This is a genomic window from Alteromonas sp. 38, from assembly GCF_902506055.1.
GTDB lineage: Bacteria > Pseudomonadota > Gammaproteobacteria > Enterobacterales > Alteromonadaceae > Alteromonas > Alteromonas lipotrueae.
The window spans coordinates 2,998,365-3,056,035 of sequence record NZ_LR733300.1 but is presented as its reverse complement, the minus strand read 5'-3'; the positions used below and the strand labels follow the sequence as shown (position 1 = coordinate 3,056,035).

The following is a 57,671-nucleotide window of genomic DNA, read 5'->3' as shown; positions in this document are numbered from 1 at the left end:
GCAACCACTTTACGATTTTTGCCCTCTTGCTCGGCGGCAACAGCCATCCCGAGCGCAGCACTAATTGAAGTCGAAGAGTGACCCACCGCAAAAGTGTCGTAGTCGCTTTCAGGAGGCCAAGGGAAGGGATGTAACCCGTCTTTTTGTCGAATAGTCGACATTTGAGTGGCTCGGCCAGTCAGAATTTTATGGGGGTAGGCCTGATGGCCCACGTCCCAGATTAATCTGTCTACAGGGGTATTATAAATATAATGCAAAGCAACGGTAAGCTCTACCGTGCCTAAGCCCGATGCAAAGTGCCCACTGGTTTGGCTTACACTATTTAGTAAATATTCTCGTAATTCATCTGACAACTCACGCAATTTATCTTGCGGTAACTGTCTTAACTTATCCGGCGTTTGCGCAATAGCAAGCGTGGGGTAATGTTGGAGGTCTAAACTCATTATTTATTATCTTTTTCAACATGGTTGCAGAACTAATGGTCTCGTTTTACCAATAGTTCGCTAAACGCAATTAAACTGTCTGTATTGTAGGGTAAACGAGCCAAGGCTTGAAGGGCATTCTGATGCAGCTTATCAAGTTCTCGTTTTGCGCCTTCGATGCCAAGCTTGGCAGGAAAGGTATTTTTACCCAAAGCAATGTCAGAGCCTGCTGGCTTTCCTAATTGCTCACTATTACCTTCTACGTCCAGAATGTCATCTTGGACTTGAAATGCAAGGCCAATATCGTCAGCGTAGGCTAATAAGTCTGCTTTACTGCCACTATCAAGGTCTTGAGAAACAATAGATACCATTTCAATACATGCACGAAGTAGCGCGCCGGTTTTCAAATTGTGTAGACGCTTGAGCTGCTCAAGGCTTATTTCTTCGCCCGTGCTGGCTAAATCGATAGCTTGCCCGCCACACATGCCGCGATAGCCTGCGGCGCGCGCTAATACAGAAAGTAACTCGCCACGTTTATTGGTTGCGAATTCACTCAGCGGCGCGTCTGCCAATGTACTAAAAGCGAGGGCTTGCAAAGCATCACCGGCTAATATTGCGGTGGCTTCATCGAATGCAATATGACAAGTTGGTTGGCCGCGACGCAGATCGTCGTCGTCCATGGCTGGCAAGTCATCGTGTACAAGCGAGTAAGCATGCACACACTCAATTGCCATACTGATAGCCATTTGATCGCCTTTAGGCACATCCAGGGTGTTGCCGATAACTTGAACCAGTAAAGGTCGCATGCGTTTACCGCCCACCAACAACGCATGACGCATTGCTTCTTTAAGCCGCGGTGCGTCGTCGGGAAGGTCATCAATAAGCGTATTTAACGACGTATCGGTCTGCTGCTTAACTTGCTGATGCAATGCAGTGAAATTCATATTGTACCTGTTTGTTGCGACACGAGGCTTAAGGTTGCTCGTCTTCAGGAAGAGGGTGTAATGCGCTTTCACCTTGCTCATTAAGCAAAATTTTAACTTTTTGTTCTGCTTGCTCTAACGATTTCTGGCCTTCGCGAGAAAGGGCAATGCCTCGCTCGAATTTTTCAAGTGCAACGTTTAATGGCAACTCACCGTTTTCCATCTCATTGACTATGGCATCTAATTCGGTAAGGGTTTCCTCAAACGAGGGAGAATCTGTCTTTTTCGTCACAATAGCACTCAATTTTAGGCGTTTCTTGGGATTACGCGCACATTAACTGAGGGTAGCCAATGGGTCAAATGGTTTGTCAACATATGCCCTATTGCTACTATCTATGATAAAGCATTGTGACCTAGGCGCTGCCATCAAAACTGCTGCTTAAAGTTCGACTAACGTCATTATGTCTACAATAATTAAGGCAATTTGCGATAATCTTGTTATAGAAATTCTATACAATGCCGATAGAATACGAGTAATAGTTATGCAGCGTCTGCAAAAAATGAGGAAGAGTGAGTGGATTTAGCAACCGTCATAGGTATGTTGGGCGCCATCGGCTTTGTAGTAATGGCCATGGTTATGGGTGGCAGTATTGCCATGTTCATCAACGTACCGTCTATCTTGATCGTATTTGGTGGCACCCTTTTCGTTATTTTATCCCAATACACTTTAGGGCAGTTCTTTGGTGCAGGTAAAATTGCAGGCAAAGCATTCATGTTCAAAATTGATACGCCTGAAGATCTTATCGAAAAAATTGTTGAGATGGCAGATGCAGCGCGTAAAGGCGGTTTCCTTGCATTGGAAGAAGCTGAAATAGAAAACCCGTTTATGCAAAAAGGCGTAGACATGCTGGTTGATGGTCACGACATAGAAGTGGTCAGAGAAACCTTAGCGAAAGATATCTCTATGACCACCGAGCGACACGAGTTTGGTGCCACCATATTTAAAGGCATGGGTGATATCGCACCAGCGATGGGAATGATTGGAACTCTGATTGGCCTGGTGGCCATGCTTTCTAACATGGATGATCCTAAATCGATTGGGCCGGCGATGGCGGTAGCACTATTAACCACCTTGTATGGTGCATTTCTTGCCAACATTATTTGCCTACCCATGGCGGTAAAGCTCGGTAACCGCGCACAAGAAGAAAAGCTTAACCAAATGCTAGTGCTCGATGGCATTGTCGGGATTGCCGATGGGCAAAACCCGCGTGTAATTGAAGGTATACTGAAAAACTATTTGGCGGCAAGTAAACGCGGTACGGGCGCTGAGGATGAATAATGGCTGAAGAAGAGTGCCCAAAATGTCCTCCCGAGGGGCTTCCTGCATGGATGGGGACCTTCGCGGATCTTATGTCGCTATTGATGTGCTTCTTTGTGCTCTTACTTTCGTTTTCAGAAATGGATGTACTGAAGTTTAAGCAAATCGCGGGCTCTATGAAGTTTGCCTTCGGTGTACAAAACAAAATTGAAGTTAAGGACATTCCTAAAGGCACCAGTGTTATTGCTATGGAGTTTAGGCCTGGTCGTCCAGATCCGTCGCCCATCGACACTATTCAGCAACAAACAATTGAAATGACCCAGCAGATGCTGGAGTTTCAAGCGGGTGATGAAGACTCATCAGGCGGTAGGCAGAAGCAACGGGGTGAGCAACGCGGGGGGCAGTCACAGCAAACGGCCACTGATCAGTCGTCCTCGGAGTCGCAAAGTTCAGATCAAACTCAAACTGCTGAGTTAATGAAAAAAGTGGCGCAGCAGCTACAAAAGCAAATTCTCGATGGCGCAGTAGAGTTAGAGTCTTTGGGTCAGCAGCTGACTATTCGCATTAGAGAGAACGGTTCGTTTTCTGCAGGTTCTGCATTTTTACAACCTCAATTCCAGCCTATCTTACGCAAAATTGGGGTGTTGTTAGCAGATGTTCCAGGGGAAATAGAAATCTCAGGGCACAGTGACGGACAACACATTGCTAATGAACTCTATCGTTCTAATTGGGATTTATCGTCTCAGCGTGCCGTAGCCGTAGCCGAGGCCATGCGAACAGCGCCGGGGTTCGATGAAAGCAGAATGTCTGTAGTCGGCAAGGCTGATACCGACCCCATGGTGGAAGAGGCGACAACGCCTGCCGATAGAGCAAGAAACAGACGGGTAGAGATTAATATTAATCAAGGTAAACCCATGACCTCCCAACCTATATCCGTGGTTGATGAATAGGTTACTAAACCGAACACAAAATCAAAAAGGGCGAATCAGATGATTCGCCCTTTTGGTTTGAAGTTGTCTTTCGTATGCAACTAGCGTTGCAATGCCTCCCTGTGATGCGGCTTAGATATTACCAATTGCACAGTGCTAATGGTTCTTTCTAAAAAACCGCCTTCACAGTATTTTAAATAGTAAATCCACATTCGCATGAAACGTTCATCGTAACCGTCGTTTAGTAACGCTTCTTTGGCGCTAATAAAGGCCTCGTACCAATGATTTAGGGTTTGGGCGTAATCTAACCCGATATCATGCAGATCTCTAATCATCATGTCGCTATAGCGCTTTAAATGAGAGTTTAATTGATATTGCGAGGGTAAGAATCCACCGGGGAATATGTATTTTTGAATGAAGTCCACACTATTGGCGTAACTCTCGTAACGTCTATCGTCAATAGTAATGGATTGAAGCAACATCAGCCCATCGTCTTTCAATAACGATGAACACTTTTCAAAAAAGTTACCTAAGTAATCTTTCCCAACGGCTTCAATCATTTCTATTGAAACCAGCTTGTCGTATTTACCTTCTAATAGGCGATAGTCTTTTTTCAGCAAGGTGACTTTGTCAGATACCAGTTCGCGGTCAATCCATTGCTCTGCCCACGCATATTGCTCTTCAGAGATAGTTGTGGTGGTCACGTTACAACCATAATGCTTGGCAGCATATACCGCCAAACCGCCCCAGCCAGTGCCAATTTCTAAAAGGTGGTCACTTTGGGTTAACTGAAGCTTGTCACAAATTGTTTTAAGTTTGTGATTTTGCGCCTCTTCTAAACTGGCATTCACATCAGGATAAATCGCCGATGAATACATCATCGTATTATCTAAAAAGCGAGTATAGAGTTTATTACCTAAATCGTAATGGGCTTCAATATTTTTCTTGGCTTGGTCTTGTGTATTGCGGCGGGCAAAGTGCTGAATTTTTAAAATAGGCATGGAAATCCATTTGAACTTGTTTTCCCATGCGTCAAGGGTAGATAAATTGCGCGCAAATATTTGCACCACTGCCGTCACATTATCGCTTTCCCACAGACCATCCATGTAGGCTTCACCTGCACCTACACTGCCGCCCAATAATAATTGGCGATACGCTTTCACGTCTTTGAAATTAATCGTAGCGTGCAAATCGTCATTGGGGTTACCCAGTGAAGAGATCGTGCTGCCATTTTCCATAATGGTAAGTGAACCATGTGGAAGTTTCTCTAAACACTTTAAAAATGCGCGCCTACATACCTTGTCTAAAAGAGACGCTTCTGACGGGGTACTAAATACAGATTCACCGGAAGACATGTTGTTATTATTCCTGACTTTTCTTAGGGTGGTTATAAAGTGGTGTACGCTTTATAAGTAACTTTAACGCCTGCCAATATATGCCAATTATTGTTCTAATGGTCATACTAGGTATACGTTTCATAACCCGACTTAGATTCGCATTATCTAATGAAAGCCGTGTTAAATTAATTCCAGCATTGAACTCTTTTTCGCCTCGAACACAGTCCATCGTTAATGATAGGCGTTGGCTAGGTTGCGTTATTCGCCATTTGTAAGTCATGTCCATGGGATTAAACGGTGATACATGAAATGCTTTTGGTGTGTCTGCTTGCACGGCTAAATCGACCAGATAATAATGCCGCTCATTCCAAGGGGTATTGCTGACTTCTGCTAATACATGGGTAAAGGCATTGTCTTTACCCTTTAAATAATAAAAATTAACAGGGCTGAAATACATTCCCCACATTCGAAGTTGCCCAAGCATGTACACATCGCCGCTTAAGGTATCCTCACTTAAACTGTTCATTTTTTCTAGTACGCTTTGGTCTAATGGCCTGTTGCTATCACCTAAATAGTCTTCTCGTTTAAAGCGTACCCTTGCTTTAGAATTAACAGAGAAGTGTTTCAAGGCTGCTGGCAATGCATCGACTTCACTTAACTTTATCCAGAACAAATAAATATGATAGTCGAACTTATGTTGGGTAGGTGAAAAGCGCTCGTGATACACCTTTCCTTCATAAATAGCGCTATCCATCATAGGTGAGCTCCAAATCGCTCACATACATCTAATGCGCTATGCACACCATCTTCATGAAAACCGTTATACCAGTAGGCGCCACAAAAATGCAGATTATCCACACCACATATCTGGCTTCGGCGCTGTTGTGCATTCACCATAACGTCACTAAATTGAGGATGCGAATATTGGTAACTACCCAATACCGCGCTTGTATCAATTTTATCCGTGTTATTAAGGGTGACGCAGTAGGTATTAGCTGCGTCTAATCGCTGAAGAATATTCATATCGTAAGTCACCGAAGCCGGTCTTTCTTCCTCGCCAGCATCGTCTTTTAAGCGGTAATTCCAACTTGCCCATGCAAGCTTTCGCTTAGGAAGTTGGTTTGTATCTTTGTGCATAACGACGTCATTTTCAGCGAAGCGAATAGCGCCCAACACCGCTTGCTGAACTTCGCTGGGAGTATCTAGCATGGCTAGTGCTTGGTCGCTATGACAGGCGAAAATAACGTCATCGAATAAAGCTTGAGTGCCAGATGTGTCAGTTACCTGCCACTTTTGGCCTACTTTTTTCACATTAGTAACGCCACATGATAGCTTTATCTTGTCTTTAAAACTGGCAGTTAACGGGGGAATATAAGTGCTAGAGCCACCTTTAATGGTATACCACTGTGGCCTGTCAGTTATATTCAATAAACCGTGGTTGTTAAAAAACTGGAGAAAGAAAGTCAGTGGGAACTGCCTAGTTTGGGCAAGACTTGCAGACCAAATAGCGGCGCACATGGGCAAGATATAATAGCGCGCAAAGTCATCGCTTAATTTTAGCTCGTTAATGACATCTTGAAGCGTCATAGAAGAAGTGTCTCGCTTCTCGGCGACAAAGGCTTTGCAGGCTTTATTAAATTTCAGAATGTCACGCACAATACGCCAGAACCTTGGGCGTAGTATATTCCGACGCTGTGCAAATAGGCTGTTTATCGTATTGCCATTGTACTCGATGTTAGCTTTCTCACTGGTAACAGAAAAGCTCATCTCGGTAGGCTGGTATGCGACATCAAGCTGCTTCATCAGCTTTATAAATCTAGGGTAGGTCCAATCATTAAATACAATGAAACCGGTATCGATATTTCGTTCAATACCCTCATCGTTGATTTTTTTCGTGGCGGTGTGCCCGCCAATGTAATCATTGGACTCATAAACAGTGATATTAGCTGTTTTATTTAACAAATACCCACACGTCAGGCCTGAAATGCCGGTCCCAATAATCGCTACATTTTTTGTCATTGTTATTGTGCTCTACTGCTTCTCTCGCATCGATAGCGATAATTTCTTTTGTAATCCAACCGGTAAGATATGCATAAATCGAAGTATAAAGCCAAATATGCGAGGGAAGAAAACGGTTTGCTTACCCGTCTCAACACCTTTAAGCATAGAAACCGCCGCTTCATTTGCCGTAATTTTCATTGGCATATCAAAGTCATTTTTGTCAGTAAGGGGTGTTTCAACAAACCCTGGTGATACCGCTTGAACATTTATACCGCGGTCGTGTAAGTCAACCTCTAAGCTTTTTGTAAAATAGTGAAGAGCTGCTTTACTTGCCCCGTATGCCTGAGAACGGGTAAAGGGAAGTAGGCGGGCCATACTATCTACGATGACTAGCTTATTCCCTTTCTTTAATGAAGGAATGAGCGCCTCTACACAGTGAACTACGCCAAAAAAGTTCGGTTCGAAAACCCGCCTAAACATATCCGACTCGAATTCATCAATATCTACATATTCACAGGTGCCTGCATTTAAAATAGCAATGTCGCACTTTACGTTGTGCAGCGCTTGTTTAGCCTCTTTTAGAGAAGTTACATCAAATTGAAGCGGCTTAATGTTTGGCTTCGACGCCAGTTCATCTAACACTTCTTGATTTCTACCACATGCAATAACCTGATAGCCTTTTTCTGCCGCATGAAGTGCTAATGCTTTGCCAATTCCTGAGGTGGCGCCTGTAATGAGTAATGTCTTCACTTCGCTAACCTCTTTTTAATTTTCTTCACAAAGAAGCCTAACAGAGGAATGTGTTCATATACCATTTCGCCTAAATCGTAGTAATCTTTGTGATAGACAATCTTGTCATCCTTTACCGTCAACTGGGTATTCCCGTCTACGACAATTAACTTGTCGCTTTGCTTAAGTTTGAGGTTCATTGTCCAGTTAACGATATGGGTGATGCTGTTGCTATTCACTGGCGCTATCATTGATATGTCAAACTGACAGCGTTCGGCTTGCCCAAGTAAATTTGCAAAATACTTTTGTACGCTATTAAGGCCATGGTGGGTAGTGATAGGGTCAACAAATGCCACGTTGGAAGCATAAATATCTGCTAAGTCATCTAGGGTGATTTGGCATATATCGGCGTACATCGTTGAGAATCTATCTAATACAGTCATCACTTCTTCACTTTGTTAATTTGCTTGGATAAACATAAAACGGCCATGTAACGTGTTGTTACTATTGCTAATACTGCGTGGGAGCTTGTTTGCAAATACTATACACGCTATTTTGATTATCGTTCTACTATTCGAAGCGTAACCGGGTTGGTTAATGTTTTCTTAATATATTCATTCTACAAATAATGTAGCGCGTCGGATCATTACCTTTAGACTAAAGTGTGAAATTTTTTCCCTAGCGATCCAATTTGTTCACAGTGGCGTAATTGCTTATGACCAAAAGAGTTAAGAGTTTATGAGTAAGACACCCATTCCACTATTTCCGTTATCTGCCCATTTGCTTCCAGAGGGACGTATGGCGTTACGCATTTTCGAGCCAAGGTACACGCGCATGGTTAAGCAGGCATGTGCTGAAAATAAAGGGTTTGTGATGTGTATGCTAAACGCATCTGGTGATAAATCCCGTAATGAACATATTTATCCGATTGGTACCTACGCCAAGGTTGTCGACTTCGATTTGCTCGATGACGGCTTGCTTGGCATAAAGGTTGCTGGATTAGAGTTAGTTGAGGTAACTGATGTAGCAGTTGAATCAGATGGGTTACGTACAGGTCATTGTCATTCTGTATCGCCTTGGAACTGCGAAATATCACCTCAGCAATTAGCGCCTATAAATGAGCGTTTGAAAGAAATTTTTGCGAAGTATACGGAGATAGCATCACTTTATGAGGAAACCCGGTTTGACGACCCTATGTGGGTGTTAAGACGGTGGCTTGAATTGCTACCTGTTGATGGTGGACAAAAGCAGCAATTTCTTAGACAGGGTGGTGGCAAGAACTTACTTAACTATCTGTGTGCATTAATTCGATAAACCGAATTAATAGATAAAGTGTTAAATTCCATTAAACAATTGTAATGTGGAATTGGCGATTTTTTCGAACTTCTTTCATCGTTTGTTTGTAAAATATATTAATCGAATCGGATAAACGGACGAAACCTTATGTTAGTTGGAATTCCTTTAGAACAAAGTAAGAGTACGATTAAACCGAAAGAATGCGCGGTTGAGATGTCAGATTACCTAGTTGAAGTTGCCCAAAAGCGTTGTAAAAAATCTTTTGCGCGAGTTTTTAATTACTTTGCTCCAAGACTTCGTTCATACGCTTTAAAGCAGATGGGTAACGAAGCCCTTGCCATGGAACTAGTACAAGACACTATGTCGAATGTGTGGCAAAAAGCGCATTTATTTAACGCAGAGAAAGGTTCGCCATCTACCTGGATTTTCACCATTGCTCGAAATATTCGTTTTGATATGCTGCGTAAGCTTCAAAACCGAAAAGAAGATGTATGCTCTGATGATCTTTGGCCAGTATTGTGTGAACAAACTGCCGACCTAAACGAAGCACCTCTTGACGAACAAGTAACGTTAGAACAAATCGGTTATTTGTTTGAATCGCTTCCGGTTAAACAAAAGGCAGTTATTGAAGCTATTTACATTGATGGTAAATCTCAGCAAGAAGTCGCCGATGAATTAGATATCCCACTGGGTACTGTTAAGTCAAGAACTCGCTTAGCACTTCAAAGATTAAAAGGTATGTTGCAAAGTAATGATTAGGTTCCACCCGAGTGCTCAACAACTTGTTTCATTCGTTGACGGAAATTTATCGCCGGCGGTGTCGCTGATGGTCTCTGCACATTGTGATATGTGCAGCACGTGTCAGCGATTTGTGGAACAAGAAACCGAGCGCCTAGCTGGTTCGTTACTGCAAGATAATGGTTTTAAGCAAGTTGACCTTAAAGCCGATTACAGCGCAATGATTGCGCAAATTACTCAAGCGCCGTCTTCTGTTGAAGCTGATACCGGCTTGAATCAGAAAGAAATCTCCCGAAAGCCAAGCAGTAAGACAGAAGTCAGTAAGGCTGCTATCCATTCTATTGAGCTTGATGGCAGGAACTTTGTCCTCCCACGAACACTTCAGCGGTATATAGAGAAGACAGGGGGCTGGTCTAGTTTAGTAGGGAAGTTATGGCAGGCACCTGTGGATTTAGGTAGCCAAGGAGTAGCCAATTTCATATATATGGCTAAAGGTGGTAGTGTGCCCGAACATACTCACCGAGGCACTGAATACACTTTGGTGATAAACGGTGAATTCAGTGATGGGATTAACAACTACGATTCTGGCGATTTTATTTTCATGGATGGCCAAAATACGCATACCCCGCGTTCTGATAATGCCCAAGGTTGCTTAGTATTTACTATTGTTGACCAGCCCTTACATTTTACGTCTGGTATAGCGCGCCTTCTCAATCCATTTAGTCATCTTTTCTTTCGCTAGCCTTCGTAATAGTATTTTTGTAAATTTTCTCAGTTAAAGTTAAAAAGCAGATTCAAAAAAAAGCGCAGTTTGTTTTAAACTGCGCTTTTTATTACTGCTATTAGAATGATTAACTAATAAAGTCACTTTCAGGGAAGTTCAACTTCAATGTCTTCATGGCATTACCACGCAAATCATCTAATCCTAATTGCTCGTAACTAGATACCATAATTTCAAGCGCTTGCTGAATTTGTGTACTTTCAGGGAAGTGCTCGATAACATATCTGCCACGGTTAGCTGCTGCAACATAAGCGTGTCTGCGCATGTAGAAGCGGGCAATAGCAATTTCGTATCGTGCAAGCCTGTCTTTAATATGAAGCATGCGCTTGCGTGCGTCTGCAGCATATTTGCTGTCAGGGTATTGCTGCATTAAGCGTCTGAAATCTTCAAAAGCCTGACGAGATTTCGAAGGATCTCGGTCAGTCCTATCAATGTTCATTAAATCTTGAAACAGGTTACTGTCAGACTCCATGTTGGTAAGGCCACGCATATAGTAGGCATAATCAACATCTGAGTGGTTTGGATTAAGACGAATAAACCTATCGATAGTGGCTAACGTCTCATCACTCTTACCTGATTTGTAGTAACTATAGATAAGGTCTAATTGCACTTGGTGCGAAAGCGGGCCAAATGGGTAACGAGAGTCTAATGCGCCTAATGTCTGGGCCGCAGCACTGAAGTTACCCACTTCCATGCTTTCTTTGGCTCTGTTATATAGCTGTTGCGCACCCATATTAGCCATAACGGCTTTTTCTTCTTCGTCGGAGGAGCTACTACAGCCTGCGACAGATACCATTGCACCTAATAACACAGGTGCCAGTAATCGAATTGATTTCATAATAGTTCTTTTTTCCTGCTAAACAGTATTGATTACTTCGCTGTCTAAGCTCATGTTCTCGTATTCTAACGTACTCGCGATGATAAAAACCATACAAATTCGCAAACAACGCAGTGTACCGATTGAAAGCTTGTTATAATACCCTTTTTACACTTAATAATCGGTGTTATGACAGAGTCGGACAACACATTACAATTAGAAGCAACCACAGGGGCTGAGCACTTTGGTCTTCGGTTAGATCAGGTTTTAGCTGATTTGTTCCCTGAATATTCACGTTCTAAGCTAAAAACTTGGATCCAAGGCGGAAATGTGTCCGTTGATGGACAGGTTATCACAGTACCACGCCATAAAATGCAAATGGATGAGGTGGTGACTGTTAGCGCTGAAATAGAAGTGCAGGTCACTAGCCAAGCGCAAGATATTGCATTGGATATTGTTTATGAAGATGAACATATTTTAGTCATTAACAAACCTGCTGACTTAGTGGTTCATCCTGGTGCGGGCAATCCAAGTGGCACTGTGCTTAACGCATTGCTTAATCATGTTCCTGACATCGATAAAGTGCCTCGTGCCGGTATAGTGCATCGTTTAGATAAAGACACAACAGGCCTGATGGTAGTAGCGAAAACCTTACCAGCACAAACCCACCTGGTAGATCAGCTGCAAACACGAGTGATGAGCCGAGAGTATGAAGCCGTTGCGATGGGCACTATGGTAGCTGGTGGTGTGGTGGATGCGCCTATTGGGCGCCATGCAACTAAGCGTACACACATGGCCGTGCGTGAAAATGGTAAACCTGCAGTAACTCACTTTCGTGTTATCGAGAAGTTTCGTGCTTATACGCATTTGCGCTTAAAGCTGGAAACAGGCAGAACCCACCAAATTCGTGTGCATATGGCCCACATTAAGCATCCGTTACTAGGCGATCCTACCTACAGTGGTAGACCACGCTTACCGAAAGGTGCATCTGATGATTTTGTTAACACGTTACGGGGTTTCCAGCGTCAGGCTTTACACGCAGCTCAGCTTTCTTTGTATCATCCAGAATCGGAAGAGTGGATGACATGGCAAGCGCCACTGCCAAAAGATATGCAAGATTTATTGGCTGCAGTACGCTTAGACTCTAAAGAAAACCCTGAGGATATGATTTAATCAGTGCAACTGGTTTGTCTGACCCAATAAAATGGCTGCAGAGCGACGGAGCTCAACATGATAACACCTCAATGGCATAGCCCTGAAAATGTGGTTGCTTACACTACCACGCGTGATGGCAGTGGCTGTGACCATGATGGCGAAGGTGCCAGTCGTGGGGAGTTTGCCCAATGTAATGTCGGAGACCACGTGGGTGATGACAAGGAAGCCGTGGCATTAAATCGCGCTGGTTTACCCTATGCCAATGCTATTACGTGGTTAAATCAAGTTCACGGCAATCATGTTGTTACGTTGCCTTCTTCCGAGACAGAAGGCGATGCAGCTTTTACCACAAGTAGTACGCATTTTTGTGCAGTAATGACGGCTGACTGCGTACCTATTCTTATCTGTGACATTACAGGTAAAGAAGTGGCTGCCGTGCATGCTGGATGGAAAGGGCTTGAGTCTGCAATTATTGGCCGCACAGTGAGCCATTTTTCGCGCCAAGCTTCAGATTTAATGGCTTGGATTGGGCCAGCCATTTGTCAGCAGTGTTATGAAGTAGATGCTGCGTTAGCACAACGCTTCGCGGATTACCCATCAGCAATATGCCAAGGTGATATACCCACTAAGTTTCAATTGGATTTACCCGCCATTGCTGCCCAGCAGCTAGCATCGCTAAATGTTGGTACCGTCATCAATAGTCAGCTATGTACCTATTGCAATGAAAAACAGTTTTATTCCCACCGCAGAGCAACGCATCAAGGCAAGCTAGCTACTGGCCGAATGGTAAGTGTAATAGGTTTGCGCTAAATCAAAGGTTTACGAAACTTTAAACGTTTCTCTTGAATCTCATTCAATAAGATCCCATAACTAATGCATAAGGTATTTTGACATTATTAGGGTTTAGCCATGCGATTAGACAGATTCACCAATAAGTTCCAACTTGCCATTTCGGATGCTCAATCTTTAGCGCTTGGGCGCGACCATCAATACATTGAACCTGTACATTTAATGACGGCTTTGCTGAACCAGCAAGGCGGCTCGGTACGCCCCGTACTCGACCAAGCAAATGTAAATGTGAATGCACTGCGCTCGGCATTGAGTGAAGCGGTTGACCGTATCGCTAGCGTTGATGGCATTGGCGGTGATGTACAGCTAAGTAAACAAAGTGGCATTCTGCTTAACATGTGCGACAAAATAGCTCAGCAGCGTAAAGATGAGTACATTACCTCTGAAATTTTCGTGCTGGCAGCCTTTCAAGATAACGGTCGATTAGGCGAAATTTTAAAGCAGCTTAACATTACTAAAGATAACGTAGAAAACGCTATCGACTCTATGCGAGGCGGGCAAACTGTAAATGATCCGAATGCCGAAGACGTGCGCCAAGCGCTGGAGAAATTTACTACAGATTTAACCGAGCGCGCAGAACAAGGGAAGCTCGACCCTGTTATTGGTCGCGATGATGAAATTCGTCGTGCAGTGCAGGTTTTGCAACGCAGAACAAAGAACAACCCAGTTCTTATTGGCGAGCCTGGTGTGGGCAAAACCGCGATTGTTGAGGGGTTAGCGCAGCGCATTATTAATGGTGAAGTACCAGAAGGGCTTAAGAATAAGCGGGTGCTTTCGCTTGATATGGGCGCATTGGTGGCGGGCGCAAAATATCGCGGAGAATTCGAAGAGCGCCTTAAAGCCGTGCTTAACGAATTAGCTAAAGAAGAAGGTCGGGTTATTTTATTCGTTGACGAACTACACACCATGGTAGGCGCAGGTAAAGGCGATGGCGCTATGGACGCGGGTAACATGTTAAAACCAGCGTTAGCTCGCGGTGAATTGCACTGTGTGGGCGCAACTACCCTTGATGAGTATCGCCAATATATCGAAAAAGACGCCGCTCTTGAACGCCGATTCCAGAAAGTGTTGGTAGATGAACCCAGCGTAGAAGACACCATCGCTATTTTGAGGGGGTTGAAAGAACGGTATGAACTTCACCATTCAGTGGATATTACCGATCCAGCTATCGTAGCGGCGGCCAGCTTGTCTCATCGCTATATTAGCGACAGACAACTCCCCGATAAAGCTATTGATTTGATTGATGAAGCAGCATCGAGTATTCGTATTCAAATAGATTCAAAACCTGAAGATATGGACAGATTAGAGCGCCGTATTATTCAACTGAAACTGGAAGAGCAGGCACTTGCCAAGGAAACGGATGATGCCAGTCACAAACGTTTAGAAATGATTGAGCTTGAACGTGAGCAAGCTGAAACTAAATACAATGACTTTGAAAAAGTATGGCTTGATGAAAAAGAAGCCATGCAAGGTACGCAAACCATTAAGTCATCGCTAGAGCAAGCTAAACTCGATTTAGAGATTGCGCGCAGGGCATCAGATTTAAATCGTATGTCTGAGCTTCAGTACGGCAGAATTCCCGAGTTAGAAGCAAAACTTGAGCGGGCATCTGAAAATGAAACCCGAGAAACTAAGTTGGTGAAAAACAAAGTCACCGATGTTGAAATTGCCGATGTATTGTCACGTTGGACAGGTATACCTGTTGCTAAAATGCTAGAAGGCGAGCGTGACAAACTACTTAAAATGGAAGATGTACTACACAAACGTGTTGTGGGGCAGGGGGAAGCGGTTGAGGCAGTATCTAACGCAATCAGACGTTCTCGAGCTGGCCTTGCGGATCCTAACCGTCCTATTGGCTCCTTCCTGTTTTTAGGCCCAACAGGGGTTGGTAAAACTGAATTATGTAAAGCGCTAGCCGGTTTCATGTTCGACACCGAAGACGCCATGGTGCGCATTGATATGTCGGAATTTATGGAGCGCCACTCTGTTGCTCGTTTAGTTGGGGCGCCCCCTGGCTATGTTGGGTATGAAGAAGGTGGCTATTTAACCGAAGCAGTACGTAGAAAGCCTTATTCTGTAATTTTGCTCGACGAAGTAGAAAAAGCACACCCTGATGTTTTTAATATCTTGCTACAGGTATTAGACGACGGTCGCTTAACCGATGGGCAAGGTCGCACAGTTGATTTCAAAAACACCGTAGTGATCATGACATCCAACTTAGGTTCTGACATTATTCAAACGCAACATGAAGAAAGTCAGTACGAAGAAATGAAAGCGTCAGTGATGTCGGTGGTAGGGCAGCATTTCCGTCCTGAGTTTATTAACCGAGTTGATGACATTGTGGTATTCCACCCACTTGGCAAAGACGAAATTAAATCTATTGCTAAAATTCAACTAGCAGCACTTCGTGCTAGGTTAGTGGAAAAAGGGTACAAGCTTAATTTATCTGGGGCTGCTATGGATAAACTCGCTGATGCTGGCTTCGACCCTGTATATGGTGCGCGGCCACTTAAACGGGCGATTCAGGTTCATATAGAAAATCCACTCGCACAAAAGTTACTTTCAGCTGATTTGGTACCAGATTCTGTTATCAGAATAGATGTAGATAACGAAAAGCTAGTGATTTCAAATCAGTGATTAATTAGCTTATGCCGCAGTAATAAGCGTGTAGATAAAACAAAGCCACACATCTTGATAGAGAGTGTGGCTTTCTTATACGTGAAAAAAGTTAACGAACGTAATTAAAGACCATCGAGCAGGCTTTGTGCTTCAGTGCGTTTAAAGAAAGGCCGTTTCACATTTACCGCAAAGGTTAATTCTTCTTTTGCTTCTTCAATTCTGCCTAACTTAGCCAATGTATAACCAAGGTGATAGCGAATGTTAGGATCATTGGCATCTCGGGCAAAGGCGTCGCGTAGCATTTTGAGGCTTGTTTCATATTGCCCTTGTTGTGCTTTTAACCAGCCAAACGTATCAAGAATTTTCGAAGATGAGGGGTCGAGTTCATAGGCTTTGATGATATAGCTTTCAGCACTCTCCGTTCCCATTTCCATTGCCATAATAGCTAGCCTATTGTAAGCCTGTGCTGGACTTGGTGTTTCGGGTATTTTTACTAGCTCATTATATAGGGCTGTTGCTGCGTCAAAATCACGTATGAAATAGAGATATTGAGCAAGTAAGCTTTTGGCCAGAAGGTTTTTTGGGTTTTGCTTGATAATTGCCTCTGACTCTTCAATGAATGTATCTACATAGCGCTCATTAAGGGCGTAGTTGTAAATAGCGATTAGCGGCGGTGCGAAATCTCTATCTAGTCTAAGGGCTCGTCGATAAGCCTCAAGGGCTTGTTCATCACGTTCTTCAGCTGTCAAAGCTCTGCCTTTCAGCAACCAATAATTGGCATTGCCCTGCTGTGTAGTTGCGATAGACGCCAGTAACACGTTTGCATCATTAACTTTATCTAATTTCAATAAAAGTCGTACATGAGCAAGGACTATAATTGAAGAATCTGGTGCAGCTGATTGTGCCTTTTCCATTGCTGCCAGCGCTCTATCTTCTTCATTTATTAGCAATAGTTGGTCACTCAAACGAAGTAACCTAGTGGCGTCTTGCTGTATAAAGTTCTCAACAATATTTAGCGTTTTTTTCGCGTTCTCATAATCTTTTAACGCAATTAACAATCCGGCTTTACTGAGAAGGTAATCAGGATTGTCGAATTCATCTTTGATAAGTCTATCTAAATGATATAGAGCGCTTTTACTATCACCTTCACGTTGGTAAATAGCGACTAACCGCTCCTTGGCGGCTATGTTTTGCGGGTTTAGCGTAAGTATATCAATGTAAATTTGCTTGGCTTCTTGTGTACTACCAAGACGAGTCAAATTGTGTGCTTTAAGTAGCAGTGTTTCGTTATGCTTTGGCGATAGAGTAAGCAGTTCTTCAACGAGTTGTGATGATACGTCTAGGTTCCCCAATCTGCTTTCAGTAGCAGCCAAATTGAATTTTGCAGGAAATAACGCGGGGTTAATTGCCAATGCTTTTTCAATTTTCGATTTGGCTTCTGCTAATTGCCCCTGCCGTATAAGAATCCCCGCTTGTAAATTATAAACTTCAGGATCCTCTGGGAACTTGTCTGCAAGTAGGCCAGCGCTGCGAAGTGCTTGGTCGTAACGTGAGGCTTGAAGGTTCATTAACGCGTAGGTGAAAAGATAAGAAGGGCTGTCTTTATACCTAGAAAAATTTTGTTCGAGGATCGCCAAGGCTTTATCCTGCTTACCTCTTGCCGCCATCAATCTAATTTTAAAAAGCTGTAATTTACTTTCCGAGGGGTGTCGTATTTCTAGTTGCTGCAACAACCTTTCAGCTTTAAAGGCTTTATTCTGTTTTATAAACAAATCGCCTAAAATAAGTGCCGAATCAGGATTTTCCAGCAGTACATCCTGATAACGCTCTAACAAAAGTAGGGCTTGCTTACCTTGTTGCGTAGAGAGATAAACCTGAGACAGCATCATTACAGCCTGAATGTCATCAGGTTCATTTTGTAGGTAGCTTGTGAAGTCCTTCGCTGCCTTTTCCATATTGTTATTGAAAAAGTTTGTCAGCCCGCTTATGTACAGCAGCATAGGTTGAGAGGCAATTATTTCAGGATCTAATTGACTCATAAACTCATTGAGCTGAAGTAATTGTTCATTGTCGATGGCTGTTTCGGTATTACGGCTTTGCAACCAACTATTTAACAAAATGGCGAGAGGGTCGTTGGGCGTATCTTCAATAATTTCATCGACAAATAGCTTCGCTTGGTCATAGTCTTTAGCTTGTAGATAAAGGTCAACAAGATTCCTAAGTGCAATAGGATCTTCGCGGTTAAATGATAGTGCGGTTTGCAGGTATTCAGTAGCCGCTTTGGTATTTCCCTCGCGATAGGCCAATTGGCCTTTTAAGCGCCAAGTAATGGCATTTTCTTTTTCTATATTCTCGGCGTCATTAATAAGTTTACGAGCCAATGATAAATTATCTCTTTGAAGCGCAATAGAAGCCAACCCATTAATAGCAGGAACGTAGCGAGGGGTATCAGAAAGTATTTGTGAATAATCAGTTTCGGCACACGTTAGATCATCTAGTCGTATACATGCTGTGGCGCGTATTTGCAGCCAAGCTCGGTTGCTTTCCTTGGTGAGTTTACTGGTTTGATTAAAGTTGACGATGTCTGTGTATTTATTGAGAAAGAGCCAAGTATTGCCCAAGGGCTCGGCGAGCAGGTTTATGTCTGCTCCCATCTCTATTGCTTCTACAAACTCAAGTTCTGCTGCATTTAAATATCCGTTAATGAGTAGTATTTTTCCCATTAGGATTTTGGCAGCTAAGTTCTCGGGGTCTTTTTTTAAGCTATTTTTCAGGTGAATATAGGTTTCGTTATACTTATCTGCGTTAAATGCAGTAAGTGCTTTTTCATAATCCTCCGAAGTCGTAGCATGAGCGATGCTTAAAAAACTTCCTGCAAATGCCGATGCCAATATTGCCGAGGCCAATGTAGAACGCCAAATACGCGAACGTCCAGTTCCTAAATTCATTATTAAATTATCCTGCTAACTGCCATAAAAAAAGGTGGCCAAAGCCACCTTCTAAAGATACGTGTTTTTTTTCTATTTTGAAACTATTACGCAGTGCGTTTTCTACGCCATATAAGAATAGCAAAACTCATTAGCATCAAGCCAAAAACGCCAGGCTCATGAACTTCAGCAACGGGGGGCGGAGTGCCCTCAGTAAAATCAATAGAGGTAATTTTAAATCCATCATTGTACATTGAAGCACCATCTACGCTGCCAAACACAGTGTTATAGGCGCCAACTAACCAATACTTCGCTGAGTTAACTAATTCTAGCTCGCCAGTAGTATAGCTGTACGACCCAGTTTTAGTAATATTGAATGACCCTGAAACCGCACCAGTAATGATTTCAGACCAGCTGCTGGACTCGCCTTGGAGTAACCCTAGCTGGCTATCATTTAATGCAGCAATTGAAACTTGTTGGTCAGTGCCATTGTTGTTTGCCCAGCCAAAGTCAATGTTATCAAGTGTTACATCAGAATCGAAAGAGAACAATACGAAATCAAAGTCAGCGTATGCAATTCCGGCAGCTGTGTCTTCGCCATTCCAGTAGTAGTTATCAATAGAGTGGTTGGGGCTAGTTGACCCTTCACCGTCCTGATTCAAAACACCATAGCCGTAGAAGCTAGATACTTCGTAGGGCGAAGCCGTTTTCACTATTTGGTCGAAGTCTTCAGGATCTAAGCTATTACCTGTATCAGACCAACCGGTAAGCGTAATGTTTACACCACCTATAGTTACCCCAGTAGCAGAAGTTACTACAGACTCGTCAAAATCAGTCAAATCGTAATAGCCTTCAGCAAGAGAGCTGTCAACAGGGTCAGTTGTGCCGCTATATCTATCGCCTCGACTACCGCCTGCAAACGCAGGTGCGCTTAATGTTGACAAAACCACTAAGGATACTAAAGCTTTATGTAAATACTGCATGGCTATACTTCCACTTTTAAACTGAAATTTTACTATTAGTAACCAGTTAATGCATTATTTGTGCCATATTTTTATGTTTTTGTTTTTTTTGGTTTTTATTTTTGAGTCTTACGCTTTTTGGGCTAAGTAGTAAAAAAAACTGACAGGTAATACCTGTCAGTTTTGAACTAAAGTAGCGCTTTTTACGTAAGCGCCATTCAAAGCTGTTTTCTACGCCAAGCGACAAGAAATACACCTGCGAGCAATAAGCCTAACGTGGTTGGCTCACTGACTTCAGTTGAGGGGGCCGGTGGACTCTCATTTGCTACAGAAAATCCAACTGATGAAAGCTTAAAGGCATCATTTCCAATATAACCTCCGATATTTTCAAAAACGGTATTATAAGCACCGATTAACCAATACTGGGAAGTGTCTGAAATATCGAAATCTGCCCTATGTTCTACATAGTCACAATTTTCTATATCATAAGAGGCAGTTGTCAGTGCATCAGCAACGATATCGCTCCAGGTTTGACTGCCTGAGGTTAAACCTGAAATGGAATCAAGTGCGGCGACAGATACTTGGGAGTCGCTGTTGCTGTATAGCCAGGAAAAGCTTGCCCCTGTTACAGAAACAGCTTGGTCGAATGACAACAAAACGAAATCGAAGTCTGTGACGTTTCCGTTTACTTTATTTACATTATCTATCGCGTGATCGGGGCTATAGTAAGTTTCCCAATCATCATTTGTTACACCATATCCATAGTAGTCAGATATTTTTTCTAACTTCGCATCTACAACAAGGTCATCGTTTTTACCGTAGGTGTCGGACCAAGCGGAGACAGAAATGTTTACCCCGTTAACCGAAATGGTGCTATTGAGAGGATCTGTTCCTGATTGAACGCCATCATCAACGAGGTCATAGATATTCTCGCCTAACGCAGATTCGCATAAATCGTTGTTAGATGAGCTGTTATTTGAGCTGCACCCTGAGTAGTCGGAATTATGCCATTTATTAGAACCTGCTTCAGCAGTGGAAAGTGGCAATAGGGTTAAACCAATAAAGCCCGCGGTAAGTATTGATACATTAAGCAAACGCATTATAACTAGACCTTCTTTATCTATATAAAAGGTGTAGTTCGTACGATATTTAGCTCTTCTTTTTACAGGCAGAGTAGATTTCGTGAACTTCAACATGATAGATGTATGATAACTGAACAGGTGATGTGGTTAGGTATATTAGCCTATACCTAGTTATTTATATGTGCTTCAGTGGTGCGGTGAATGTTATCTATGCGCCAGCAATGAACTATGAAATAATTAACACAGTTATTTATGTATATATGAGGACTTATGTCTGAACAAAAGCGAAAAGGGATTTATCTTCTTCCCAATCTACTAACCACTGCTGGTCTATTTTCAGGCTTTTTTGCAGTAGTGTCTTCGATGACAGGAAGGTTTGAAGCAGCAGCGGTAGCTATATTTGTTGCTATGATTTTTGATGGATTAGATGGCCGCGTTGCGCGTATGACGAATACGCAAAGCGATTTCGGTGCTGAATATGACTCAATGGCTGATATGGTGTCATTTGGTATGGCGCCGGCGTTAGTGGCATACAACTGGGGCTTAACTGAGCTCGGTAAGTTCGGTTGGTTAGCTGCCTTTGTTTATGTGGCAGGTGCTGCTTTACGTTTAGCACGATTTAATACGCAGGTTGGTATTGCCGATAAACGCTTCTTCCAAGGCTTGGCTAGCCCAGCTGCAGCAGCAGTAGTTGCTGGCTTAGTCTGGGTAGGCGTTGAATATGATGCTGTAGGTACAGACTACGGAATTGTAGTGGCGTTAGTTACTGGTTTCGCTGGCCTACTAATGGTGAGTAACTTCAAATACAATTCATTTAAAGAATTGAATTGGCATGGGAAGGTTCCTTTCGTAGGGCTGCTTATTGTGCTACTTATATTTGTAGTGGTAGCAACAGAGCCTGCTTTAGTACTCTTTATTGTGTTTTCTCTTTATGCGCTTGCTGGCCCAATCAATACATTTAGAACCGTCGATAAAGTTACATTGAACGACGTAGTAGGTGAGCAAGAAGAAGATGCAGACTTTGATGCTGATGCTAATAGTGCGACCGATACTGTTGATAGTAGCGAAGGGCAGCAAGACGAAGAGTCGTCTAATAAAGTGTAAAAACACGCCTTTCAGTCATTAATAGTGATGAGTTAGTTGTATTAATATACCAAACGACTAAAAAGCGACCTTCTAGGTCGCTTTTTTTATGAATTATTAAAAAGAGGTTGACCTTGCCTCAGAAATCTCTAGAATGCGCATCCGCTTCGACAGGAAAGTAAAATAACTTACACTGGCAAAGCAAGTCACTACAACCTCAAAGGCAGTACTGGCAAGGTTTACAAGGAAATGCTTTTGAAATTAATTTTTTGAAAGTGTTGACATGAAAACCGAAGCGCGTAGAATGCGCGCCTCGCTTCAAGGAGTTGGCAACAACACTGGAAAAGCAGTTTTCATTAACTCTTTGGAGTTAACAACGATTCGGAAAGAAATTTACGAAAAACGTTGACACTGAAAACGAAGCGCGTAGAATGCGCAACCGCTTCGAAGAGAAGCGCTCATCGAAAAGGCAATGGCTGTTCGGGTGAGGTGGGGAAGTCTAAGCAACTATATGTAGTGTTAGTCCTCCTTGCGCAAAAACAGAATGCTTCGCATTATGATTTTTGCACGATAGTTCTTTAACAATTTATAACAAGACAATCTGTGTGGGCACTCATTAAGAGTGTCACACAACGACGATTCATATTCGATATATTTAATTGAAGAGTTTGATCATGGCTCAGATTGAACGCTGGCGGCAGGCCTAACACATGCAAGTGTTCTTTAACAATTTGGAAAGCTGATATTTAATTAGTAAATCAATCAAAATTTGAGTAATTGAGAAGTCGAAAGACGTACTTACTACTCTACTTGACTTGAATTGCTTGTTATCAATCTTTATTTGATAGCAAGGCAATTTCACGATTAGCTTGTCATGCATACAACTGAGTTAGATCTCATCTAAGTCCTGATTTCAAAAGGCGGGAGAGTTCTTCGCTCAATCATTGTTTTAATATTCTTATTTATAAGGTTATTAGTGCAATGGGCGAGGTAACAGTTTCTAGTCGACTAAATCGACGAGTAAGCGAAGGCACATACTTTTAGTATGTAACTGAGCGAACGAGGAAAATTTAGGAAGAATAGGAAGTGTTAACGAAGGCCATTTGGGGTTGTATGGTTAAGTGACTAAGCGTATACGGTGGATGCCTTGGCAGTTAGAGGCGATGAAGGACGTGTAAGTCTGCGAAAAGCTGTGGTGAGCCGACAAAATGCATTTGAGCCACAGATGTCCGAATGGGGAAACCCACCTATTTATAGGTATCGTTACATGAATATATAGTGTAACGAGGCGAACGAGGGGAACTGAAACATCTAAGTACCCTTAGGAAAAGAAATCAACCGAGATTCCCCTAGTAGCGGCGAGCGAACGGGGATTAGCCCTTAAGCAATTTTGGATTTAGTGGAAGCCTCTGGGAAGTGGCGCGATACAGGGTGATAGCCCCGTACACGAAGAAACCATTGTTGTGAAATCGAGTAGGTCGGGACACGTGTTATCTTGACTGAATATGGGGGGACCATCCTCCAAGGCTAAATACTCCTAACTGACCGATAGTGAACCAGTACCGTGAGGGAAAGGCGAAAAGAACCCCTGTGAGGGGAGTGAAATAGAACCTGAAACCGTATACGTACAAGCAGTGGGAGCGTGACTGCGTACCTTTTGTATAATGGGTCAGCGACTTATATTTAGTAGCAAGGTTAAGCGAATAGCGGAGCCGTAGCGAAAGCGAGTGTTAACTGCGCGTTTAGTTGCTAGGTATAGACCCGAAACCCGGTGATCTAGCCATGGGCAGGTTGAAGGTTGAGTAACATCAACTGGAGGACCGAACCCACTAACGTTGAAAAGTTAGGGGATGACTTGTGGCTGGGGGTGAAAGGCCAATCAAACCGGGAGATAGCTGGTTCTCCCCGAAATCTATTTAGGTAGAGCCTCGGACGAATTCCATTGGGGGTAGAGCACTGTTAAGGCTAGGGGGTCATCCCGACTTACCAACCCTTTGCAAACTCCGAATACCAATGAGAACTATCCGGGAGACACACGGCGGGTGCTAACGTCCGTCGTGAAGAGGGAAACAACCCAGACCGCCAGCTAAGGTCCCAAAATATTGCTAAGTGGGAAACGATGTGGGAAGGCATAGACAGCTAGGAGGTTGGCTTAGAAGCAGCCACCCTTTAAAGAAAGCGTAATAGCTCACTAGTCGAGTCGGCCTGCGCGGAAGATGTAACGGGGCTAAGCAATATACCGAAGCTGCGGATACGTGTTTACACGTATGGTAGGGGAGCGTTGTGTAAGTGGATGAAGGTGGATTGAGAAGTCTGCTGGACATATCACAAGTGCGAATGCTGACATGAGTAACGATAATGGGAGTGAAAAACTCCCACGCCGGAAGACCAAGGTTTCCTGTCCCATGCTAATCAGGGCAGGGTAAGTCGGCCCCTAAGGCGAGGCAGAAATGCGTAGTCGATGGGAAACGGATTAATATTTCCGTACTTATATAATCAGTGATGGAGGGACGGAGAAGGCTAAGCAAGCTTGGCGTTGGTTGTCCAAGTGAAAGCAAGTAGGCCGAGAATTTAGGTAAATCCGGATTCTTAAAGCTGAGATGCGAGACGAGCTACTACGGTAGTGAAGTTGTTGATGCCCTGCTTCCAGGAAAAGCTTCTAAACTTATGATTATATGAACCGTACCCCAAACCGACACAGGTGGTCAGGTAGAGAATACTAAGGCGCTTGAGAGAACTCGGGTGAAGGAACTCGGCAAAATTGTACCGTAACTTCGGGAGAAGGTACGCCCTTGTTTGTGATAGGACTTGCTCCTTGAGCAGATGAGGGCCGCAGTGACCAGGTGGCTGGGACTGTTTATTAAAAACACAGCACTCTGCTAACTCGCAAGAGGACGTATAGGGTGTGACACCTGCCCGGTGCCGGAAGGTTAATTGATGGGGTTATCTTCGGAGAAGCTCTTGATCGAAGCCCCGGTAAACGGCGGCCGTAACTATAACGGTCCTAAGGTAGCGAAATTCCTTGTCGGGTAAGTTCCGACCTGCACGAATGGTGTAACCATGGCCACGCTGTCTCCACCCGAGACTCAGTGAAATTGAAATCGCAGTGAAGATGCTGTGTACCCGCACCTAGACGGAAAGACCCCGTGAACCTTTACTACAGCTTGGCACTGAACATTGAACCTACATGTGTAGGATAGGTGGGAGGCTTCGAAGCACAGTCGCTAGATTGTGTGGAGCCGTCCTTGAAATACCACCCTTGTACGTTTGATGTTCTAACATTGGTCCCTTATCGGGATTATGGACAGTGTCTGGTGGGTAGTTTGACTGGGGCGGTCTCCTCCCAAATAGTAACGGAGGAGCACGAAGGTTAGCTAATCACGGTCGGACATCGTGAGGTTAGTGCAATGGCATAAGCTAGCTTAACTGCGAGACAGACACGTCGAGCAGGTACGAAAGTAGGTCATAGTGATCCGGTGGTTCTGTATGGAAGGGCCATCGCTCAACGGATAAAAGGTACTCCGGGGATAACAGGCTGATACCGCCCAAGAGTTCATATCGACGGCGGTGTTTGGCACCTCGATGTCGGCTCATCACATCCTGGGGCTGAAGTCGGTCCCAAGGGTATGGCTGTTCGCCATTTAAAGTGGTACGCGAGCTGGGTTTAGAACGTCGTGAGACAGTTCGGTCCCTATCTGGTGTGGGCGTTGGATGATTGATGGGAGCTGCTCCTAGTACGAGAGGACCGGAGTGGACGAACCGCTGGTGTTCGGGTTGTCATGCCAATGGCATTGCCCGGTAGCTACGTTCGGAACGGATAACCGCTGAAAGCATCTAAGCGGGAAGCCGGCCCAGAGATGAGTCATCCCTGACTTTTAAAGTCCGGAAGGGTTGTTATAGACGATGACGTTGATAGGCAGGATGTGGAAGCGTTGTAAGGCGTTAAGCTAACCTGTACTAATTGCCCGAGAGGCTTAACCATACAACGCCCAAGAGGCTTTTTATNAGTGGCGCGATACAGGGTGATAGCCCCGTACACGAAGAAACCATTGTTGTGAAATCGAGTAGGTCGGGACACGTGTTATCTTGACTGAATATGGGGGGACCATCCTCCAAGGCTAAATACTCCTAACTGACCGATAGTGAACCAGTACCGTGAGGGAAAGGCGAAAAGAACCCCTGTGAGGGGAGTGAAATAGAACCTGAAACCGTATACGTACAAGCAGTGGGAGCCCCATCACTAAGTGCCTTTAGTGATGTGACTCACAAAGTGCAACCGTTTGATAAGCGTTAACGTTGACCTGCGAGGCAGCCAACGGTAAACCGCCAAAAATCAAGCAGGGTGCTTAGTGATGGGGTGACTGCGTACCTTTTGTATAATGGGTCAGCGACTTATATTTAGTAGCAAGGTTAAGCGAATAGCGGAGCCGTAGCGAAAGCGAGTGTTAACTGCGCGTTTAGTTGCTAGGTATAGACCCGAAACCAAGTCCGGAAGGGTTGTTATAGACGATGACGTTGATAGGCAGGATGTGGAAGCGTTGTAAGGCGTTAAGCTAACCTGTACTAATTGCCCGAGAGGCTTAACCATACAACGCCCAAGAGGCTTTTTATCTTGAGTGTTGTAAGACAAAGCTAATTAAAGCAACGAGAGTAGTAGTACTCAGTGCTCAAAGATTGATTACGTGAATATCAGAATTCCTAAATTGTTAATTATTAAAGTAATATGGACTAAATAAGTCGGTATTACGCAAACAAACGTTTGCAACCAGTTTTTCCTGGCAGCCATAGCGATACGGTACCACCTGATCCCATTCCGAACTCAGAAGTGAAACGTATTAGCGGCGATGGTAGTGTGGGGTTTCCCCATGTGAGAGTAGCACACTGCCAGGTCCCATTCGAAGAAAGCCCTTATCGTATGATAAGGGCTTTTTTTATGTCTAATAGAAAATAATATTAGCAGTTACGCCGTAGTAAAAAACTGAGCGTACTGCAGGTCCTCCTTGCGCGCTCATTCCAAAAAAGCATCATGATTCTGCACCCCGTGGTATATGAGCCATCGAACTCAGAAGTGAAACCTATTAGCGAAGGGGTGGCCCTCCACACTGCCATAGTTCGTTGTGAAGCAATCCCATTCGAAGAAATTGCTTCACAACGATTGCTTCACAACGAAGCCTATCCTAACGGATAGCCCTTTTTTTTATGCCTGTAAGAAAGTGAACAGGCAATAAAAAGCCCCGCAGGGCGGGGCTTAAACTATGCGACTATTAGGCTTAGTATTACTGGCCCATTGTCTTAATTTCTTCAAAATATCTACGGTATTCCATACGAGTAATAAGTTCGTTGCCATCTTTATCCATGGTCATGAAATCACCTTTAATACCTGCGTTTTCAATTTCACGTTTAGATAGTTCACCATCTTTATTAGCATCGGCTTCATCGAATCGCATATTCGCAGCATCCGTAACTTCTGTACGTAATGTTTCGTTCTTTTCACTGATCACAGCACCCGTTTCGTCCATGGCATCACCATGTTTCATTGAGTGTTGTGTGTCGCTAGTTTTCATTTCAGAACGCATTTCTTTATTTTGTTCACTAATTACATCGCCATCTGCGCCCATGGAATCCTGTTTAGCCATAGCGGATGTCTTGCTCATTGAATCATGGTTTGCATTGGCTTTCGTTTCAGAGCGGAGTTCTTTATTTGCTTCGCTAATCACATCGCCACCTGTTCCCATAGCCTCTTTCTCGTCCATGGGTTGGTGCGCGCTATTGGCTTTACAATCGTGGTTTGTTTTTTCTTTAACCACTAATTCGTCAGTAAACCTTTCAGGTTTCGCCTTAATGTAGTCAGTAAACTCAGAACGGTTAATCTTATCATCACTGTCTGTGTCTATTTTAGACATAGTCTCTTCAGTAATACTTCCCTTAACCTCTTCCTTGGAAAGCATGCCGTTGCCATTTGCATCTAGTGCCTCAAAGTCTGAGGTTATTCTAGATTCATGATGGGCAGCGAACGCGGAAGTAGACATTACTGCGCCAATAACCATTGCTAACGTTAGCTTTTTCATAATAAATTCCTTCTTTGCATGTGTAATGCTTTGGGTTAAATATGAGAAGTGAATGCCGAAACTGTTCACGGTATTGACGACAATCTAAAAGGCACGAAGGTATTTCCGTACTTCTACTCCTACATATCTTTATTCCTGTTTAGTAAATCACACTGTTTCATTCCTGATTTATTATTCATACTTTGTGCCAAACGTTAATATATTGATTTAAATGCACTTTTATTTATTTGCCTGAACGACATAGGTAAATAAAGTGTTAAAAAGACACAAGCTGTGAAATATATGCACTGTGTTACATAGCTCAGACATTCCCGCTTAAAAGCTCCATTCCCTTCTTAATTGGTTCGAGATTTAACCTTCCTGACTCTGAAATTTTCAATTAAATCAGTGTTTTAATTCGTAAGGTAACCAGAAGGTTTAATTTGAGATTTATCCGTAAGCTTTGTTCAATCAATACGGCCCAAAGCTAGGGGATAAGGAATGTTTTCAACAATGCTTAGTAAAAATATTAATAAAAAACCCACAGAGAAGCTTTTTAACTTTTACCAGGATTCTTCACTTTCGCGCATGATTAATTTTCTCAATGAAGCAGTTGTCGTTATAGATGTTAACGGCACTATTGAAATGCTTAACTCTACATCCGCCTCATTACTGGGAATAGAAAAAGACAAACTGCTAGGGCATAATTTACTTGAGCTAGTTATAGATGATACGGGTAAGTCACAAACTTATGTTATTGAGAGCTTAGATGCAGGCCAAAGAGGTTTAATTTCCGCCCCTCCTATGGAAGTTAACCTTCAAGCAGACAAAGACAACCAAACACATGTGTGTGTTGAAATGTCGATATCAACGCTACCAGAAGCATTCTCATCGGCGAATACATTGTATCTTTGCATACTCCGCGACCTTACGCTTCACAAGGCAGAGTACGGTTCTCTATTACACAAAGCTAATACCGACTATTTAACAGGGCTAGCTAATCGTCATCGGTTTGCCGAATACCTTGATAAACAGTGGGATCTTTGCGAGCAAGACGATGTACCGCTAAGTATTATATTTATTGATATCGACCACTTTAAAGACTTCAACGACCAATATGGCCATATAGCGGGGGATAGATGCTTAAAGAGAATAGGGGAAACTATTTCGTTAAGCCTTCCTAATCGCGATACCTTAGCCGCACGCTATGGCGGTGAGGAGTTTGCCTTAGTGTTGCCCCGATGTTCAGCACAGACCGCCCAATTGTTAGCCATACGTATTAAGCGACATATATCGCAATTAAGTACCAGGCAGTTTGCGTTATCGCAAGAATCAGAGTTAACAGTAAGCATGGGTGTGGCAACGCAAATGGAGAACCGCTACAGTTCAAAAGAAGGTTTGTTGAACGCGGCTGATACATTGCTTTATCAGGCTAAGTCTCAGGGAAGAGATCAGATTTGTTTTTTGTGAAATAGAATGGGGCTTCCTCACGAAGCCCTAAATTTTTAAACTGGTTTTCTATTTATAATTTGTGGATCACACATGAACCGTTCGCCGGTTTGGGTATCGAAAACCCATACTTCTAAATAAATATCGTCTGCCACGTCGTTACCGTCATCAACACCAATGTGTATGCTGGCATCGGTCTTATCTTCTAAGGTTACATCACCAGGGCTGGTTGCGGTAACCCAACGAAAGGCGTAACGGTCATTTAAAGCGGACGAAAATTCGATATTCAATTTACGATTAGTATTGCCATCAAATGCAACTGCTTCGGGTGTGTAGCGATAGTAATAGCCTTCACCAATTTCCACATGTTTGGCATCGGCAGGCGGCACTTCATCCGGTGCCCAAAGCTGTAAGGTAAAGGTGGCCGTATTAGTCGTTTCAGTTGAATTTGTTGTTGATGTGGCTTCTTGTGCTAACGTTGAGAAAGAGAGTAGTACCGCAAAAAAAACAATGGCTTAAGCAATGTCTTACTATTTTTATATATTGACTTCATTTTTATTCCCTTCAAAAATTAAAAAATAAACACGCTACTTTTAGCGCATAAAAACTATATCAGTATTGTTTGGTGTATAGAATAAAAACAGGGAGGCTTAAGTAAGTCCTCAGATATTAAAGCGCATTTTAAACCAGAATTGGCAGCTAACAGCCGCCAATTCTATAAAATTAATTTTTCTGTTTATTAATGATTTGTGGATCTTGACTGGTATAAACGCTCGACTTAGGTGCTGTAACTAGTTTCATACAAATACTTTCTGTTGCTGAGTCTGAATCTACAAAGATAATAGTTTGCCCATCTTCAGTTATACTGTAAGTCAAGTCATTATCTAAATCACCAGATATGACTGGGCCCACGAATTGTAAATCGCTAGACTCTTTCTTCAAAGTATACATTATCATGCTACTGGACTCAGTTACTGTTACATTACCTGTTGCAGGGTTGCCTGAGGTATCATAAATAGCATATCGAGGTGGAGTTTCGTCCGTAAATACTGAAACCATAAACTGAAATATCGGTGTTGGATTAGACATATTTTATTCCTTTTATAAATAATCAAAGTAGAAAGGTTTGGTCAAAGTTTTTGCGTGAGCTTTCAAAGTACCATTTATTTTAGAAGTATTGTTAGTACATTGACTCGCAAAAAAATGCGGTAAAATTGCATCGGGGTGATAAGATTTTTCGACGATTTTCGATGTGGTAAGTTGAAGCTCATGACAAAGTAAACTTTTGCGCTCATCGGTAAAAATGTTTTCACTTCTAATAAATTGAGATAATATTTTTTTTGTTTTTAAATTATATTCTGTAAAGCTTGGCTCACGGGATTTTAATGAAGACTCAATAATTTCTGGGGTAATTGAGCGTATATATTTTTGAATTTGAGTAATAATTTCCCAGTGCGAATTCATTTGAAAGTATTCAATTAAGGGAAAAAGTATCCATTCTGCATTAGATGCAATTACCTTGGCTAATACCTGCTGAGCATCAATAGAGCTTTTAAAACTTGAATCACTTACTAGTAAAAGTGCTTCTATACGAAAAAAAGCCAATTGCCATTCACTGTTGTTAATATCTTGCGAGATCGCCTGTTTTACAATTATATAACTTTTCTCTAGTGTTGTGCCGTAGTTTTTTTTCAGCATTAACTTTTTAGCTAAGAGCGCTTTTTGAACAAGAACTGCAACATAAGGTTCAATGGCGGCAGCATTAGAACTATGAAGTATATATATATCTTCAAAAGCTTGTTCAGCATCCTCGTACAATCCATAAGCTTTTTCATATTCCCCAGTATGAACAGTAGCCGACGCTATCCACGACAGGGTATCGGCAGCATAAAGTTGAGCATCAAGATCATCAGGGTTTTGTTCAGCGATATATTGTTTGAGCTTTAGTGATGCACTGAAGTATTCAATCGACTTACCAAATTCAAAATTTTCATATTCAAGAGAGCCCAAAGAGTTTTGTGCGTAGGCCACTTCTAGCATAGCGTCAGTATTGTCTGGGGCTATTGCTAGCATACGTTCGCTATAAGCTAGGTAACGCTCGAATGCCGTTCTGGCTATGTCCATCAAACCATCGTTATAAGCAATGTGGCCCAACCAAAATGCGTTTGCCCCCGCCGCTTTAAGTAGCTCGAAGTGATTGGGTGCATCGCTCAACAGCGCCTTTATATGTACATCGGCTTCTTCGTAAGCTTCTTTCGCGGTGGCTACATCGTCTCTATAAAATCGTACTTCTGCCATAGCTTGCAGTGAAAGCGCATGTTGAAAACGCAATTCGAAACTCGCTTTTGGCGGGCTAATGGTAAAAAATCCATATTCACTCGTTTGCTGAGCTTGTTCAACATAACTCAGTGCTTGTTCGCTGATACCTTCCAATAAGTCCATACGTTTTACGCTACGTAGTTTATTGGCAAAGTCACCTATCATATAGCCCATTAAATTTTCAGCTTCTAATCGCTTCCTTTCGGCCAGTTGTTGCGATTGCTGACTTTGTAGCATGGCACCAAATGAAACTACGGTTAAACAAGCAAGGGCTGCAAAGGTAACCCCGCGAATAACCCGTTTGCGTTGCACCGTTTTCTGTGACGCCCGAATGAGCGCTAATTCGTCATTCGTCAGTGTTAAGCTAGTGTCGGCGTTTAACGCCAAAGCATCAGTTAAGGGCTTACCTTGTGTAAGTAAAAACGCCTTACTTTTGTTATCTTGCAGCCATTGTTTGGTTTGTTGTTCTAATCTGCCTTTGCTTACCAGCGCGCTTTGGTGTTGTTGAATCCAACCTTGTACTCGCTGCCAGCGCCTAAGGACGGCTTCATGCGCCACTTTAAAGCAGGCTTTGTCTTGATAAAGGTGCGATACAAATAACCGATGCTCTACCATTAGCTCGACAAAGTTTTTCTCGTTATCGTTACTAAGCTCACTCCACAATGCGGTGCGGCTGGTTAAGTTACTGCCATCTTGGGTAAGCGTTACAATTAGAGGAAGCACGCGGTCGAGTGCAGTTTTCACTAACGCCGGCATCTGTTGGTAAAGCTGTTCAGCTTTGTGGCCAATTGCGCCTTCTATACCGCCCAACTGTTTGTAGGTACTAACTTGCAGCAAGTTGGCTGTTCGCTGCAAGTACAGTTCTTGTAAGGTGTATTGTAATAATGGAAGACAGTTGGGTTCTGCCGCGGCATCGGTAAGTATAATGTCGTCTAACGTAACATCGGTATGGTTATCTTCTTCCCACTCTAGCCCTGCGGCAATAGCTGGAAGGCGTATCATTTGGCTTAATTCACTGGCCGAAGGGGGCGTAAGGTCGAAATGTGCTCCACGCTCTTTATTTTTCATTAGGGTGGGGTAGGCAGCTAAGTGATGGTAAAAATCATTCCGACATACTAAAAGCATTAAAATGAATCCACTTTCTGCTAATGCTTCAAGCAGCGTAAACACCGCTTCCTTTTGGGTACTATCAACATGGTTAGTGGCCAAATAGGCTTCAAGGCGATCGAGTACTATTACATAGCAAGGGAAAGCGACGTTATTGTACTGGCTTGCAGTTGTAAGTTTAGTTTTCGCTAAATGAATAACCGGCTTAGGGTCGCGTTTCAGTTTTGCCGCTAATGAATCGGCACTTTCCCCTTCAAACAACGGGGCATCGTTGATATCCCAATCTAACATACAGGCGGCAAGTTCTTCCACAATCTGTGCCGTCTGAATATCTGCAATATCAATACTGGCGTAATCGATGGCATGAACACCATTGGCGCCCTTGTTGTTTAATAACCTAGGTAATAAACCTGCGTGCACTAACGAGCTTTTACCTGAACCGCTAGGGCCGATAATAAGGGTAAAAGGGCGTTTTTTGGTAAATTGATCCGAAAGCCTAGCCAGTAAATTTTTTACTGCCGCATTTCTACCGTAATAAACTTGGCTTTCTTGTTGCGTAAACGCGGTTAAGCCAGGGAACGGAGATTGACCCTGCCAATCGGTTTCGGCGGCACGTGTTTGTTCATCTTCTAAAAACTGAACATCGGCAATAACCCGATAACCTCGTTTACGTATGGTTTCTATAAAAGAAGGGGCACTGGCTTTATCACCTAATGCTTTACGTAATTGGGTTATGGTTTTATGAATAGGGTTATCGCCAACGGGCGCGTCTGGCCAGCACTGGGTAATAATGTCGTCGGCGCTAACCACTTCACCCGCTTGCTGACACAATAGCAATAGAACGTCCATTGCTTTGGGTTCAACGGTGCGCTTCGTTTTACCTAATATAAGGGTGTTTGATGCTGGCTCTACTTGCCAGTCGCCCAAATAAAATTGCTTCAACATGTATTCAATTTGCTCAAAAGAAACCAATCAGAACAAACTTAACCTACTTTAGTTGTAAGGTAAACGAGTTACGCTGAGCTAGGTACTACATCGGGACTATAAAAGTTAGCTAAAAATACCTTTAAATTTAATAATATAAAAAATATTAATAAAAAGTGAAATTTGATCTTCACCCCCTAGGTCTATACTACTACACGTGCCTACCGCACGTTAAAACCAGACTTATACATTTGAGGGTAGACAAAATGAAACAAATTAAAAAATCTTCTGTTGCTACGGCACTCGGTGCGGTTGTTATTGGCTCGTTAGCATCTACGGTTGCTATGGCTGAAGTTAACCCATTTTCAATGCAGTCATTAGAATCTGGCTATAGCCAATTCGCTGCTGAAGGTAAATGCGGTGAAGGCAAGTGCGGTGGTGATAAAGCGGCAAAATCTGCAGATGGTAAAGCAACCGAAGGTAAATGCGGCGAAGGTAAGTGTGGTGGCGACAAAGCGGCGAAAGCAACCGAAGGTAAATGTGGTGAAGGCAAGTGCGGCGGCGACAAAGCAGCTAGCATGGCTGAAGGTCAAATGGAAAAAGCCAAAGAAGGCAAGTGTGGTGAAGGCAAGTGCGGTGGCGATAAAGCAGCTAGTATGGCTGAAGGTAAAATGGAAAAAGCCAAAGAAGGCAAGTGTGGTGAAGGCAAGTGCGGTGGCGATAAAGCAGCTAGTATGGCTGAAGGTAAAATGGAAAAAGCTAAAGAAGGAAAATGTGGTGAAGGTAAATGCGGTAGCATGTAACGCTACGGCAAGTGCAGTATAAAAAGGCCGTCATTCGATGGCCTTTTTAGTGTGAAATTGGGGTGGAATAATGAAGCATATTCAAGGTGCAGGTTTAGGTTTTCGTCGCGAGATGTTAGATGAAGTGTTACCAACACTGCCTAGCGAGGTCGACTTTTGGGAAGTTGCGCCCGAAAACTGGATCCCTTTAGGGGGAACATACGAACGCCAGTTTGCCCAAAGTATTCAACAAGCGCCTTTCACCACTCACGGGTTGTCCCTTTCTATTGGTAGTAGTGATAAGCTTGATGTCGAATTCGTTAAAACCGTAAAGCACTTTTTAGACACCCACAATATCGATTTATACAGCGAGCACTTAAGTTACTGTTCTGGTAACGGGCATATGTACGATCTCATGCCAATACCGTTCACAGAAGATGCAGTTAAACATGTGGTAGGCCGCATAAAGCAGGTTCAAGACATTATCGAGCGGCCATTGGTGCTAGAAAATGTGTCTTATTACTTGGCGCCTGGGCAAGAAATGTCTGAACTAGATTTTACCAATGCGGTATTAGCTGAGTCAGGTTGCGCGTTACTGCTCGATGTAAATAACGTTTATGTAAATAGCATCAATCATAAGTATGACGCTTACGATTTTATAAACCGCTTACCTAGCGATAAAATTGTATATGGTCATATTGCAGGGCACTTTGATGAAGCCCCAGATTTAAAAGTAGATACCCATGGCGCCGATGTTATTGAGCCAGTGTGGGATTTACTAAAGCACGCTTATGAAACTCATGGTGTGTTCCCTACATTATTAGAACGTGATTTTAATATTCCCGCGATGGAAGTATTAGTAAAAGAAGTGCAGCGTATTAAAGCAATACAAGCCCAGTGTATTGCAAATCACCAAACCGTTTTCGCAGGGCAGTCTGCATGAGCGAGAATTTTAAAACCGTCCAGCAACAGTTTGTTAACGCAATTAAAGATCCAGATTCGTTTGAAACAAACAATGCTGACATTAAACGCCGCATGGATATTTATCAGTCCCTTTTTTTTAATAACATTATGGGTTTTATAAGCACAGGTTTTCCGGTGTTAAAGTCATTGGTAAGTGAAGAAAATTGGAATGATTTGGTGCGCGCCTTTTTTATTCATCACGAAAGCCGTTCACCGTATTTTTCAGACATTAGCAAAGAATTCGTAGAGTATTTGTCAGCAAACCCAGAACTCGCATTTCAATTACCTGAGTTCGCCGCTGAACTTGCCCACTATGAATGGCTAGAATTAGATGTCAGTATTCGAAAAACTCCTCATAAGGTGGTGTATTTTGAAGCGGGCGAACAGGTAATGAGGGTGAGCGTTTCCCCGCTGGCCACCATTGCTTCCTATACTTACCCTGTACATTTAATTGGGGTAGATTATATTCCCGAAAACCCCGCACCCGAGCAACAATTCTATGTGGTGTATAGAAATGAAGAACAGCATGTAGAATTTGTGCATTTAAATCCGCTTACAGCAGTTTTATTGCATACCATTGAACAGCACGAACAGGGCATAGGAATAGAGGTCTTAGGCGAGCAGCTTTGTAAGCAATTACACCACCTACCAGAACACACTGTGCTTCAAGGTATGCAGCAAATAGTAAGCGATATGCTGCAAAAAGGTATTTTGTTACCTAGCTGAGCAGTTTGCTGAACACTAAATCACCAGTTTTTAACTGGCACTTAAGTGCAGAAAGGCTAAAGTTGTACGCGAGTGTATAGCTTTGGCTGTTAAATGTTGGGAAAGTAGGCAATTGACTACAATAGCGCTGTCAATCCGGTCTGCTTTCGATTAACATTTACGACCATTTTTTTGTTAGTTAAATTGTTTAGGTAGTGCATATGGCAGACAATTCAGATTTCAAAGAAGTCTACAATAAGTGGTACTTTCTAGCTTCTATCGTAACTTTACTCGCGTTTCCGCTGATGCATATCATCTGCGGCTGGTTTACCTTCTGGTTATAACGCAGACATTCAAGGCATAATTGTGACTGCACAGTATATAAAATCAGTTGTTAAAACCGTTCCTGACTATCCAAAGCCAGGTATTTTATTCAGAGATGTTACTAGCGTACTAGAAGACCATAAGGCTTTCAGTAGTTGTATCGCATTGTTGCTTGAAGAATTCCAAGACATGGGATTCAACAAAGTAGCAGGAACCGAAGCGCGCGGATTTTTATTCGGCGCGCCACTGGCCATTGAGATGGGCATTGGTTTTGTTCCAGTAAGAAAACCCAACAAATTACCCCGTGAAGTGGTGAGTGAAACCTACGATCTTGAGTACGGTACTGATACGTTGGAAATTCACAAAGATGCTATCCAGCCAGGCGATAAAGTGTTACTTATCGACGACTTGTTAGCAACGGGCGGTACCATCGAAGCATCAGCAAAGCTAATCCGAACATTAGGCGGCACCATTGAGCATGCTGGCTTTGTTATCGGCTTACCTGAACTAGGTGGTCGTGAAAAGCTAACCGCGATGGGTATCAAAAGCTTCACGCTTTGTGAGTTCGACGGCGAATAAGGATAAAAATACAAGCAATGAGTTATCAGGTATTAGCACGTAAATGGCGCCCGGGTAAGTTTAGTGAACTCGTAGGGCAGGAACATGTTGTTTCAGCTATTTCGAATGCGTTAGATAACGACCGCTTGCACCACGCGTACCTATTTACCGGTACGCGAGGGGTAGGTAAAACCACCATTGCTCGTATATTTTCCAAGAGTTTAAACTGCGAAGAAGGGCAGGGGTCTAACCCTTGTGGTCAATGTAATACCTGTAAAGAAATTGAGCAGGGTAATTATGTTGATTTGCTTGAGATTGATGCGGCTTCACGCACGAAGGTAGAAGATACCCGAGAGTTGCTTGATAACGTTCAATACAAGCCTACCCGCGGCCGGTATAAAGTGTACCTTATTGATGAAGTACACATGCTGTCTAAGCACAGCTTTAACGCGTTACTAAAAACGCTAGAAGAGCCACCGCCTCACGTTAAGTTTTTACTGGCCACGACCGATCCACAAAAGCTTCCTATTACTATTTTATCTCGTTGCTTGCAGTTCAATTTAAAAGCATTGTCGCGAGAGCAAATAGTTGGGCAGCTTAATCATATTCTAGAGCAAGAAACCTTACCCTTTGAGCCGCAAGCGCTAGCGTTGTTAGCCCGCGCTGCACAGGGGAGTATGCGTGATGCCTTAAGCTTAACCGACCAAGCTATTGCACAAGGTGGTAATGCGGTTAACGCCTCAGTCGTTACCGACATGCTAGGCTTGATGGATAAAAATCAGCTTGTGAAGTTATTGCATGCGGTGGTGAGTAAAACGCCAGCCGATGTTATGCGATTGGTTCAGGATATGTCGGAACAAGCACCAGATTACGATCATGTGCTTGCCGAATTAGGCAGTACGCTACATCAAATAGCGTTAACCCAATGGGTGCCTGAAGCCTGTAAATTAGAAACAACTTCAGCCAAAGCTATTTACCAACTTGCTAAATCAATTTCTGCTGAACAAGTGCAGTTGTTGTATCAAATTGCGCTGCAAGGAAGGAAGGACTTACCATTCTCATCAGACGGCAGGAGCGCATTAGAAATGACGTTAATGCGTATGATGACATTTGCACCCAGTACGCCTTTAGCTGATGCGCCATCTGAGATAGCCAGCGGAACGGTTGATAGTTCGTTGCCTATTGCATCGGCGGAAAAAAAAACACTAATTTCTGAGCAAGACGCGCAAAGCTCGACTTCTACCGCTAACTCTCTTTGTGCTAAAAGCGCAGGCGCTGGGTCATCGTCAGCCGATGAAGAGCTTTCCAGCAATGAACAAGATGCTCACAGTACAAATGTTCAAGATGCAGAAACTTCTACTGATGAAACTGAGCGCGCGGGAACTGACGAGATTTCATCTTCTACAAAATTACCAGACTTACCAGACTTACCAGATTTAGCCACTTCAAAGGGGCAAACCCCTGAACCAGAAGCCTCGGCTCATAAGAAAGAGCCGCATGGCGAAGTCGCTTCGCAAGAGGCAAAGCCTTCCCAGCCTGTAGCGCATTCAAAATATAGCCAGCCTTCAGATGCCAATCAGTCTGTAATAAATAATCAGCCTACAGGTAATGATCATTCTACAGGCAACGATCAGCCTACGGGTAGCAATCAACCTTCAGGTGAGCATGGCAAGCCAGTCAGAAGTTTGGCGTCAGAGCATAGTCCTTCAGATTCGGCCCCGTTTAATGATATGCCGCCAGCAGATGCATACATGGACGATGTGCCACCGCCTTACGATGATGATGAGTCGTCATTTATGCCGCCTGAATTTGCCGATGCTCAGCTGACAAATGCACCGCTATCTGATGAAAGCCCTGACACGCAATCTACACATTTTGCTTCGCAGCAAGCTGTTGATTCTGTGCCAGCCGCTACGCCCACACCAGAGGCACAGCTAACATCCACTGCTGATATGCTTGCGCTACGACAGCGGTTAAAGCAAAAACGTGATGAAAGCGCAGAACAAGCGGCGAAAAAGCCTGAAGCGACGAACGAAACTACTAGCTTTGTAGATAGAATGAGTAAGGCTTCAAGCCAAAGCTCTCCTGACCCTTCTAGTGAAGGCCAAGATGATAGGCAATCTAAAGGCACGGCTGACGACAGCAGTGCTCAACAAGAATCAACTACTGCACCGGCAACTGCGCCATCAAGCTCTGATACTTTAAATGCAAATTCAAATTTAGATGCTGGCTCGAACACGACTTCTGACGCTAGCATGCAAAACCAAACCGATATGCCCCCGTGGGATACTGGTATACAGCATAATGATGAGCCGTTTACTGCCAACGAGCAAGATACCCAATTTGATTCACCAATGCCTGACGCGGCGCAGTATGGCGGCAATAGCGAAACAGCTCGCAATGAGCCTCAGCCTTTAGAGCCTCAGCTTTTAGAACCTCAGTCTTTAGAACCAAGGCCAAGCGATACCCGTAATGAATTTAGTGGTGAGCCAGTAAATCAGTTCACAAGTCAGTATCAAGGTAAGCTAGCCGCTTATTTGGATGATGGTAGTAAGCTTGTTCACGCGAGCCAAATTGATAAGTGGAGCAATGACGTAGAGCAAATGCCTATTGCAGGTTTGCTTAAACAATTGGTGCTTCATGCTTCTTTTTTGCGAAATGATCAGGGTATAACGCTTGAAATTGATAACAGTCAGGCGCATCTACTAAAAGACAGTGCAAAACAACAGTTGCTTGATGTATTGCATCATAGTTTTGGTGAAGGGGAGAATATTACCATCACCCTTGGTTCGCCAAAACAAACGCCCTATGCGTTGCAACAAGACATTATTGCTATGCGCCAGGCGCATGCACAATCGGTGGTACATACCGACGAAACGATACAAGCGTTGTTATCAGCGTTCGACGCATCAATAGTGACCGACTCGGTTAAAGCGCGATAGCAACATTAACTAACACTAAGACAAAGTGAGAAAAGAATATGTTTAAAGGTGGAATGGGCAACATGATGAAACAGGCTCAGCAAATGCAAGATCGTATGCAGAAAGTGCAAGACGATTTGGCTAAGCTGGAAGTCACAGGTGAAGCCGGTGCAGGCATGGTTAAGGTAACCATGACATGTAATCATAACGTTCGCCGCGTAGACATTGACGACTCATTAATGGAAGACGATAAAGACATGATTGAAGACTTGGTTGCCGCTGCATTTAACGATGCCGTTCGCCGCGTTCAAGAAACCAGTAAAGAAAAAATGGGCGACGTTACTGGTGGCATGTCACTTCCTCCAGGCTTCAAAATGCCGTTTTAAGCCATATACCTCATATTTTTGAACCATAGCGATAACGAACGTTGTGGACTTAAATAGAGGGCAGTAAATGCTATACCTAAAAGCTCTGATTTTATCAGAGCTTTTTTTTACTTTAGCCTATTACATAGAGAGATTTACTGGCGCTATCTCCCCCCTGCATGGCCGTCTTACACTGCATGTGGTTGTAATAAATGTACGCAGGATTCACCAGTTAAAATCGAGATGCTTAACGACTTTTCCCCCGTTAAAAGTAAAGGTGAAAATAGACATTTACATTATCAGCGAAACTAAGATTCGAAGGAACGTAGGAGCATTTAAATGAACAATGGGGTCAGTATGCCTTTAGGCTTAATTAACACTGACTCCATCAAACTAAACTTCACCGGATTGGTCAGTACGTTCAGCATAAAAGGCTTTAGTTATGGTAGACCATCAGTAATAATACGCCCCATCTTAATCTTCAGAAATATCATCATTTTCATGCTGAAAAAAAGTATTATCCTGTCGGTGACGGTTTCTGTCATCGTAGCCATTACCCTCTTTGGCATTTCTACTCACAGGCTGTATAGCAAAAAGAAGTTATCTGTAGATCCTAAATTGAATGAAATTTCTGGTATTGAGTTCGATAAGAAAGGCTACTTGTGGGCCATTAATGATAGTGGCGACGATCCCAAGCTATATCGCTTAGATGACAATGGCGACATCACCAAAGAAGTCTTGGTTGCCAATGCTAAAAACATCGATTGGGAAGACATTACCCAAAACGACTTCGGGCACTTTTTCTTGGGCGACTTTGGTAATAATGATAACGATAGAAAATGGCTAACGATTTATAAAATAGAAAACCCTATCGATATTAAAACCGAGTCGACAAACGCTGAGATTATTAAGTTTACCTACCCTGAAATGGATGGGAAAACACCGGTTAAGCCGAATGATCGTAACTTCGATCTAGAAGCTTTTGTTGCGCTAGGGCGCCATCTTTATTTATTCACCAAAAATAGAACTGAGCCCTTTGATGGTATTACCAACGTATATAAAGTTGGCGATCACGCGGCTAATTTTGATGCCGAGTTAATCGACTCTTTTAAAACCTGTACTACCATGGAAAAACTGTGCTGGATAACGTCTGCAGCATTAAGCCCTGACAGAACTAAACTAGCGCTACTGGATTCCACCAGTATTTGGTTATTCGAAAACTTCAAAGGGGATAAATTCTTTTCTGGAGATATTTACCGCATTGATTTGGGGTTGATTACGCAAAAAGAGGCGGTCACTTTTAAAGACGACAACACTATTATATTTACCGACGAGAAATTTAAAGGTATTTTCGGCGGAAACGCCTATGTGATTAAACTCGATGAAGTGCATAAAAAGTTAATTCGAAAGGCAGTAAAGCCGAAAGAAAAAATAATTGAGTCAAACTAGCCTGTGGCCTACCTTTATTATGAGTGTGCAACAAGAACTTTTAGTGAGTAACATGCAAAGTTGTTTCGTAACCCGATTTAAAATGATAAGAAGTTTGTATGAAGTTTAGCCCGTTACTGAATGAATTAATTCAAGCGTTAACTTGCCTTCCAGGGGTAGGTAATAAGAGTGCCCAGCGTATGGCGTTTCACCTTTTGGAACGCAATCGTAAGGGGGCGATAGATTTAAGTAATGTACTGCACAACGCCATGGAGCATATTCATCACTGCAAGCGCTGCAGAACGTTTACGGAAGATGAGCTGTGCGAAATTTGCCGTCATCCAGAGCGCGAAGCCAGTGGCTTATTATGCATTGTTGAAAGCCCGCAAGATGTATTGGCAATCGAGCAAACGCTTAGTTATAAAGGCCAGTACTTTGTATTGATGGGGCATTTGTCGCCTATCGATGGAGTAGGGCCTGAAGAAATTGGCTTAAACGAATTGGAAACCCGTTTTAGTGCAGGTGGCATTAACGAAGTGATCCTTGCCACTAACCCGACGGTTGAAGGCGAAGCTACTGCACATTATATCGCTCAGCTTTGTGCGGCCCATAATGTTGAAGCGTCTCGTATTGCTCATGGTGTACCAGTGGGTGGCGAGCTCGAATATATAGACGGTAATACCCTCACTCACGCCTTTTCTGGTCGCCGCAAACTCTAAATTGCGGCGCTTCCCCAATAATATTTTTTCGCTTTGCGGTTGAAAACTGCTAGTTCGGCCTTACCTGTTTGAAAGTAACGTGATCCATTCAACGAGGAGATATTGGATTATGGCTGAAGCAGCCCATAAAGAAACCCACGGTTTTCAGACGGAAGTAAAACAACTTCTACATCTGATGATTCATTCTTTGTATTCAAATAAAGAAATCTTCCTACGTGAGCTTGTATCTAACGCTGCCGATGCAGCAGACAAGCTACGTTTCCGCGCACTAGAAAACGACAGCCTTTATGAAAATGATGGCGACCTAAACGTAAAAATTAGTGTAGATAAAGAAGCGGGCACGGTAACTATTGCTGATAACGGCATTGGTATGAACCGCGACGAAGTGATAGCCAACTTAGGTACTATTGCGAAGTCGGGTACAAAAGATTTCTTCAGTAAGCTATCTGGCGACAACGCAAAAGACTCACAACTGATTGGTCAGTTCGGTGTCGGCTTTTACTCTGCGTTTATCGTTGCTGATAAAGTGACTGTACGCACCCGTGCCGCTGGTGCAGATGCATCACAAGGCGTTGAGTGGATTTCAGAAGGCGAGGGTGAATTCACTTTAGCAGAAATCAACAAGCCTACTCGCGGTACTGAAATTGTATTGCATCTTCGTGAAGAGGAAAAAGAATTCGCTGATGATTGGCGTTTACGCTCAATTGTTAGCAAATACTCTGACCACATCAGCATTCCTGTAAAAATGTGGAAAGAAGAAGTGCCTGAAAGCGAAGGCCCTGATGGCGAGAAGACGCCAGCACAGCCAGGCGAGTGGGAACTAGTAAACAAAGCGACTGCTTTGTGGACCCGCGAAAAATCAGATATTTCTGATGAAGAGTATCAAGAATTCTATAAACACATTTCTCACGACTTTGCAGACCCATTTGCATGGGCACATAACAAAGTTGAAGGTAAGACTGAATACACAAGTTTGTTGTACATTCCTTCTAAAGCCCCGTTTGATATGTGGAACCGCGACCAAGCACACGGTTTGAAATTATATGTTCAGCGCGTTTTCATTATGGATGATGCCGAGCAGTTTATGCCTACGTACTTGCGCTTCGTTAAAGGACTTCTAGACAGCAACGATTTGCCGCTTAACGTGTCTCGTGAAATTCTACAAGACAACAAGGTAACTCAAGCATTGCGTCAAGGTTGTACTAAGCGCGTACTTCAAATGCTTGAGAAAATGGCGAAGAACGATGCTGAAAAGTACCAGTCATTCTGGAACGAATTTGGTAACGTGCTGAAAGAAGGGCCTTCTGAAGACCACAACAACCGCGAAAAAATCGCCGGTTTACTTCGCTTCTCATCAACCAATAGTACCTCTGATGCACAAACCGTGTCGTTGGCAGACTACATTGAACGCATGAAAGAAGGCCAAGATAAGATTTATTATGTAACGGCAGACAGCTTACAAGCTGCTAAATCTAGCCCGCACCTAGAAATCTTCCGTAAGAAGGGTATTGAAGTCTTGCTAATGGGTGAGCGCATTGACGAGTGGTTAATGTCGCACTTAACTGATTTCAACGAGAAGCAGTTTGAATCTATTGCGAAAGCAAACTTAGATTTAGGCGATCTTGAAGACGAAGACACTAAGAAAGCCCAAGAAGAAGCAGAAAAAGAAGTAGAAGGTATTGTTGAGCGAGCTAAATCAGCCCTAGGCGATAAAGTAGTAGACGTTAAGTTTACCCACCGTCTAACTGATTCTCCTGCGTGCATTGTTGCAGATGACAACGGTATGACCACACAGATGATGAAGTTGATGCAAGCTGCAGGACAGCCTGTGCCTGACGTTAAGTACGTATTCGAACTTAACCCAGAGCATTCTTTGGTTAAAACCCTAGCAGACACGCAAGACGAAGATTTGTTTAAGCAATGGGTTGGTGTATTGTTCGACCAAGCAGCATTGTCTGAACAAGGTAGCTTAAAAGACCCTTCAGCGTTTGTGCAAAACTTAAACACTTTATTAATGAAGTTAGCAAAATAAGCTTCAATATTAAAAGTTAATTAATATAAAACGGGCGTAATGCCCGTTTTTTGTTTCTAGGGTCTTTAAATCTATTTTGCACGTTAATTTATGCTATATTTTACCCGTTTAGCTAATTTCATTCGGTACGTTTGAAAGTAAGCAGTGAGTTAAGACCAAAGTCGGATTTTATAACGGGCCATAAGTAGTATATATATTCATCATAAGTGTTTAGTTTCCCTCTACAGTGGGGCTTATACTTGTCACTGTGGTGCTGAATGTGTAAAGTGCCCCAAGTAAAAAAGTTCAAAATCATAAGCGGAGAACGCACTCATGCGAATTATTCTTCTCGGCGCTCCTGGCGCGGGTAAGGGCACACAAGCTCAGTTTTTAATGGGCAAATATGGGATCCCCCAAATTTCTACCGGTGACATGCTTCGTGCTGCTATAAAAGCGGGTACGGAAATGGGCCTTGCAGCCAAGCGTGTAATGGATGAAGGTAAGCTAGTATCTGACGAAATCATTATCGGGCTGGTTAAAGAGCGTATTGCGCAAGACGATTGTAAAGATGGTTTCTTGTTAGATGGCTTCCCACGTACAATTCCTCAAGCTGATGCAATGAAAGAAGCGGGTGTTTCTGTCGATCATTGTATTGAGTTTGATGTACCAGATGATGTGATTGTTGAGCGTATGGGTGGCCGTCGCGTACACCCAGCTTCAGGTCGTGTTTACCATGTTGTTTACAACCCACCTAAAGAGGAAGGGAAAGACAACGATACTGGCGAAGACCTTATTATTCGTGATGATGATAAAGAAGAGACAGTTCGTAAACGCCTAGCAATTTACCATGAGCAAACCAAGCCGTTGGTTAATTACTATAGTGCTGAAGCTGATGCGGGCAACTGCGAATACCACAAGTTAGACGGCACACGCCCAGTAGATGAAGTGAGCGCAGAGCTTGCTGAACTTCTTGGTTAATTGTGCTTATTGATTTGTAAAGGCCGCAGTAGCGGCCTTTTTTGTTACTTGTATGTTATGAGCGAATAGCGTTTAATAATTGCAGAATAACTAATATAAACGTGGAGCTAACTCATGGTATTACCTATAACGGCGTTTTATGCCAGTCTGTTGGGGATTTGCTACCTATACCTGTCCTTTTTAGTGATAGGGGTACGTAGAAAAAGTCAAATTAGCTTGGGTGACGGTGGTAATGAAGACCTGAAAAGGCTCAGTCGCGCTCATGGTAATTTTAGTGAATATGTTCCTATTACCCTCATTATGGTCGCTTGCTTTGAGGCGAATACAGGGCAAGCTTGGGCGGTACATGCACTCGCATGTTCACTGTTATTCGGACGTATTTTCCATGCTTATGGATTAAGACATCATAGTGGAGCAAGCTGGCAGCGTATTGCAGGTATGATGCTGACGTTTTTGGCCATGTTAGTAGCGGCCATTGCCAACTTAATGCTAATTCATTTTGGATTGTGATTGCCTGACGTTCAGGCAATCACAGTGAGTGCTAGCGTTTAGAACCTAAACGTTGCTTTGGTATATACGAAGCGGCCGCGTGGATTGTGGATACTACCCACATAACCATAAAGGTCGCTATCGCCATCGCCAATAGCAAAAGGTGGTTCTTCATCTAGTACGTTGTTTACGCCAAGTACAAGTCGAATAGTGTCAGTCACGTTATAGCCACCTTGAATATCCACTAGCATTTGTGAATCGACCATACGGGATGTATTTTCTTCAAAATCTAACACGCCGTCGAAGTCGATATCCGGTGTATCTTCAAATTCACCCACAAAGCTAATATTCAAGTTAGCGTCAAACGCACCTTTGCTCCACGTTGTGCCAAACAACCAACGATGCTCAGGATACCCATACTCACCAGTGTAATCTAAACCGTCCTTTTCAAACTCGGTAAGATAAGACCAATCAATATTGAACTTAACGTCACCGTAGTCGTTTAGGGTAAGCATGTAGTTTGCACTTAAATCGATACCTGCAGCTTCTTGTGAAGACACGTTTTGGTAGGTATTAAATATCTTTTGGATAACCCCTAAACTAGCCCCGCCTTGTGGATCTAAACGTACGCAAATTTCACTGTCTTGGTTATTACACTCAGTGTCGTACACCAAACCAAATTGCTGCTCATCAATTTTGTTATCTTGAGTGATACTCCAAATATCAACGCTTAAACCTAACTCTTGAGTAGGTGCCCAAATAGCGCCCACATTCCAAGATTCAGACTCTTCCGCTTCCAAATCTGGGTTACCCGCAAATTCAATATTGTAATCTAATGATTCGCAGTCTAGGCCTGTTGCTTCACAGCGGTACCTATCCACAAAGAACACGCTCTTCTGCGAAGGACCTAAACCTACTTGTGCCAATGACGGTGCTCTGAACCCTTGTGCCCACGAGGCACGAAGGGTAACTTCATCGCTTGGCGCCCAGCGTAACGCAACTTTCGGGTTAGTGGTGTTACCAAAGTCGCTGTAGTCGTCGTAACGACCCGCCAATTGAAGCTCTAGTTGATCAGAGATCGGAATTGATAATTCTAAATAGGCGGCGTATTGGTCGCGCTCTGCGTTAGCAGAAACAGATTCAGTACCAAAAATAAGCCCTTGCTGGAATTGAATGTCAGGAATGTCTGATACTTGCTCTTCACGGTACTCTATACCCGCTGCCATCATGACCATTTCATCGCCTAACGCAAACGCTTCGCCAGTAATGTGAGCATCGAAGCTAGTCATGCGTGATTCACCTCGGCGAACCAAGCTGGTGGTGATGGCATCAATAACTTCGGGTGAGTTAGTTACACCACCGAAAGGATTGTAGTTACCTAGGTCAATTTGTTCTTGTAGCCAATCTACGCGAACCCAACCCTGCGATTGATCGCCGCTTTGTTCAGAACTACTTCTACCCTTTTGTACAGATGCTTCCCAGTCGTAGTCAAAAATTTGGCCTCGTAAGCCTGCCACAAACCTAAGGGTATCGGTTTCAATATCCCAGCGTCTGGCACCCGCATCAACCGGGCGGTAACGGCCAATATCAATATCTTGCCCGAAAGGGTTATCAGGATGGGTGCCAGGTACGGTTAAGCCCGCGTCTTCATCAAGGGGCGTGGCTGCACCGCCAGCTTCAGACGTATTGTGCTGTACGGCTACTTCCATAAACGCGGTAACATCTGACGAAATTTTATAATCGAATTGACCAATAAAGCCTACGCGTTCCGATGCAGGAATAGTCAGGCCATACGGACCATAATCGAATAAACAACTGCCAGATGCAGTGGCGCTATCGGCTGGGCAATCTGGATCGATGGTTTTAACGCCATCAACATAGAAATAACCTGGATACCCGCGAGAAGAACGAAAATCCATACCTCCAAAAGGGGATTGGTTGGCAGTACCAAACCGGCCCATTTCATCAGCCCCTAACTGGCTGTTGTTGAAGTAATCGAGAATGACAGTAGCGCTGCTTTTTTCACTTTGACTACCCCACAGCATATTAGCAGTAGTTTCGCCGTAGCTTGGCCCTGTTGTACCGCCATAGCCTACGTTTACTTCTAAACCATCATAGTCTTTCTTCAAAATAACGTTCACTACACCGGCCACGGCATCTGAACCGTAAATAGCTGATGCACCGTCTTTTAAAATATCGATGCGTTCAATGGCCGATACGGGAATAGCATTAATATCAACAAATGAATTCGTGATGCTTTCTGCAAATGCACTGATGGCCACACGTCGGCCATTAATAAGTACCAAGGTGGCATCTGGGCCCATACCTCTAAGGGATACAGAGGCCGCACCATTTGCAGTAGAGTCTTGGCTGTTGTTACGTGTTGAGAATGTACCTGCGCCGGTGGCCGGCATGCGTTCTAGTAATTGTTGTAAGTTTTCATAGCCCATGCCTTTTATCATGGTGGCATCTATTGATTGAATAGGAGAGGGGCCTTCAATATCGGTTCGTTTGATACGAGAGCCTGTTACTGCTATACGTTCTACTCCCTCAGCTTTTTCTTCTGCTTGTTGCGCATGAGAGGAAGAGATTGAGGAGAGTCCAGCCAGTGCGAGTGTGAGCGCACTAAGTTTAACGCCATGTTTCATTGTGATTTCCTTATGGTTCCATTTAACTTATTGTTTGTTATTTCAGCAACGCGAAGGGTTGCTTGTCAATCAATAGCATTAACGTGGGTAAAGTAGCAAGTTGGCAAGCTATTGTTTTTGAATAGAGTTAGTTACAAATTGTGTACAAATGGAGAACGAGGAGAGGCGTGAAGCGCTGAGGCTCATCGTTGACGTAGAGTAACTGGCAAGTTTAGGCAAATTTGTGGGAAGTTGGGTAAGGCAGAGATAAGAGAGAGGGAGGGCATACCCATTTGAGGGCATGCCTGTCGAACTGATATTATTGAAGCGCTAACAAAGAACGCTCTCCTCTAGGTAAGTAGTAATTTTCTTTGTCTAATGAAAAAGCCACACGGGTAGCTCGGCCTTGAATCTCTTCAACGGGAATAAAGCCGTAATAACGTGAATCTACGCTGTTATTTCGGTTATCACCCATTACCAATACATGCTTATCAGGTACAACAACTTCATTAAATGACGAGCGCGCCCCTTTAACAGGTAATAGCTGAATACTGCGCTGACTATCGCCTATATTTTCTTGGAAAACATAGTGGTCGCGCCTCTGTATTAAGGCGTGCTCATCATTTACGGTTAGCTTGTTGTTATGTAGGCTTATCGTGTCACCAGCAATGGCAACAACGCGTTTAACTAACCGCGTTTCGGCCGCACTGCTTTGAATAACCACAATATCACCACGGGCGATATCACCCGTTTGGCTAAGCACCACATTGGTAAAAGGCAGTTCGAGCGTGTAGGCACTCTTGTCGACTACAATGCGATCTCCCACTTGAATGGTGGGCTCCATAGAACCCGTAGGAACATGATAGTAATCTGCCACACTGCTTCTGAATGAAAACATCAGTACAACAAATAGTATAAAAGGTAAGTTTCTTTTAATAAACGAGCCAGTTTGTTGCTTCATTTTTAATCCTAATAAAATGTGCTTAGCACGGTATAACTGTAGTCTTTTGCCACGTACAAATAAGTTACGGCGCTAATCGCCGAAAAAGGTGGTAGAAGTATAGAAAGCGAAGGCTGCGAACAGTTCCCATTGAAAGTGTTTCAAGATGTGTTTGCTTTGTTTCACGCTAGTCTTCAGTTTTCATGCTAGTGCTTGGTCGATTCTGACAGGCGGTTTAGTGTTATAAGTTTTACTATTGAAGTACCGCAATGTACGTGAAGCGGACATTTCAAACTTATTTCCCATGAAAACACAGAATATGGTTTTTCTAGGGAAGCGGGTGTTACTATGAAATCTCAGTATTAAGCTGTTAGGCCGCGTTCGTAGCACAAGGATGTAATAACATGGCAAATATTTGTGAAACTAATATATATATAGGCGGGCAAACATTGCCACGCAGCGACTTTGAAAACTATTCAACAACATTGTTTGATGAATGGTATGAGTTTGTCGCTACCGCTACAAACCTTGCTGATTTTTCGCTTTCTTTAGATGTTGAAGAAGGCTCAATAAAAGCGTCGGGTAAAATTGTTGCGACGTTAGGAGTCTTATATTTTGGTATTGGGCAATACGGCTCTTTTATAAGCGGTTTGCAAACTATTCATAGTCAAGTCGTGGCTGCTGGAAACTTTCTAGGTAATAGAGCCAAACTCCCATTTTCCACTCCCAAGTCTCAGTTTAAAATCCGTAATAATGGGCAAGCTCTATCCCAACTAAGATACCTGTTTAGAAAAGTCGAGCAGGGTAAAATGTCAGCGGAAGAAGCGATGATTCAATCGAAAATAATTTTCGGTGATGAACTAGACGAAGCTCCAGAATTTAAAAAAGCATTGCAAAAGTCACTCAAAGAAACGAAGTTGCAGCCAGAGCAAGAATCCTTTGAATTTGAAGATGCCGATGGGGAGTTGTTGGAAATTCCTGTAAAAGTAAAAAGGGAAAAAGGTAAGCCCGCGCCTCAACAGCCTTTACCCCCACCGGACCAATATAGAGTTGAAATTTGGCGAGAAAGCAGGAAAAGTAAAAGAAATTATAGGGTCGTAGATATTAAGTCGTAAGCGGCCTTACAAACCAAGGTAGCGGGGCACTAACACGAAGGCTCCCGTAACTTCCGTATTATAGTCCACGTGATATTGCCCTTGCTTGGGGCGTCGTGTTTTTCTGGAGACAATATGAGCAGGCTTGCGATAAATCTGTTAATTGATTCAGGGTTGCTCACAGCATCTGGTGACCCAGTAGAGCTTTCTAATCTGCCAGATGATGAGGTCTCTGCTCGAATTTCTCAATATATGAACGGTAGAGTTCAAACCGTGAATTATGAGTTAGAGTCATCTAGGGCTTCCAATAGTCTCAGAGCACTTTTTGGTTCTGAGTCAACGGAAGCAACAGCGGGAAAAATTCTACCATCAGCTCTGGTTTATCAATCGATAATAATTGACGATCCGTTGATCTCTTCAAGCTCGACTATCAGCTTATCCACTATAAAAGAAGGTGTGAGACTATTTTCTAGGTATTTTCATCTTATTCAATCGGATCTCATTAAGGTAATACCGCTTTCTTTGCTCAATAGACCCAGCGATGACATTCCGCTATTACATTCAGACGACGCGTTTAGATCAAGTATTCCAGATGAATTGCATGACTTCATACATAGCCGCGCCCACCTCAAGTCGGTAATGCGAGATGACAATGGCAGAATGCTAATCTTGAATGAGAATGCATCGGAAAAGCGCAGGCCAGCGTTAAATGTTGGATTCAGCGGGGACTTCTGGAAAAAAGGCGTCCAGCTCTATCTATTTCAAACAATCAAAGAAGTTACAGAGAAAGATGGAGAAATAAGGTTTAAGCAGGTATGGGAACCAGAAAAATGCTTGGACAAAAAAGAATTCGATCGGTGGGCCTATCAATCAATTAACCAAGCGATGCGAGTTAGGCTAAAGAACATATATAACGAAACCAAGCTTGCTGGACAGTTAGGCCACACTTATGTCACAGAATCTGAATTCGAATCTGAGTTACTAAGTCTATCCGGTACGGAAAATGTTTCCCAGTCAAATAGGCCCTGTAAATTTTTTAACGCGAACAAAGCGTTGATTAATATAGACAGTCCTGAAATGATCATTGAATTACGCGAAAAATATCCTGCAGCATTCGAAAGATTCAACTCATCTGTTCTGTTTGCGGTAGAGCACCTGAAAGATGTTGACATAGAAAACTTTGAAGCCAAGGCTCAACTATACTTTAATAATGAAATCCTGCCACAGATCGATGAATTGAGACGTAACGCTCGATCAATTACCCGATCTGCAACAAAAGGGGCACTTCTCTCATTAGGCGGAATAACAACTGCGATGCTCTCAGGTTCGGCTCTGCCGCTTATTCCGTCTCTTATGGTTGCGGCAGCGGGAGGAGCGACTGAAACTTTGGATTCAGTTGGTCGTCATCAGGACTTCAAGAAAACTCCAGTCTATATATGGCATAGAGTAACAAAAACATAACGACGTTAGCACTTGGAACAATTTTACGCCGTGTTTCAAATTGTCTGGAGTTCCGGACGTTGAACGTCTGCTGTTTGTCTGAAGCCAAACAGTCAGTGCCGCTTGAACAAAGACAGCTCCGTCGTATTACTCCATTTGCATAGAGACTTTACCTTTCAGACGAAAACACAGAATATGGTTATTCACAGGAATCGGGTGGTATTACGAGGCCTCACTAATATGCTGTTTGCTTACAAGGAGTAAAAATGCAGTTAAGTTCAGATTTTTTTGGCGACTGGTTAAATATCCTTAAAGAGATTCTTCGGAATCACTGGGGGTATGATATTTCTGGCATTAAAGAAGAGGAGTTGCCATATCTGTACTTTAACGCTGAAAAACGTAGGCCCGATCAAAGAATAAGAAGCGTTGAAGTTTCTGATATTTTTACTTGTCCTGTAAACCTTCAGGCTGGCTGGGAACGCTTGAAAAGCGTAGTTGAATCTGGTGAAGATATCACTCCAAATTTGAGCAAGTTAGTTGGCAAACTAAATAATAAAGATTCGTTGTTAAATGACTGGGGGGTCCATCATTTTCATTTGGGCGAGTCGCTAGACGGAAATTTCATTGAGAGAACCGGACCTTTACTCTTCGCCCTTATTACGAAAAATAAATTCTATGCAATCAATGTATTTCGTCATGGTGCTTGGGCGGATCAGGATATAGTTGAGATAATTCATAGGAACTGGCCTGATGTTGTTAGTCACTATCAAATCAAGAATGTTATATCTGCTACTGAATTATCGGAGAGTGAAAGACTAACTTTAAGATCAAAGAATCTGAATAACTTTTCTACAGTATCGGATGGGACGATATACGCACCTATTGGTGATGGCGTTGTAAGTTCCGGATATAACGCCCGATCAATTATCAATACAGACCGACAACGATCAATGTTAAGAAATTTAGAAGAGCATCTTCAATCGCAATTGGTTAATTTGAAAGATACTCTGTGTCAGCATGGTTATTTGGGAGAGGAATATATAAAGGCAACTCTCGAAATTACTGATAGTAAATATTTGGCGATTTTTCCAGATTACAATGTGGCAGTGACATTGATTGATAATGCACAAAAACTACCGTACTAGGAGACATGAGCTACTACGTTCGAAATTTCCGTAGGCAAGGCGTTACTCGTACGTTCATGGTCTTTTGATGCCCGGCAGTGCTTGCTATTAGGAAGCTGCGTACGTATTGCTGACATTGAAGTAGCAAAAGAGTTGTGATATTCGATATTAAAAACTCGGAGAAAGGGAATTCGAATGAACAAGATATGTAATCTAGATTTCATCAAATTTTGGGTGGTTTATCACAACGGTACTATTGTATTGGTTTCAGCTTCGCTGGTGCTTGCGAGCTGGTTTATAACCTCAACAATCGAGAAGCAATTACGAGAAGTTGAAAGCAAATTCTCACAAATAGAATCCGATCAATTGCTATTCGACCGTCTCACCGAGATGAGTGTTTCTATTGAAGGCATGAAAGAGCATCTTCATGGAATATCAGTTAACGACTCATTGTTTATGGACCAAATGCGGATGCACATACACCCACCGCGAGCTCAAGAAGAGAAAAATCAGCAAACCATTAACTTTCTTAACCCGAAAACGCAGGAAAGGGAAACAATCACGTGCACGATTGATCCGCGAAATGATTACCGAGCCAGAGTAAGTAACATGCGTGGTCATGCTTCAAGGATGACCATGTGGCGAAACGAATTGGATATTAAATCTGAAGAGATAGATAGATTAATCAAACAAATTGATGGCATGGAAAGTATGAGTATCTTACGCAGCGACCTGATACTCAAATCAAAAAGCTTGGATAAAACTAAGGGAGCTTTAAAATCTGCCAACCAGTCATATAACGATGGGCTGATTGAAGCACTTGGTTCCTATATATCATGTGAAGTCACGCGAGAAAAATATATCGCCTACACTAAAATACAGCGAGAATTCAGAGACAACGTCCGAGATCTCCAAGTTGAATTTAGAGGCGTGGCAGATGAAACAGAAGCATTAATCGGTCAGGTCAAAACTACCCTAGAAAATCAGAAAAAATCTATCAGTAGCTTGGTGGATTTTTTATATATCCTATCTTTTGTGATTTATTTTCTAGGTACCATTTTGGCTATTGTTGGAAAGTGGGGCGAAGAACAGGCGAAGGAAGTCTAGCCAGTTTAACAAAATAGGTTTGTGTATAGAAGTTCCTGCTTGATCTGATGATTACCAGTTTTGCAGGATGCTTCGACAGATTTGTCTGAACACGGAGTTTTCTCATTCTCAGTTTTCGCTTTAAAAAGTGAACACTCAAATAGTCGAAATCTTACGAAGCTGAGTGTCTGTTTATTGTCTAAAACGGCTTAATTTTCGTTGTTAGTCATTGAGTATCGCAGGCCACGTTACCGGCAGCCCTTAGTGCTCAATTTTGTGAGTGTCACGCACACTACTGAAAGTCAGAGCAAGTAACTGCCAATTTCCGTCAGTGTTTACATAGACTTCAGTGGTAGTAAATTCGGTTGAAACGTCTTGGCCACGCACATGGGCATCCAGGGTAATTCGGCTCCAAACAACACCGGTTTGACCAACAATTTCCACATCACAGTCATGCACAACGGTATTTTTGTACCAAATACTGCCGCTTTTAATGATTTCTAACTCACGATCTTTTTTCCAGGAACCGCTCATATGTACAAATTTTGATTCTTTGTGAAACAAAGGAGCCAGGGCATCGACATTTTTGTCAGCCATCCATTGCCATTTTTGTTTTGATAAGGCCGAAAGTATTTCCTCTGTTTTCTGCATGCCGCCTTCGGCAGGCATTTCGGCTTGTAAGTTCACTTGAGGGCTTTGCTGTGCCATCACAGAGCCGAATGGAAAAACCGATAGCAGTAACATTAGCCAAAATGGTGCTGGGATTATTGATTTCATAGTGTCTCCGTGGTATGGGGTTTGATCAGAGTTTTTCAGGTGCTTCAACGTCGGAAAACACCTGAACAAAGTCGGGTAGTCGCTGGCCTTGTATCGTGATTGAAGCCAGCGAATCGTTTAGCTCGCGCATCTCTGCCGTAGAGAAAGAAAGATCTCTTGAAGCTGTGTTTTGCTGCATATGTGCCAAACTTGTTGTTCCTGGTATTGGTACAATCCAGGGTTTCTGATGCAGTAACCAGGCAAGCGCGATTTGCGCTGGTGATGCATTTTTTCGTTCAGACCATTGCATTAATAGCTTAACGAGTGACATATTATGAGCGAGGTTTTCAGGATTAAATCTAGACTCCGTAGCTCTAAAATCGCCTTGTGCAAAACGAGTATTTTCGTCAATCCATCCTGTTAAAAACTGTACTCCCAGCGGACTCCAGGGAACAAAGCCGATGCCCAATTTCTCGCACAACGGCAAAACAGATTTTTCAGGACCGCGCCATAACATCGAATATTCACTTTGTACGGCACTAACAGGTAAGGTCGCATGTGCGCGTTTGAGTGTATTGATGCCCATTTCTGATAGCCCCCAGTGCAGGACTTTTCCTTCGTTCATCAGATCTGCTACTGCACCGGCCACATCTTCAATGGGTACATCGGGGTCCATTCTATGCTGGTAAAGCAAATCAATACGGTCCGTTTGTAACCTCGATAACATGCCTTCGACAACCATCTTGATATGGGCAGGGCGACTGTTCAATCCCGGTAATCTCGCCCCGGTCTGTTGGTCAATATTCCAGCCAAATTTGGTGGCAATGACGATGTTGTCCCGAAACGGTTTAACGCCTTCACCAAGAATACGTTCGACTTCGAAGGGACCATACGCTTCCGCTGCATCAAAAAATGTGACTCCCTCCTCGTAGGCGCTTCGGATCACTTGATGCATTTCCTGTCGATTGGGAACCGATGTGTCGTACTTCCGGCTCATGTTCTGAACGCCCAATCCAATAGACGAAACTTGCAGTTTGCCAAGCTTTCGTGTGTTTGGACTTGTTGAAATTGTGCGCTTCTTTTGTTCAGAGGTTGACGCCTGTATATTGGTACTCAGCAGTGATGCAGCCGCCAGGCTCGCCCCCGATAAAAGAAATTGTCTTCTGTTTTGCATAAAACTGTTCCGGTCAAATCAGGTTAAAATTATTAATGAGACTGTTCCTGCGAGACCAACTCCATCCAGGTTACGGCCTCGCCATTGTCTGGCGTTGAAATTGCGATGTGTGACATGGATGAATCTGGCGCAGCACCGTGCCAATGCCGGGTATTGGGTGGGATAGTGATAACATTACCCGGTAACATCTGCTGAATATCCCCACCTTCATTCTGAACCAGACCTTTTCCTGAGATAATGACGAGTGTTTGGCCTTTCGGATGGGTATGCCAGGCAGTACGAGAGCCCGCTTCAAACTCCACCAATGCGCCACGATAATGACCATCTATCGGCGACGTAAACCGAGAACTGACCTTCGCCACACCGCTAAAGTTAGCGGGTGAACCTTGTGTAACCGTTGAATCATTATTCACAATGACGTGCGGCATGGTTTCGATGTTCGCATAAATATTTGCAACACTACGAAGAACGTTACTTGCTCTTATTGCGCTGTCCTGACTCACTGAGTCCTTTAGAATGCGTGTGAATTCGAGCAACTGTGCGGGGCTGTATCCGACCCGTAGTGACAACTTCATATGTGATGTCAATTGGGCTTCAGCCCCCGGCATCGCAGAAAGCATACTAATAGTGAGTAGCTCTCTGTCTTTAACGGTCAGTACGTCCCGATAAAATATATCTGCAAATAAATGCTCTACCAGAAATGTCTCTATAGTTGGTACAAACCCCGCGTAGCCAGTTGTGCGATTGGACATATCTTGCCCTACCAGCGCATTGCGAACCTGATGCCCATAACTATTCGCGTTGTAATCATCCGGAAGCGGTGTCGCTTCTCTGCCTACCTCATCGGTTATTCCCTGCGCTTTTCGTTCTGCGGCCACATCCATAAAGGTCATAATGCCATTTAGCGCACGGGGAAACCCTGCATACGCATAAGAGTGGATGAAAATTTCTTTAATTTCATTGACGGTTAACCCATTTTCCAACCCAACCTTAAGCGCATCATTCAGTGTTTTTACATCACCTGATGCCGTGAGCGCCGCAATCGGAATCATAGCGGCTTGGCGTTTGTCCAGAGACTGACTTTCTTCTGTGGCTTCAACGGCACTGACGAACAACGCACATAATCCAAGAAGCGGCGTTACGATGACCTGTTTTAACGATAATCTAATACTTTGCGACATGATTTCCTCCCGTAATAGAATGATTTGTGTACTTTTAATCTAAACCTTTCTCATGCAACCAATCCGACATAAGCGTTGCTATTTCGGCGTTATTCAGGTCTGAAAATGGAAAGTGTGTGTTGCCATAAATACCTATTTTGGGAAGGTGAATAACAGTAGCATCGCCACCATGTCGGTTTATGGTATCAGCCC

At 43.3% G+C, this 57,671-nt stretch carries 47 protein-coding genes and 2 rRNA genes (2 of these 49 cut by a window edge); 27 read left to right on the top strand and 22 right to left on the bottom strand.

The genetic code is table 11. From position 1 onward, the window contains the following. The 3 genes in view from dxs to xseB are tightly spaced (at most 32 nt apart) and all read right to left on the bottom strand, a layout consistent with a single transcriptional unit that may run on beyond the window. On the bottom strand, window positions 1-443 hold the 5' portion of the coding sequence (gene dxs, locus FLAVO9R_RS13270; protein WP_159532055.1) for a 1-deoxy-D-xylulose-5-phosphate synthase. 1,435 nt of this gene lie to the left of the window's left edge; 443 of the gene's 1,878 nt are visible here — the first part of the coding sequence; the start codon lies at window positions 441-443; its stop codon lies beyond the left edge, outside the window. A 32-nt stretch (window positions 444-475) separates the two neighbouring features. Beyond that, window positions 476-1,366 carry a farnesyl diphosphate synthase gene (locus FLAVO9R_RS13265; RefSeq protein WP_159532053.1) on the bottom strand — a complete coding sequence of 297 codons (891 nt, stop codon included), beginning with the start codon at window positions 1,364-1,366 and terminating at the stop codon, window positions 476-478. 28 nt (window positions 1,367-1,394) lie between these two features. Beyond that, a complete protein-coding gene (gene xseB, locus FLAVO9R_RS13260; RefSeq protein WP_082605035.1) occupies window positions 1,395-1,637 on the bottom strand; it encodes an exodeoxyribonuclease VII small subunit in 243 nt (80 codons plus the stop codon). A 282-nt stretch (window positions 1,638-1,919) separates the two neighbouring features. Between xseB and pomA the strand changes: the two genes are divergently transcribed. Continuing rightward, window positions 1,920-2,684, top strand: coding sequence for a flagellar motor protein PomA (gene pomA / locus FLAVO9R_RS13255; RefSeq protein ID WP_159532051.1), 765 nt, complete (start codon window positions 1,920-1,922; stop codon window positions 2,682-2,684). Next, window positions 2,684-3,613 (top strand): flagellar motor protein MotB, encoded by a 930-nt coding sequence (locus tag FLAVO9R_RS13250; RefSeq protein ID WP_159532049.1) that lies wholly within the window; start codon window positions 2,684-2,686, stop codon window positions 3,611-3,613. The genes pomA and FLAVO9R_RS13250 overlap by 1 nt, the downstream gene beginning before the upstream one ends. Before the next feature lie 80 nt (window positions 3,614-3,693). Here the strand turns inward: FLAVO9R_RS13250 and FLAVO9R_RS13245 are convergent, their stop codons facing one another. The 5 genes from FLAVO9R_RS13245 to FLAVO9R_RS13225 are packed head-to-tail and all read right to left on the bottom strand — an operon-like array spanning window position 3,694 to window position 8,102. After that, window positions 3,694-4,947: an SAM-dependent methyltransferase gene (locus tag FLAVO9R_RS13245; protein WP_159532047.1), complete on the bottom strand. Its 1,254-nt coding sequence runs from the start codon at window positions 4,945-4,947 to the stop codon at window positions 3,694-3,696. Between the two features lie 7 nt (window positions 4,948-4,954). Next, window positions 4,955-5,686, bottom strand: a complete 732-nt coding sequence (locus tag FLAVO9R_RS13240) for a DUF1365 domain-containing protein (protein ID WP_159532045.1) — start codon at window positions 5,684-5,686, stop codon at window positions 4,955-4,957. After that, window positions 5,683-6,948: an NAD(P)/FAD-dependent oxidoreductase gene (locus tag FLAVO9R_RS13235; RefSeq protein WP_159532043.1), complete on the bottom strand. Its 1,266-nt coding sequence runs from the start codon at window positions 6,946-6,948 to the stop codon at window positions 5,683-5,685. The genes FLAVO9R_RS13240 and FLAVO9R_RS13235 overlap by 4 nt, the downstream gene beginning before the upstream one ends. 12 nt (window positions 6,949-6,960) lie before the next feature. Further along, window positions 6,961-7,680 (bottom strand): SDR family NAD(P)-dependent oxidoreductase, encoded by a 720-nt coding sequence (locus FLAVO9R_RS13230; RefSeq protein WP_159532041.1) that lies wholly within the window; start codon window positions 7,678-7,680, stop codon window positions 6,961-6,963. Next, a complete protein-coding gene (locus FLAVO9R_RS13225) occupies window positions 7,677-8,102 on the bottom strand; it encodes a nuclear transport factor 2 family protein (RefSeq protein WP_159534611.1) in 426 nt (141 codons plus the stop codon). Before FLAVO9R_RS13225 ends, FLAVO9R_RS13230 begins: the two co-directional genes overlap by 4 nt. A 295-nt stretch (window positions 8,103-8,397) precedes the next feature. Here FLAVO9R_RS13225 and FLAVO9R_RS13220 point away from each other — a divergent pair, with 295 nt between their 5' ends. The 3 genes from FLAVO9R_RS13220 (at window position 8,398) to FLAVO9R_RS13210 (ending at window position 10,435) form a co-directional block, all read left to right on the top strand. Beyond that, window positions 8,398-8,973, top strand: coding sequence for an LON peptidase substrate-binding domain-containing protein (locus FLAVO9R_RS13220; RefSeq protein ID WP_159532039.1), 576 nt, complete (start codon window positions 8,398-8,400; stop codon window positions 8,971-8,973). 129 nt (window positions 8,974-9,102) lie between these two features. Beyond that, window positions 9,103-9,714 (top strand): sigma-70 family RNA polymerase sigma factor, encoded by a 612-nt coding sequence (locus FLAVO9R_RS13215; RefSeq protein WP_159532037.1) that lies wholly within the window; start codon window positions 9,103-9,105, stop codon window positions 9,712-9,714. After that, complete coding sequence (locus FLAVO9R_RS13210; protein WP_159532035.1) at window positions 9,707-10,435, top strand: ChrR family anti-sigma-E factor; 729 nt, start codon at window positions 9,707-9,709, stop codon at window positions 10,433-10,435. The genes FLAVO9R_RS13215 and FLAVO9R_RS13210 overlap by 8 nt, the downstream gene beginning before the upstream one ends. A 109-nt stretch (window positions 10,436-10,544) precedes the next feature. On the opposite strand, the gene FLAVO9R_RS13205 is transcribed toward FLAVO9R_RS13210, so the two are convergent. Then, complete coding sequence (locus FLAVO9R_RS13205; RefSeq protein ID WP_159532033.1) at window positions 10,545-11,312, bottom strand: outer membrane protein assembly factor BamD; 768 nt, start codon at window positions 11,310-11,312, stop codon at window positions 10,545-10,547. A 168-nt stretch (window positions 11,313-11,480) separates the two neighbouring features. Here FLAVO9R_RS13205 and rluD point away from each other — a divergent pair, with 168 nt between their 5' ends. From rluD to clpB, 3 genes are all read left to right on the top strand, one after another. Further along, a complete protein-coding gene (gene rluD, locus FLAVO9R_RS13200) occupies window positions 11,481-12,464 on the top strand; it encodes a 23S rRNA pseudouridine(1911/1915/1917) synthase RluD (protein WP_159532031.1) in 984 nt (327 codons plus the stop codon). Window positions 12,465-12,521: 57 nt separating this feature from the next. Next, window positions 12,522-13,256 (top strand): peptidoglycan editing factor PgeF, encoded by a 735-nt coding sequence (gene pgeF, locus FLAVO9R_RS13195; RefSeq protein ID WP_159532029.1) that lies wholly within the window; start codon window positions 12,522-12,524, stop codon window positions 13,254-13,256. A gap of 99 nt (window positions 13,257-13,355) precedes the next feature. After that, complete coding sequence (gene clpB, locus FLAVO9R_RS13190) at window positions 13,356-15,932, top strand: ATP-dependent chaperone ClpB (protein WP_159532027.1); 2,577 nt, start codon at window positions 13,356-13,358, stop codon at window positions 15,930-15,932. 104 nt (window positions 15,933-16,036) lie between these two features. Here clpB and prsT read toward each other — a convergent pair whose 3' ends face one another. The 3 genes from prsT to xdp1 (FLAVO9R_RS13175) form a co-directional block, all read right to left on the bottom strand. Further along, window positions 16,037-18,862 (bottom strand): XrtA/PEP-CTERM system TPR-repeat protein PrsT, encoded by a 2,826-nt coding sequence (gene prsT, locus FLAVO9R_RS13185; protein WP_159532025.1) that lies wholly within the window; start codon window positions 18,860-18,862, stop codon window positions 16,037-16,039. An 86-nt stretch (window positions 18,863-18,948) separates the two neighbouring features. Further along, window positions 18,949-19,824, bottom strand: coding sequence for an exosortase-dependent surface protein XDP1 (gene xdp1 / locus FLAVO9R_RS13180; RefSeq protein ID WP_159532023.1), 876 nt, complete (start codon window positions 19,822-19,824; stop codon window positions 18,949-18,951). 197 nt (window positions 19,825-20,021) lie between these two features. After that, on the bottom strand, window positions 20,022-20,903 hold the full coding sequence (gene xdp1 / locus FLAVO9R_RS13175; protein WP_159532020.1) for an exosortase-dependent surface protein XDP1: 882 nt from the start codon (window positions 20,901-20,903) through the stop codon (window positions 20,022-20,024). 252 nt (window positions 20,904-21,155) lie between these two features. Between xdp1 (FLAVO9R_RS13175) and pssA the strand changes: the two genes are divergently transcribed. The 3 genes from pssA (at window position 21,156) to rrf (ending at window position 26,858) form a co-directional block, all read left to right on the top strand. Beyond that, on the top strand, window positions 21,156-21,989 hold the full coding sequence (gene pssA / locus FLAVO9R_RS13170) for a CDP-diacylglycerol--serine O-phosphatidyltransferase (protein ID WP_159532018.1): 834 nt from the start codon (window positions 21,156-21,158) through the stop codon (window positions 21,987-21,989). Window positions 21,990-23,083: 1,094 nt separating this feature from the next. Continuing rightward, window positions 23,084-25,950 (top strand): 23S ribosomal RNA (locus FLAVO9R_RS13165). 792 nt (window positions 25,951-26,742) lie between these two features. Next, window positions 26,743-26,858, top strand: a 5S ribosomal RNA gene (gene rrf, locus FLAVO9R_RS13160). 386 nt (window positions 26,859-27,244) lie between these two features. Here the strand turns inward: rrf and FLAVO9R_RS13155 are convergent. Continuing rightward, a complete protein-coding gene (locus FLAVO9R_RS13155) occupies window positions 27,245-28,036 on the bottom strand; it encodes an EF-hand domain-containing protein (protein WP_159532016.1) in 792 nt (263 codons plus the stop codon). A 492-nt stretch (window positions 28,037-28,528) separates the two neighbouring features. On the opposite strand from FLAVO9R_RS13155, the gene FLAVO9R_RS13150 reads away from it, so the two are divergent. Continuing rightward, window positions 28,529-29,485, top strand: coding sequence for a GGDEF domain-containing protein (locus tag FLAVO9R_RS13150; RefSeq protein ID WP_232370649.1), 957 nt, complete (start codon window positions 28,529-28,531; stop codon window positions 29,483-29,485). 35 nt (window positions 29,486-29,520) lie between these two features. Here the strand turns inward: FLAVO9R_RS13150 and FLAVO9R_RS13145 are convergent, their stop codons facing one another. From FLAVO9R_RS13145 to FLAVO9R_RS13135, 3 genes are all read right to left on the bottom strand, one after another. Continuing rightward, entirely contained in the window at window positions 29,521-29,853 is a 333-nt protein-coding gene (locus tag FLAVO9R_RS13145) for a hypothetical protein (protein WP_159532002.1), read from the bottom strand. Between the two features lie 334 nt (window positions 29,854-30,187). Then, on the bottom strand, window positions 30,188-30,553 hold the full coding sequence (locus tag FLAVO9R_RS13140) for a DP-EP family protein (RefSeq protein WP_013783395.1): 366 nt from the start codon (window positions 30,551-30,553) through the stop codon (window positions 30,188-30,190). A gap of 12 nt (window positions 30,554-30,565) precedes the next feature. Continuing rightward, entirely contained in the window at window positions 30,566-33,835 is a 3,270-nt protein-coding gene (locus FLAVO9R_RS13135; RefSeq protein WP_232370648.1) for an nSTAND1 domain-containing NTPase, read from the bottom strand. Between the two features lie 245 nt (window positions 33,836-34,080). Here FLAVO9R_RS13135 and FLAVO9R_RS13130 point away from each other — a divergent pair, with 245 nt between their 5' ends. From FLAVO9R_RS13130 to FLAVO9R_RS13080, 11 genes are all read left to right on the top strand, one after another. Continuing rightward, window positions 34,081-34,617 (top strand): HvfA family oxazolone/thioamide-modified RiPP metallophore, encoded by a 537-nt coding sequence (locus FLAVO9R_RS13130; RefSeq protein ID WP_159531998.1) that lies wholly within the window; start codon window positions 34,081-34,083, stop codon window positions 34,615-34,617. Between the two features lie 70 nt (window positions 34,618-34,687). Continuing rightward, window positions 34,688-35,539, top strand: coding sequence for an HvfB family MNIO-type RiPP peptide maturase (locus tag FLAVO9R_RS13125; protein WP_159531996.1), 852 nt, complete (start codon window positions 34,688-34,690; stop codon window positions 35,537-35,539). Further along, complete coding sequence (locus tag FLAVO9R_RS13120; protein ID WP_159531994.1) at window positions 35,536-36,285, top strand: HvfC family RiPP maturation protein; 750 nt, start codon at window positions 35,536-35,538, stop codon at window positions 36,283-36,285. The genes FLAVO9R_RS13125 and FLAVO9R_RS13120 overlap by 4 nt, the downstream gene beginning before the upstream one ends. 345 nt (window positions 36,286-36,630) lie before the next feature. Then, a complete protein-coding gene (gene apt / locus FLAVO9R_RS13115) occupies window positions 36,631-37,167 on the top strand; it encodes an adenine phosphoribosyltransferase (RefSeq protein ID WP_013783400.1) in 537 nt (178 codons plus the stop codon). Between the two features lie 17 nt (window positions 37,168-37,184). After that, a complete protein-coding gene (dnaX, locus tag FLAVO9R_RS13110; RefSeq protein ID WP_159531992.1) occupies window positions 37,185-40,088 on the top strand; it encodes a DNA polymerase III subunit gamma/tau in 2,904 nt (967 codons plus the stop codon). Between the two features lie 38 nt (window positions 40,089-40,126). Continuing rightward, window positions 40,127-40,453, top strand: coding sequence for a YbaB/EbfC family nucleoid-associated protein (locus tag FLAVO9R_RS13105; protein WP_062087580.1), 327 nt, complete (start codon window positions 40,127-40,129; stop codon window positions 40,451-40,453). Window positions 40,454-40,933: 480 nt separating this feature from the next. Beyond that, on the top strand, window positions 40,934-41,881 hold the full coding sequence (locus FLAVO9R_RS13100; RefSeq protein WP_159534609.1) for a hypothetical protein: 948 nt from the start codon (window positions 40,934-40,936) through the stop codon (window positions 41,879-41,881). Between the two features lie 98 nt (window positions 41,882-41,979). Further along, window positions 41,980-42,579, top strand: a complete 600-nt coding sequence (gene recR, locus FLAVO9R_RS13095; protein ID WP_159531989.1) for a recombination mediator RecR — start codon at window positions 41,980-41,982, stop codon at window positions 42,577-42,579. Window positions 42,580-42,688: 109 nt separating this feature from the next. Continuing rightward, a complete protein-coding gene (gene htpG, locus FLAVO9R_RS13090) occupies window positions 42,689-44,611 on the top strand; it encodes a molecular chaperone HtpG (protein ID WP_159531987.1) in 1,923 nt (640 codons plus the stop codon). 312 nt (window positions 44,612-44,923) lie between these two features. After that, window positions 44,924-45,568: an adenylate kinase gene (gene adk, locus FLAVO9R_RS13085; RefSeq protein WP_013783409.1), complete on the top strand. Its 645-nt coding sequence runs from the start codon at window positions 44,924-44,926 to the stop codon at window positions 45,566-45,568. Between the two features lie 114 nt (window positions 45,569-45,682). Then, a complete protein-coding gene (locus FLAVO9R_RS13080) occupies window positions 45,683-46,078 on the top strand; it encodes an MAPEG family protein (RefSeq protein ID WP_159531985.1) in 396 nt (131 codons plus the stop codon). A gap of 38 nt (window positions 46,079-46,116) precedes the next feature. Here FLAVO9R_RS13080 and FLAVO9R_RS13075 read toward each other — a convergent pair whose 3' ends face one another. Together FLAVO9R_RS13075 and lepB are read right to left on the bottom strand one after the other, a co-directional pair. Beyond that, window positions 46,117-48,705, bottom strand: a complete 2,589-nt coding sequence (locus FLAVO9R_RS13075; protein ID WP_159531983.1) for a TonB-dependent receptor — start codon at window positions 48,703-48,705, stop codon at window positions 46,117-46,119. Window positions 48,706-49,003: 298 nt separating this feature from the next. Continuing rightward, window positions 49,004-49,645 carry a signal peptidase I gene (gene lepB, locus FLAVO9R_RS13070; RefSeq protein WP_159531982.1) on the bottom strand — a complete coding sequence of 214 codons (642 nt, stop codon included), beginning with the start codon at window positions 49,643-49,645 and terminating at the stop codon, window positions 49,004-49,006. Between the two features lie 383 nt (window positions 49,646-50,028). Between lepB and FLAVO9R_RS13065 the strand changes: the two genes are divergently transcribed. The 4 genes from FLAVO9R_RS13065 (at window position 50,029) to FLAVO9R_RS13050 (ending at window position 54,389) form a co-directional block, all read left to right on the top strand. Then, on the top strand, window positions 50,029-50,739 hold the full coding sequence (locus tag FLAVO9R_RS13065; RefSeq protein ID WP_159531980.1) for a hypothetical protein: 711 nt from the start codon (window positions 50,029-50,031) through the stop codon (window positions 50,737-50,739). A gap of 114 nt (window positions 50,740-50,853) precedes the next feature. Continuing rightward, on the top strand, window positions 50,854-52,179 hold the full coding sequence (locus FLAVO9R_RS13060) for a hypothetical protein (RefSeq protein WP_159531978.1): 1,326 nt from the start codon (window positions 50,854-50,856) through the stop codon (window positions 52,177-52,179). Window positions 52,180-52,424: 245 nt separating this feature from the next. Beyond that, complete coding sequence (locus FLAVO9R_RS13055) at window positions 52,425-53,303, top strand: hypothetical protein (protein ID WP_159531976.1); 879 nt, start codon at window positions 52,425-52,427, stop codon at window positions 53,301-53,303. 174 nt (window positions 53,304-53,477) lie between these two features. After that, window positions 53,478-54,389: a hypothetical protein gene (locus tag FLAVO9R_RS13050; RefSeq protein ID WP_159531974.1), complete on the top strand. Its 912-nt coding sequence runs from the start codon at window positions 53,478-53,480 to the stop codon at window positions 54,387-54,389. 240 nt (window positions 54,390-54,629) lie between these two features. Here FLAVO9R_RS13050 and FLAVO9R_RS13045 read toward each other — a convergent pair whose 3' ends face one another. The 4 genes in view from FLAVO9R_RS13045 to FLAVO9R_RS13030 are tightly spaced (at most 34 nt apart) and all read right to left on the bottom strand, a layout consistent with a single transcriptional unit that may run on beyond the window. Beyond that, window positions 54,630-55,145: a nuclear transport factor 2 family protein gene (locus tag FLAVO9R_RS13045; protein WP_057790924.1), complete on the bottom strand. Its 516-nt coding sequence runs from the start codon at window positions 55,143-55,145 to the stop codon at window positions 54,630-54,632. 25 nt (window positions 55,146-55,170) lie between these two features. Further along, a complete protein-coding gene (locus FLAVO9R_RS13040; RefSeq protein WP_159531972.1) occupies window positions 55,171-56,298 on the bottom strand; it encodes an aldo/keto reductase in 1,128 nt (375 codons plus the stop codon). Window positions 56,299-56,330: 32 nt separating this feature from the next. Continuing rightward, complete coding sequence (locus tag FLAVO9R_RS13035; RefSeq protein WP_159531970.1) at window positions 56,331-57,479, bottom strand: (R)-mandelonitrile lyase; 1,149 nt, start codon at window positions 57,477-57,479, stop codon at window positions 56,331-56,333. Between the two features lie 34 nt (window positions 57,480-57,513). Then, window positions 57,514-57,671 carry the 3' portion of an alpha/beta hydrolase gene (locus FLAVO9R_RS13030; RefSeq protein ID WP_159531968.1) on the bottom strand. It continues 934 nt past the right edge of the window, so 158 of the gene's 1,092 nt are visible here — the last part of the coding sequence; its start codon lies off the right edge, out of view; it ends in the stop codon at window positions 57,514-57,516.

Excerpts from the sequence above, each read along its gene's own strand:
- FLAVO9R_RS13265 (WP_159532053.1), bottom strand. The coding sequence starts at position 1,366 with ATGAATTTCACTGCATTGCATCAGCAAGTTAAGCAGCAGACCGATACG.
- FLAVO9R_RS13250 (WP_159532049.1), top strand. The coding sequence starts at position 2,684 with ATGGCTGAAGAAGAGTGCCCAAAATGTCCTCCCGAGGGGCTTCCTGCA.
- FLAVO9R_RS13245 (WP_159532047.1), bottom strand. The coding sequence starts at position 4,947 with ATGTCTTCCGGTGAATCTGTATTTAGTACCCCGTCAGAAGCGTCTCTT.
- FLAVO9R_RS13240 (WP_159532045.1), bottom strand. The coding sequence starts at position 5,686 with ATGATGGATAGCGCTATTTATGAAGGAAAGGTGTATCACGAGCGCTTT.
- FLAVO9R_RS13235 (WP_159532043.1), bottom strand. The coding sequence starts at position 6,948 with ATGACAAAAAATGTAGCGATTATTGGGACCGGCATTTCAGGCCTGACG.
- FLAVO9R_RS13225 (WP_159534611.1), bottom strand. The coding sequence starts at position 8,102 with ATGACTGTATTAGATAGATTCTCAACGATGTACGCCGATATATGCCAA.
- FLAVO9R_RS13220 (WP_159532039.1), top strand. The coding sequence starts at position 8,398 with ATGAGTAAGACACCCATTCCACTATTTCCGTTATCTGCCCATTTGCTT.
- FLAVO9R_RS13215 (WP_159532037.1), top strand. The coding sequence starts at position 9,103 with ATGTTAGTTGGAATTCCTTTAGAACAAAGTAAGAGTACGATTAAACCG.
- FLAVO9R_RS13210 (WP_159532035.1), top strand. The coding sequence starts at position 9,707 with ATGATTAGGTTCCACCCGAGTGCTCAACAACTTGTTTCATTCGTTGAC.
- FLAVO9R_RS13205 (WP_159532033.1), bottom strand. The coding sequence starts at position 11,312 with ATGAAATCAATTCGATTACTGGCACCTGTGTTATTAGGTGCAATGGTA.
- rluD (WP_159532031.1), top strand. The coding sequence starts at position 11,481 with ATGACAGAGTCGGACAACACATTACAATTAGAAGCAACCACAGGGGCT.
- pgeF (WP_159532029.1), top strand. The coding sequence starts at position 12,522 with ATGATAACACCTCAATGGCATAGCCCTGAAAATGTGGTTGCTTACACT.
- clpB (WP_159532027.1), top strand. The coding sequence starts at position 13,356 with ATGCGATTAGACAGATTCACCAATAAGTTCCAACTTGCCATTTCGGAT.
- prsT (WP_159532025.1), bottom strand. The coding sequence starts at position 18,862 with ATGAATTTAGGAACTGGACGTTCGCGTATTTGGCGTTCTACATTGGCC.
- xdp1 (WP_159532023.1), bottom strand. The coding sequence starts at position 19,824 with ATGCAGTATTTACATAAAGCTTTAGTATCCTTAGTGGTTTTGTCAACA.
- xdp1 (WP_159532020.1), bottom strand. The coding sequence starts at position 20,903 with ATGCGTTTGCTTAATGTATCAATACTTACCGCGGGCTTTATTGGTTTA.
- pssA (WP_159532018.1), top strand. The coding sequence starts at position 21,156 with ATGTCTGAACAAAAGCGAAAAGGGATTTATCTTCTTCCCAATCTACTA.
- FLAVO9R_RS13155 (WP_159532016.1), bottom strand. The coding sequence starts at position 28,036 with ATGAAAAAGCTAACGTTAGCAATGGTTATTGGCGCAGTAATGTCTACT.
- FLAVO9R_RS13150 (WP_232370649.1), top strand. The coding sequence starts at position 28,529 with ATGCTTAGTAAAAATATTAATAAAAAACCCACAGAGAAGCTTTTTAAC.
- FLAVO9R_RS13140 (WP_013783395.1), bottom strand. The coding sequence starts at position 30,553 with ATGTCTAATCCAACACCGATATTTCAGTTTATGGTTTCAGTATTTACG.
- FLAVO9R_RS13135 (WP_232370648.1), bottom strand. The coding sequence starts at position 33,835 with ATGTTGAAGCAATTTTATTTGGGCGACTGGCAAGTAGAGCCAGCATCA.
- FLAVO9R_RS13130 (WP_159531998.1), top strand. The coding sequence starts at position 34,081 with ATGAAACAAATTAAAAAATCTTCTGTTGCTACGGCACTCGGTGCGGTT.
- FLAVO9R_RS13125 (WP_159531996.1), top strand. The coding sequence starts at position 34,688 with ATGAAGCATATTCAAGGTGCAGGTTTAGGTTTTCGTCGCGAGATGTTA.
- FLAVO9R_RS13120 (WP_159531994.1), top strand. The coding sequence starts at position 35,536 with ATGAGCGAGAATTTTAAAACCGTCCAGCAACAGTTTGTTAACGCAATT.
- dnaX (WP_159531992.1), top strand. The coding sequence starts at position 37,185 with ATGAGTTATCAGGTATTAGCACGTAAATGGCGCCCGGGTAAGTTTAGT.
- FLAVO9R_RS13105 (WP_062087580.1), top strand. The coding sequence starts at position 40,127 with ATGTTTAAAGGTGGAATGGGCAACATGATGAAACAGGCTCAGCAAATG.
- FLAVO9R_RS13100 (WP_159534609.1), top strand. The coding sequence starts at position 40,934 with ATGCTGAAAAAAAGTATTATCCTGTCGGTGACGGTTTCTGTCATCGTA.
- recR (WP_159531989.1), top strand. The coding sequence starts at position 41,980 with ATGAAGTTTAGCCCGTTACTGAATGAATTAATTCAAGCGTTAACTTGC.
- htpG (WP_159531987.1), top strand. The coding sequence starts at position 42,689 with ATGGCTGAAGCAGCCCATAAAGAAACCCACGGTTTTCAGACGGAAGTA.
- adk (WP_013783409.1), top strand. The coding sequence starts at position 44,924 with ATGCGAATTATTCTTCTCGGCGCTCCTGGCGCGGGTAAGGGCACACAA.
- FLAVO9R_RS13080 (WP_159531985.1), top strand. The coding sequence starts at position 45,683 with ATGGTATTACCTATAACGGCGTTTTATGCCAGTCTGTTGGGGATTTGC.
- FLAVO9R_RS13075 (WP_159531983.1), bottom strand. The coding sequence starts at position 48,705 with ATGAAACATGGCGTTAAACTTAGTGCGCTCACACTCGCACTGGCTGGA.
- lepB (WP_159531982.1), bottom strand. The coding sequence starts at position 49,645 with ATGAAGCAACAAACTGGCTCGTTTATTAAAAGAAACTTACCTTTTATA.
- FLAVO9R_RS13065 (WP_159531980.1), top strand. The coding sequence starts at position 50,029 with ATGGCAAATATTTGTGAAACTAATATATATATAGGCGGGCAAACATTG.
- FLAVO9R_RS13060 (WP_159531978.1), top strand. The coding sequence starts at position 50,854 with ATGAGCAGGCTTGCGATAAATCTGTTAATTGATTCAGGGTTGCTCACA.
- FLAVO9R_RS13055 (WP_159531976.1), top strand. The coding sequence starts at position 52,425 with ATGCAGTTAAGTTCAGATTTTTTTGGCGACTGGTTAAATATCCTTAAA.
- FLAVO9R_RS13050 (WP_159531974.1), top strand. The coding sequence starts at position 53,478 with ATGAACAAGATATGTAATCTAGATTTCATCAAATTTTGGGTGGTTTAT.
- FLAVO9R_RS13045 (WP_057790924.1), bottom strand. The coding sequence starts at position 55,145 with ATGAAATCAATAATCCCAGCACCATTTTGGCTAATGTTACTGCTATCG.
- FLAVO9R_RS13040 (WP_159531972.1), bottom strand. The coding sequence starts at position 56,298 with ATGCAAAACAGAAGACAATTTCTTTTATCGGGGGCGAGCCTGGCGGCT.
- FLAVO9R_RS13035 (WP_159531970.1), bottom strand. The coding sequence starts at position 57,479 with ATGTCGCAAAGTATTAGATTATCGTTAAAACAGGTCATCGTAACGCCG.